54 protein-coding genes and 1 tRNA gene are annotated in these 55,804 nt (G+C 70.4%); 23 read left to right on the top strand and 32 right to left on the bottom strand.

Features of this window, described 5'->3' with window-relative positions:
- Nucleotides 1-127: 127 nt before the first annotated feature.
- A complete protein-coding gene (locus ACWGI2_RS12250; RefSeq protein WP_453695128.1) occupies nucleotides 128-1,156 on the bottom strand; it encodes a LysR family transcriptional regulator in 1,029 nt (342 codons plus the stop codon).
- A 57-nt stretch (nucleotides 1,157-1,213) separates the two neighbouring features.
- On the opposite strand from ACWGI2_RS12250, the gene ACWGI2_RS12245 reads away from it, so the two are divergent.
- Together ACWGI2_RS12245 and ACWGI2_RS12240 are read left to right on the top strand one after the other, a co-directional pair.
- The gene (locus tag ACWGI2_RS12245; protein WP_453695127.1) at nucleotides 1,214-2,032 is read left to right on the top strand and encodes an NAD(P)-dependent oxidoreductase; all 819 of its coding nucleotides are present in this window, start codon (nucleotides 1,214-1,216) and stop codon (nucleotides 2,030-2,032) included.
- Nucleotides 2,033-2,066: 34 nt separating this feature from the next.
- Complete coding sequence (locus tag ACWGI2_RS12240) at nucleotides 2,067-2,450, top strand: RidA family protein (RefSeq protein ID WP_453395373.1); 384 nt, start codon at nucleotides 2,067-2,069, stop codon at nucleotides 2,448-2,450.
- On the opposite strand, the gene ACWGI2_RS12235 is transcribed toward ACWGI2_RS12240, so the two are convergent.
- Nucleotides 2,451-3,083: a TetR/AcrR family transcriptional regulator gene (locus tag ACWGI2_RS12235; RefSeq protein WP_453695126.1), complete on the bottom strand. Its 633-nt coding sequence runs from the start codon at nucleotides 3,081-3,083 to the stop codon at nucleotides 2,451-2,453.
- 137 nt (nucleotides 3,084-3,220) lie between these two features.
- Between ACWGI2_RS12235 and ACWGI2_RS12230 the strand changes: the two genes are divergently transcribed.
- On the top strand, nucleotides 3,221-5,674 hold the full coding sequence (locus ACWGI2_RS12230; RefSeq protein WP_453695125.1) for a beta-glucosidase H: 2,454 nt from the start codon (nucleotides 3,221-3,223) through the stop codon (nucleotides 5,672-5,674).
- Nucleotides 5,675-5,717: 43 nt separating this feature from the next.
- Here ACWGI2_RS12230 and ACWGI2_RS12225 read toward each other — a convergent pair whose 3' ends face one another.
- A complete protein-coding gene (locus tag ACWGI2_RS12225) occupies nucleotides 5,718-6,704 on the bottom strand; it encodes an aldose epimerase family protein (protein WP_453695124.1) in 987 nt (328 codons plus the stop codon).
- A gap of 31 nt (nucleotides 6,705-6,735) precedes the next feature.
- Nucleotides 6,736-7,656 (bottom strand): SGNH/GDSL hydrolase family protein, encoded by a 921-nt coding sequence (locus ACWGI2_RS12220; RefSeq protein ID WP_453695123.1) that lies wholly within the window; start codon nucleotides 7,654-7,656, stop codon nucleotides 6,736-6,738.
- Between the two features lie 319 nt (nucleotides 7,657-7,975).
- Between ACWGI2_RS12220 and ACWGI2_RS12215 the strand changes: the two genes are divergently transcribed.
- Entirely contained in the window at nucleotides 7,976-8,470 is a 495-nt protein-coding gene (locus ACWGI2_RS12215; RefSeq protein ID WP_453695122.1) for a DUF3145 domain-containing protein, read from the top strand.
- Between the two features lie 60 nt (nucleotides 8,471-8,530).
- On the opposite strand, the gene fabF is transcribed toward ACWGI2_RS12215, so the two are convergent.
- The 5 genes from fabF to fasR form a co-directional block, all read right to left on the bottom strand.
- Nucleotides 8,531-9,793 carry a beta-ketoacyl-ACP synthase II gene (fabF, locus tag ACWGI2_RS12210; protein WP_453695121.1) on the bottom strand — a complete coding sequence of 421 codons (1,263 nt, stop codon included), beginning with the start codon at nucleotides 9,791-9,793 and terminating at the stop codon, nucleotides 8,531-8,533.
- 70 nt (nucleotides 9,794-9,863) lie between these two features.
- Entirely contained in the window at nucleotides 9,864-10,112 is a 249-nt protein-coding gene (locus ACWGI2_RS12205) for an acyl carrier protein (protein ID WP_160504853.1), read from the bottom strand.
- A gap of 99 nt (nucleotides 10,113-10,211) precedes the next feature.
- The gene (locus ACWGI2_RS12200; protein WP_453395367.1) at nucleotides 10,212-11,243 is read right to left on the bottom strand and encodes a beta-ketoacyl-ACP synthase 3; all 1,032 of its coding nucleotides are present in this window, start codon (nucleotides 11,241-11,243) and stop codon (nucleotides 10,212-10,214) included.
- Between the two features lie 17 nt (nucleotides 11,244-11,260).
- Complete coding sequence (locus ACWGI2_RS12195) at nucleotides 11,261-12,208, bottom strand: ACP S-malonyltransferase (protein ID WP_453695120.1); 948 nt, start codon at nucleotides 12,206-12,208, stop codon at nucleotides 11,261-11,263.
- A gap of 89 nt (nucleotides 12,209-12,297) precedes the next feature.
- Nucleotides 12,298-13,437, bottom strand: coding sequence for a fatty acid biosynthesis transcriptional regulator FasR (gene fasR / locus ACWGI2_RS12190; RefSeq protein ID WP_135330829.1), 1,140 nt, complete (start codon nucleotides 13,435-13,437; stop codon nucleotides 12,298-12,300).
- Nucleotides 13,438-13,622: 185 nt separating this feature from the next.
- On the opposite strand from fasR, the gene ACWGI2_RS12185 reads away from it, so the two are divergent.
- On the top strand, nucleotides 13,623-14,288 hold the full coding sequence (locus ACWGI2_RS12185) for a pirin family protein (protein ID WP_453695119.1): 666 nt from the start codon (nucleotides 13,623-13,625) through the stop codon (nucleotides 14,286-14,288).
- 168 nt (nucleotides 14,289-14,456) lie between these two features.
- Here the strand turns inward: ACWGI2_RS12185 and ACWGI2_RS12180 are convergent, their stop codons facing one another.
- A complete protein-coding gene (locus ACWGI2_RS12180; protein WP_453695118.1) occupies nucleotides 14,457-15,272 on the bottom strand; it encodes a serine hydrolase domain-containing protein in 816 nt (271 codons plus the stop codon).
- Between the two features lie 19 nt (nucleotides 15,273-15,291).
- Nucleotides 15,292-15,780: a GNAT family N-acetyltransferase gene (locus ACWGI2_RS12175; protein WP_453695117.1), complete on the bottom strand. Its 489-nt coding sequence runs from the start codon at nucleotides 15,778-15,780 to the stop codon at nucleotides 15,292-15,294.
- Nucleotides 15,781-15,951: 171 nt separating this feature from the next.
- On the opposite strand from ACWGI2_RS12175, the gene ACWGI2_RS12170 reads away from it, so the two are divergent.
- Nucleotides 15,952-16,503 (top strand): MerR family transcriptional regulator, encoded by a 552-nt coding sequence (locus ACWGI2_RS12170; RefSeq protein ID WP_453695736.1) that lies wholly within the window; start codon nucleotides 15,952-15,954, stop codon nucleotides 16,501-16,503.
- Between the two features lie 192 nt (nucleotides 16,504-16,695).
- Entirely contained in the window at nucleotides 16,696-17,637 is a 942-nt protein-coding gene (locus ACWGI2_RS12165) for an aldo/keto reductase (RefSeq protein WP_453695734.1), read from the top strand.
- 809 nt (nucleotides 17,638-18,446) lie between these two features.
- Here ACWGI2_RS12165 and ACWGI2_RS12160 read toward each other — a convergent pair.
- The 7 genes from ACWGI2_RS12160 to ACWGI2_RS12130 all read right to left on the bottom strand — a co-directional run bounded on the left by ACWGI2_RS12160 (nucleotide 18,447) and on the right by ACWGI2_RS12130 (nucleotide 26,343).
- Nucleotides 18,447-19,676, bottom strand: a complete 1,230-nt coding sequence (locus ACWGI2_RS12160) for an acyltransferase family protein (RefSeq protein WP_453695116.1) — start codon at nucleotides 19,674-19,676, stop codon at nucleotides 18,447-18,449.
- On the bottom strand, nucleotides 19,673-20,887 hold the full coding sequence (locus tag ACWGI2_RS12155) for an alpha/beta hydrolase (RefSeq protein WP_453695115.1): 1,215 nt from the start codon (nucleotides 20,885-20,887) through the stop codon (nucleotides 19,673-19,675). The genes ACWGI2_RS12160 and ACWGI2_RS12155 overlap by 4 nt, the downstream gene beginning before the upstream one ends.
- A gap of 151 nt (nucleotides 20,888-21,038) precedes the next feature.
- The gene (locus tag ACWGI2_RS12150) at nucleotides 21,039-21,710 is read right to left on the bottom strand and encodes a response regulator (protein ID WP_160504844.1); all 672 of its coding nucleotides are present in this window, start codon (nucleotides 21,708-21,710) and stop codon (nucleotides 21,039-21,041) included.
- Nucleotides 21,707-23,071: a sensor histidine kinase gene (locus ACWGI2_RS12145; RefSeq protein ID WP_453695114.1), complete on the bottom strand. Its 1,365-nt coding sequence runs from the start codon at nucleotides 23,069-23,071 to the stop codon at nucleotides 21,707-21,709. The genes ACWGI2_RS12150 and ACWGI2_RS12145 overlap by 4 nt, the downstream gene beginning before the upstream one ends.
- Nucleotides 23,072-23,234: 163 nt before the next feature.
- A complete protein-coding gene (locus ACWGI2_RS12140; RefSeq protein ID WP_453695113.1) occupies nucleotides 23,235-24,107 on the bottom strand; it encodes a DUF4429 domain-containing protein in 873 nt (290 codons plus the stop codon).
- A gap of 75 nt (nucleotides 24,108-24,182) precedes the next feature.
- Nucleotides 24,183-25,394, bottom strand: coding sequence for an alpha/beta hydrolase (locus tag ACWGI2_RS12135; protein ID WP_453695112.1), 1,212 nt, complete (start codon nucleotides 25,392-25,394; stop codon nucleotides 24,183-24,185).
- A 244-nt stretch (nucleotides 25,395-25,638) separates the two neighbouring features.
- Nucleotides 25,639-26,343: a TetR/AcrR family transcriptional regulator gene (locus ACWGI2_RS12130; protein WP_453695111.1), complete on the bottom strand. Its 705-nt coding sequence runs from the start codon at nucleotides 26,341-26,343 to the stop codon at nucleotides 25,639-25,641.
- A gap of 116 nt (nucleotides 26,344-26,459) precedes the next feature.
- Here ACWGI2_RS12130 and ACWGI2_RS12125 point away from each other — a divergent pair, with 116 nt between their 5' ends.
- Together ACWGI2_RS12125 and ACWGI2_RS12120 are read left to right on the top strand one after the other, a co-directional pair.
- Nucleotides 26,460-28,070 carry an MFS transporter gene (locus ACWGI2_RS12125; protein WP_453695110.1) on the top strand — a complete coding sequence of 537 codons (1,611 nt, stop codon included), beginning with the start codon at nucleotides 26,460-26,462 and terminating at the stop codon, nucleotides 28,068-28,070.
- Nucleotides 28,071-28,254: 184 nt separating this feature from the next.
- Complete coding sequence (locus ACWGI2_RS12120; protein ID WP_453695732.1) at nucleotides 28,255-28,683, top strand: peptidase inhibitor family I36 protein; 429 nt, start codon at nucleotides 28,255-28,257, stop codon at nucleotides 28,681-28,683.
- Here ACWGI2_RS12120 and ACWGI2_RS12115 read toward each other — a convergent pair.
- Entirely contained in the window at nucleotides 28,664-29,530 is an 867-nt protein-coding gene (locus ACWGI2_RS12115) for a potassium channel family protein (protein WP_453695109.1), read from the bottom strand. The two genes, ACWGI2_RS12120 and ACWGI2_RS12115, sit on opposite strands and share 20 nt — an antisense overlap.
- A gap of 159 nt (nucleotides 29,531-29,689) precedes the next feature.
- The gene (gene aceE / locus ACWGI2_RS12110) at nucleotides 29,690-32,422 is read right to left on the bottom strand and encodes a pyruvate dehydrogenase (acetyl-transferring), homodimeric type (protein ID WP_453695108.1); all 2,733 of its coding nucleotides are present in this window, start codon (nucleotides 32,420-32,422) and stop codon (nucleotides 29,690-29,692) included.
- 423 nt (nucleotides 32,423-32,845) lie between these two features.
- On the opposite strand from aceE, the gene ACWGI2_RS12105 reads away from it, so the two are divergent.
- From ACWGI2_RS12105 to ACWGI2_RS12080, 6 genes are all read left to right on the top strand, one after another.
- Nucleotides 32,846-33,283, top strand: a complete 438-nt coding sequence (locus ACWGI2_RS12105; RefSeq protein WP_361189495.1) for a DUF3052 domain-containing protein — start codon at nucleotides 32,846-32,848, stop codon at nucleotides 33,281-33,283.
- A gap of 205 nt (nucleotides 33,284-33,488) precedes the next feature.
- Nucleotides 33,489-33,956: a peroxiredoxin gene (locus ACWGI2_RS12100; protein WP_453395354.1), complete on the top strand. Its 468-nt coding sequence runs from the start codon at nucleotides 33,489-33,491 to the stop codon at nucleotides 33,954-33,956.
- A 138-nt stretch (nucleotides 33,957-34,094) separates the two neighbouring features.
- Nucleotides 34,095-34,670, top strand: coding sequence for a TerD family protein (locus ACWGI2_RS12095; protein ID WP_160504836.1), 576 nt, complete (start codon nucleotides 34,095-34,097; stop codon nucleotides 34,668-34,670).
- 150 nt (nucleotides 34,671-34,820) lie between these two features.
- Nucleotides 34,821-35,396, top strand: a complete 576-nt coding sequence (locus ACWGI2_RS12090) for a TerD family protein (protein ID WP_160504835.1) — start codon at nucleotides 34,821-34,823, stop codon at nucleotides 35,394-35,396.
- Between the two features lie 64 nt (nucleotides 35,397-35,460).
- Nucleotides 35,461-36,606 (top strand): DUF475 domain-containing protein, encoded by a 1,146-nt coding sequence (locus tag ACWGI2_RS12085; RefSeq protein WP_453395353.1) that lies wholly within the window; start codon nucleotides 35,461-35,463, stop codon nucleotides 36,604-36,606.
- 148 nt (nucleotides 36,607-36,754) lie between these two features.
- Nucleotides 36,755-37,498 (top strand): TerD family protein, encoded by a 744-nt coding sequence (locus ACWGI2_RS12080; protein ID WP_453395352.1) that lies wholly within the window; start codon nucleotides 36,755-36,757, stop codon nucleotides 37,496-37,498.
- 58 nt (nucleotides 37,499-37,556) lie between these two features.
- On the opposite strand, the gene ACWGI2_RS12075 is transcribed toward ACWGI2_RS12080, so the two are convergent.
- Nucleotides 37,557-38,444 carry a TerD family protein gene (locus ACWGI2_RS12075; RefSeq protein ID WP_453395351.1) on the bottom strand — a complete coding sequence of 296 codons (888 nt, stop codon included), beginning with the start codon at nucleotides 38,442-38,444 and terminating at the stop codon, nucleotides 37,557-37,559.
- Nucleotides 38,445-38,625: 181 nt separating this feature from the next.
- Here ACWGI2_RS12075 and ACWGI2_RS12070 point away from each other — a divergent pair, with 181 nt between their 5' ends.
- The 4 genes from ACWGI2_RS12070 (at nucleotide 38,626) to ACWGI2_RS12055 (ending at nucleotide 43,603) form a co-directional block, all read left to right on the top strand.
- On the top strand, nucleotides 38,626-39,792 hold the full coding sequence (locus ACWGI2_RS12070; RefSeq protein ID WP_453695107.1) for an HpcH/HpaI aldolase/citrate lyase family protein: 1,167 nt from the start codon (nucleotides 38,626-38,628) through the stop codon (nucleotides 39,790-39,792).
- Between the two features lie 53 nt (nucleotides 39,793-39,845).
- Nucleotides 39,846-42,386 carry a phosphoribosyltransferase gene (locus ACWGI2_RS12065; RefSeq protein ID WP_453695106.1) on the top strand — a complete coding sequence of 847 codons (2,541 nt, stop codon included), beginning with the start codon at nucleotides 39,846-39,848 and terminating at the stop codon, nucleotides 42,384-42,386.
- Entirely contained in the window at nucleotides 42,383-43,201 is an 819-nt protein-coding gene (locus tag ACWGI2_RS12060; RefSeq protein WP_453695105.1) for an HAD family hydrolase, read from the top strand. The genes ACWGI2_RS12065 and ACWGI2_RS12060 overlap by 4 nt, the downstream gene beginning before the upstream one ends.
- Nucleotides 43,202-43,384: 183 nt before the next feature.
- On the top strand, nucleotides 43,385-43,603 hold the full coding sequence (locus ACWGI2_RS12055) for an FmdB family zinc ribbon protein (protein WP_453695104.1): 219 nt from the start codon (nucleotides 43,385-43,387) through the stop codon (nucleotides 43,601-43,603).
- A gap of 351 nt (nucleotides 43,604-43,954) precedes the next feature.
- Here ACWGI2_RS12055 and ACWGI2_RS12050 read toward each other — a convergent pair whose 3' ends face one another.
- From ACWGI2_RS12050 to ACWGI2_RS12035, 4 genes are all read right to left on the bottom strand, one after another.
- On the bottom strand, nucleotides 43,955-44,947 hold the full coding sequence (locus ACWGI2_RS12050; RefSeq protein WP_453695103.1) for a sugar kinase: 993 nt from the start codon (nucleotides 44,945-44,947) through the stop codon (nucleotides 43,955-43,957).
- The gene (locus ACWGI2_RS12045; RefSeq protein ID WP_453695102.1) at nucleotides 44,944-45,600 is read right to left on the bottom strand and encodes a bifunctional 4-hydroxy-2-oxoglutarate aldolase/2-dehydro-3-deoxy-phosphogluconate aldolase; all 657 of its coding nucleotides are present in this window, start codon (nucleotides 45,598-45,600) and stop codon (nucleotides 44,944-44,946) included. The genes ACWGI2_RS12050 and ACWGI2_RS12045 overlap by 4 nt, the downstream gene beginning before the upstream one ends.
- 67 nt (nucleotides 45,601-45,667) lie before the next feature.
- Entirely contained in the window at nucleotides 45,668-46,252 is a 585-nt protein-coding gene (locus tag ACWGI2_RS12040; protein ID WP_453695101.1) for a DUF4383 domain-containing protein, read from the bottom strand.
- 86 nt (nucleotides 46,253-46,338) lie between these two features.
- Entirely contained in the window at nucleotides 46,339-47,850 is a 1,512-nt protein-coding gene (locus ACWGI2_RS12035) for a hypothetical protein (RefSeq protein WP_453695100.1), read from the bottom strand.
- A 285-nt stretch (nucleotides 47,851-48,135) separates the two neighbouring features.
- Between ACWGI2_RS12035 and ACWGI2_RS12030 the strand changes: the two genes are divergently transcribed.
- A tRNA-Val gene (locus ACWGI2_RS12030) sits at nucleotides 48,136-48,207 on the top strand.
- Nucleotides 48,208-48,394: 187 nt separating this feature from the next.
- On the opposite strand, the gene ACWGI2_RS12025 is transcribed toward ACWGI2_RS12030, so the two are convergent.
- Together ACWGI2_RS12025 and ACWGI2_RS12020 are read right to left on the bottom strand one after the other, a co-directional pair.
- The gene (locus ACWGI2_RS12025) at nucleotides 48,395-48,949 is read right to left on the bottom strand and encodes a response regulator (protein WP_453695099.1); all 555 of its coding nucleotides are present in this window, start codon (nucleotides 48,947-48,949) and stop codon (nucleotides 48,395-48,397) included.
- Between the two features lie 223 nt (nucleotides 48,950-49,172).
- Nucleotides 49,173-49,538, bottom strand: a complete 366-nt coding sequence (locus ACWGI2_RS12020; RefSeq protein WP_453695098.1) for a cupin domain-containing protein — start codon at nucleotides 49,536-49,538, stop codon at nucleotides 49,173-49,175.
- 298 nt (nucleotides 49,539-49,836) lie between these two features.
- Between ACWGI2_RS12020 and ACWGI2_RS12015 the strand changes: the two genes are divergently transcribed.
- Nucleotides 49,837-50,133: a hypothetical protein gene (locus ACWGI2_RS12015; protein ID WP_453695097.1), complete on the top strand. Its 297-nt coding sequence runs from the start codon at nucleotides 49,837-49,839 to the stop codon at nucleotides 50,131-50,133.
- A 74-nt stretch (nucleotides 50,134-50,207) separates the two neighbouring features.
- Here ACWGI2_RS12015 and ACWGI2_RS12010 read toward each other — a convergent pair whose 3' ends face one another.
- Together ACWGI2_RS12010 and ACWGI2_RS12005 are read right to left on the bottom strand one after the other, a co-directional pair.
- A complete protein-coding gene (locus tag ACWGI2_RS12010; protein WP_453395339.1) occupies nucleotides 50,208-50,510 on the bottom strand; it encodes a hypothetical protein in 303 nt (100 codons plus the stop codon).
- A gap of 40 nt (nucleotides 50,511-50,550) precedes the next feature.
- Entirely contained in the window at nucleotides 50,551-50,898 is a 348-nt protein-coding gene (locus ACWGI2_RS12005; RefSeq protein WP_453695096.1) for a hypothetical protein, read from the bottom strand.
- A gap of 108 nt (nucleotides 50,899-51,006) precedes the next feature.
- Here ACWGI2_RS12005 and ACWGI2_RS12000 point away from each other — a divergent pair, with 108 nt between their 5' ends.
- Nucleotides 51,007-51,264, top strand: coding sequence for a DUF2277 domain-containing protein (locus ACWGI2_RS12000; RefSeq protein ID WP_453695095.1), 258 nt, complete (start codon nucleotides 51,007-51,009; stop codon nucleotides 51,262-51,264).
- Here the strand turns inward: ACWGI2_RS12000 and ACWGI2_RS11995 are convergent.
- Nucleotides 51,261-51,914: a DedA family protein gene (locus ACWGI2_RS11995; RefSeq protein ID WP_453695094.1), complete on the bottom strand. Its 654-nt coding sequence runs from the start codon at nucleotides 51,912-51,914 to the stop codon at nucleotides 51,261-51,263. The genes ACWGI2_RS12000 and ACWGI2_RS11995 overlap by 4 nt on opposite strands.
- A gap of 239 nt (nucleotides 51,915-52,153) precedes the next feature.
- On the opposite strand from ACWGI2_RS11995, the gene ACWGI2_RS11990 reads away from it, so the two are divergent.
- A complete protein-coding gene (locus ACWGI2_RS11990) occupies nucleotides 52,154-52,708 on the top strand; it encodes a superoxide dismutase family protein (RefSeq protein ID WP_453695093.1) in 555 nt (184 codons plus the stop codon).
- 120 nt (nucleotides 52,709-52,828) lie between these two features.
- Here ACWGI2_RS11990 and ACWGI2_RS11985 read toward each other — a convergent pair whose 3' ends face one another.
- Both ACWGI2_RS11985 and ACWGI2_RS11980 read right to left on the bottom strand, forming a co-directional pair.
- A complete protein-coding gene (locus ACWGI2_RS11985) occupies nucleotides 52,829-53,278 on the bottom strand; it encodes a DoxX family protein (protein ID WP_453395334.1) in 450 nt (149 codons plus the stop codon).
- A 61-nt stretch (nucleotides 53,279-53,339) separates the two neighbouring features.
- Nucleotides 53,340-55,337, bottom strand: coding sequence for an FAD/NAD(P)-binding protein (locus ACWGI2_RS11980; protein WP_453695092.1), 1,998 nt, complete (start codon nucleotides 55,335-55,337; stop codon nucleotides 53,340-53,342).
- Nucleotides 55,338-55,804: the final 467 nt, after the last annotated feature.

Below are 55,804 nucleotides of genomic sequence, written 5' to 3'. Positions count from 1 at the left end.
GTCCACGACGTCCCGATGCCCGGCACGAACAGCACGAACTCGTAGCCCACGCTCAGGTGGACCGCCGCGCCCTGCCGTCGCCGCCCCAGTCTCGCCAGCGGCGCCCCGCCGCCTCGACCGCCGTCGTCTACGCCGTGGGCGACCCTGGTAGGAAAGTGCCGCCCCCCAAGCTCACTTGAGTAGCGCGCAGCGCCTCCAGGAACGGCTCCACCGCCGGTGGAGCCACCCGGCCCCGAGCGGTCGCCGCGTACACGGTGCGCGGGGGAGCGTCCTCGTCGTGCACCGGGACCAGGGTGATGTCAGGGCGGACGGACTCGGCGGCGAGGGCGGGCACGAGGGTGACGCCGAGGCCCGCGGCCACGTAACCCTGCTTGGCGGTCCACTCGGCGACGACATGAGCGACCCGTGGGCGGAAGCCGTGCCGGTGCGCCTCCTCCAGGAGTGTCCCCTCGGCGTGCGCGCTGCCGGATATCCAGTCCTCCCCGGCGAGTTGGGCCAGACGTACGGAGTCGTGGCCCGCCAGGGGGTGGGCCGGGGGGACGGCGACGTACAGCCCCTCGTCCAGGATGTGATGCAGCTCGTACGCGTCCATGTCGCCGCTCAGCGCGCCGCCCGTCGAGGAGACGATCGCGAGGTCGAGGCCGCCGTCCCCGAGGCGGGCGAGAAGAACCGGCGTCAGACCCTCCTCACGGGAGAGCGTCACGCCGGGATGCCGGGCACGGAACGCCGCGATGGCCCGCGGCACGAGCGCCGCGTCGGCCGTCGCGAACGCCCCGAAACGCAGGGTCCCGCCGGTCAGGTCGCGCAGGGACGCCAACTCCCGCTGCATGGCGCGCAGTCGGGCCACCGTCTCCTCGGCGTGCGGCAGCAGCGTACGGCCGTGCGCGGTCAGGCGTACGCCCCGCGGCAGCCGGTCGAAGAGCGGGTCGCCGCCGAGGGCCGCCTCCAGCGAGGAGATCTGCCGCGAGACGGCGGACTGCGTCCAGCCGAGGTCGCGGGCGGCCACGGTGAAGGACCCGTGCCGCGCGACGTCCAGGAAGACGCGGAGCCAGACGGTGGAGAGGTCGGGCGGTGAGGGCTGGGCCTGGATCGCCTGGGCCTGGGCGGCCTGGGTCTGGGCGGTCTGGGCCATCCGTGCGGCATGCGGAATCGGCATGGCTCGCATGCTAGACATTCGCTTGTCGCATCGATTGCCCGGCCCTAGCGTCGGGGCATGGAAAAGATCGCGTTTCTTGGCCTCGGACACATGGGCGCGCCGATGGCCCGCCAACTCCTCGCGGCAGGGCTCCCGTTGACTGTCTGGAACCGGACCGCGGGGAAGGCGGAGCCGCTGGTGGAGGCGGGAGCCCGGCTCGCCGCCGACCCCGCGGAAGCCGTGCGTGACGCCGATGTCGTCATCACCATGCTGGCGGGCCCCGACGCGGTGCGTGCCGTCGCCGACGCCATCGTGCCGGAGCTGCGGGCAGGCTCCCACTGGGTGGAGATGTCCACCGTGGGGCCCGATGTCGTACGGGAGTTGGGGGCGAGGGTGCCGGTCGGCGTGACCCTCGTCGACGCGCCCGTCATGGGGAGCACGGACAAGGCCGCGTCGGGGCGGCTCGGCATTCTCGCGGGGGGCGACGCGGACGGCGTCGAGCGGATTCTCGCCTGCTTCGGCCCGGTGACCCGGACGGGACCGCTCGGTTCGGGCGCGGCGCTGAAGCTCGTCGTCAACACCGCCGTCATCGGAGGCGTGGCCCTCGTGGCGGAGGCGATGAAGCTGGCGGACGCTCTGGGCCTTGACGAGGAGACGGCCAGGGAGGCGCTGGCCGGAGGTCCGCTCGGGGGCGCGGTGGGCCGCGCCTTCGTCACTGATGTGCATTTCGGCAGCGACCTCGCGGTGAAGGACGTCGCGCTCGCGACCGTAGTGACTCAACTCCCCGCCATGGAAGCCGTATTGGCCCACTACGAGGCTGCCGCCGCCGACCCGGATGTCGTCCACGAGGACATCGCGCGGGCGGTCACCCACATCCGTTCCCGGAACACCCAGTAGCAGACCCGACTCGAACAGGAGCAGCAGCCGCACCATGAACATAACCATCGACAACCCCGCGTCGGCGCCCCAGCCCCTGGGCCCCTACTCCCAGGTCGCCCGCGTCGAACTGGACGGCGGGGGCGCCCTGTTGTACCTCTCGGGACAGATCGCGGAGGGCGACGGCACCGCCGCCCAGAGCCGCGGCATCTTCGAGACCCTGTCCGCCCTGCTCAAGGCGCACGGCGCGACGCTCGACGACGTCATCAACATCCGTACGTTCATGACGGACCTCGGCGACCTCCCCGAATACGCCGCCGTGCGTGCTCGGTTCCTGACCGCGACGCCGCCCACCAGCACGACGGTCGAGGTGCCCCGGCTCTTCAGGCCGGAGGCGCTCATCGAGATCGACGTCGTGGCGGCCGTGACGGCCGCGTGATCACTGGCTGTCGGCGCCGCCGCCCAGCAGACCCAGGAAATCCCTGAACGCCCCCGCCATGTCCACCGATTCGGGGTCCAGGAGCCACTGGTACTGAAGCCCGTCCATCACCGCGACGAGGAGCGGCGCCGCCGCCTCCGGGGTGAGACCTCCGGGAAGCCGCTCGCCGTACTCCGCGCGCAGGACCGCCGCGAACTTCTCCCGCACCGATCCGTATCGCTCGGTGAAGTACTCCCGTGTCGGATGCCCGTCCGTGACGCTCTCGCCGAGCAGTGCGGAGAAGGTCTGGATGATGCCGGGGCGCATCGCGTTGTACTCGACGAGCGAGCCGAGCAGATCGAGGCGGATCTCGTTCGTCGGCACCGCGTCCCACTGGTCGCGGGCCTCCAGGACGGCGACGAGCAGGGCGTCCTTCGTGGGGAAGTAGTGCAGCAGGCCCTGCTGGGTCAGGCCGACCCGCTCGGCGACGGCGCCCAGGCTCGCGCCGCGGTAGCCGCGCTCGGCGATCACCTCAAGGGCGGCCCGCAGGATCTCCGCACGCCGCTCCTCACTCCTGGCCCTGATCGCCATCGTGTCCATCCCTCCACGTTCTCGGCCCTGCTCGGTCCTGCTCGCGGGACGACCGTACGTCATGTTCCCTAAAATATAACGCTCGGATTACGAAAACTACCGACCTACAGGTAGTCGAGGCAGGATGGAGGGAACGCACGGAACGGACTTCACGCGGACTTCACACGGACTTCGACGGACTACAACGAGGAGGCACCGCCATGGCGGGAACCCAGGGCCCCGGAGCCACGCAGGCCGACCAGGCGCGCGAGGCGGTCGTGGAGGCCGCGCTCGCCGCGCTGGATCTGGACGCCAAGGCCCGGCTGCTCGGCGGGCGTGACATGTGGTCGCTGCACCCGCTGCCCGAGATCGGCCTGGCCTCCCTCGTGATGTCGGACGGCCCGATCGGCGTGCGCGGCACCCGCTGGACCGCCGACGACCCGTCCATCGCCCTGCCGTCCCCGACCGCGCTCGCCGCCACCTGGGACCAGGACCTCGCCCGCCGCGCGGGCACCCTCCTCGCCCAGGAGGCGCGCCGCAAGGGCGTCCACGTCCTCCTCGCGCCCACCGTCAACCTGCACCGCTCACCGCTGGGCGGCCGGCACTTCGAGGCGTACAGCGAAGACCCGTACCTGACCGGCGTGATCGGCACCGGCTACGTCCAGGGCGTGCAGTCGGGCGGCGTCGGCACGACCGTCAAGCACTTCGTCGCGAACGACGCCGAGACCGACCGCTTCACCGTCGACAACAAGGTGGGCGCGCGCGCCCTGCGCGAGCTGTATCTCGCGCCCTTCGAGGCCATCGTCGCCAATGCCCACCCCTGGGGCATCATGACCGCGTACAACCAGGTCAACGGCTCGACGATGACCGAGCACCGCTATCTGGTCAACGAAGTCCTGCGCGGGGAGTGGGGCTTCGACGGCTACAACGTCTCCGACTGGATGGCCGCCCGCTCGACCACCGGCGCCATCGAGGGCGGCCTCGACGTCGCCATGCCGGGACCGCGGACCGTGTACGGCGACGCCCTCGCCGATGCGGTGCGCGGCGGCCGGGTGAAGGAGTCGACGGTCGACGAGGCCGTGCGGGGCGTCCTGCGTCTGGCCGCCCGCGTCGGCATCCTCGAAGGCGCCGAACCCGTGGTCACCGACGTGCCCGCCGAGATCGACGGCGAGGCGCTCGCCCGCGAGATCGCCCGCCGCGCCTTCGTCCTCGTGCGCAACGAGAACAGCACCCTGCCGCTCAGGCCGACCGCCTCCGTCGCCCTCATCGGCGCCGCGGCGCGCGACGCCCGTGTCCTGGGCGGCGGCTCCGCCACCGTCTTCCCCCCGCGCGTGATCTCTCCGCTCGACGGCCTGACGGCGGCGCTCGGCGACGACTGCCTGACGTACGCCGTCGGCGCCGACCCGAGCGACGAACTCGCCCCCGCCGACAAGGGGTTCGAGCTGCGCGCCATCTGCCGCGACGCCGAGGGCAACGTCCTGGGCGAGGGCAGCCTCCCCTCCGGCCAGGTTCAGTGGATCGGCGACGACCTGCCCGACGGAGTCACCCACGAGACGATGGCCTCCATCGAGGTCCTCGGCACGTTCACGCCGCGCGAGAGCGGCGAGCACTCCTTCGGCACGCGCGGTCTCGGCGCCTTCACGCTCACGATCGACGGCGAGGTCGTCTTCGACGGGACCGAGGTGATGGGCGCCGCGTCCGACCCCTTCGAGGCGTTCTTCGGCTCACCGGTCGAGCGCGCCAAGGTGAGCCTGACGGCGGGCGAGAGCGTCGAGGTCTCCCTGCTCCACCCGCTCGACAAGGAGTACAAGGCTCCGCTGCCCGGAGTGGTGTTCTCCTTCGTGCACCTCGGCCCGCGGCGCGACCCCGACGAGCTGATCGCTCGGGCCGTGGAGGCGGCGCGGGGAGCCGACACGGCGGTCGTGGTCGTCGCCACCACCGAGCGCGTCGAGTCCGAGGGCTTCGACCGGCAGGACCTGCGCCTCCCGGGCCGCCAGGACGACCTGGTGCGCGCGGTGGCCGCGGTCAACCCCCGCACGGTCGTGGTCGTCAACTCCGGCTCCCCGGTGGAACTTCCGTGGCGCGATGACGTCGCGGCGGTGCTGCTCGGCTGGTTCCCGGGCCAGGAGGGCGGCGCCGCGCTCGCCGACGTGCTGCTCGGCGCCCAGGAGCCGGGCGGGCGGCTGCCCACCACGTGGGGCGCCCTCGCGGACGCCCCGGTCACCCAGGTCACCCCGGCCGACGGCGAACTCGCCTACTCCGAGGGCGTGTTCATCGGATACCGAGCCTGGGAGAAGACCGGCGCCACCCCCGCGTACGCCTTCGGCCACGGCCTCGGCTACACCGACTGGACGTACGAGTCCCTGACCGTGGAGGGCACGACGGCCACGGTCCGCGTCCGCAACTCCGGCCCGCGCGCGGGTCGCGAGGTCGTCCAGGTCTACCTCGCCCCGACCACGCAGGACGACAACCGCCCGGCCCGCTGGCTCGCGGGCTTCGCGGGCGCCGAAGCTGCCCCCGGCGAGAGCGTGGAGGTGCGCATCGAACTCCCGCGCCGCGCCTTCGAGATCTGGGACGACGACGCCAACTCCTGGGCGCACCAAGGAGGTTCGTACGAGATCCAGGCGGGCCGCTCCCTCGCCGACCGCAGGCTGAGCGAGACGGTCGTCGTCTGACCTCAGCGAACCGAGAAGGCTCTCAGTGAACCGAGAGGCCCTCTCAGCGAACCGAGAAGCCGTACACCGTCTCCGACTCGTACACCCCACCCGGCCGCAGCTCCGTGCTCGGAAACTCCGGCCGGTTGGGGGAGTCGGGGAAGTGCTGCGTCTCCAGGGCGACCCCGTCCCCGGGCGCGAACGGCAGCCGCTCCTCGAAGTGATCGGCCGTGTACAGCTGAAGGCCCGGCTCCGTCGTCGCCACGGTCAGCACGCGCCCGGACGCCGGATCGCTCAGCTCCGCCACCTCGACCGGCCGCGCGGTGAGCCCCTTGTCGAGCACGTAGTTGTGGTCGATCCCGGCCCCGACCTTCCGCGCGTCCCGGAAGTCGAAGCGCGTCCCGTCGACGTCCTCGTACGCCCCCGTGGGAATCTGCGCCCCGTCCGTCGGCGTGATGCGCGCCGCCGCGATCCGCAGCTCGTGCCCGCCCGCGCCGCCGCTCCCGGCCCCCGCGAGATTCCAGTACGTGTGGTTGGTGAGGTTCACGAGCGTCGGGGCGTCGGTCGTCGCCTCGTACGCGATCCGCAGCGCGCCCGCCTCGTCCAGCGAGTACGTCGCCGACACCGCCAGCCGCCCGGGATAGCCCTCCTCGCCGTCCGGGCTCACCCGCGAGAGCCGCACCCCGTGCTCGACCTCCGCCGCCTCCCACACCCGCTTGTCGAAACCGGCGGTGCCGCCGTGCAGCGCGTTGGGCCCGTCGTTCCGCGCCAAGCGGTACGTCCGGCCGTCGAGCGCGAACTCGCCGCCCGCGACCCGGTTCGCGTACCGGCCCACCAGCGCCCCGAAGTACGGCCCGGGGTGGTCGAGGTAGCCCTGGAGACCGTCGAAGCCGAGAGCCACCGGCCCGCACCGCCCCGACCGGTCCGGAACTTCCGCCGACTGGATGATCCCGCCGTACGTCAGGACGCGTACCCGCACCCCGCCCCTTTCCAGGGTCCAGCGATGGACGGGCGTGCCGTCGGGGAGCGTCCCGAAGAGTTCACTGCGCATGATCGCGACCCTACGCCGGGCCGCGCGGCTCTCAGGTGCCAGGATCCTTGGCATTCTTGGACTTCACCTGGCGGTAGGCCAGCTCGGCGAGGCGCGACTGGCCGTCCTTGCTGGGGTGGAACCAGTCCCAGGGGCTCAACTGGTCGCCGTCGAAGCGGTACTCGAAGACCGCCCCGCCGTCGTACCGGCAGCGCAGATCCTTCGCGCACACCTCCTTGAGCACGTCGTTGTACGCGACCACGCGGCTCTGCACGGTGGCCCGCCGCTGCGTCGCCGCCGCGTCCCGCGCGTCCGGGTCGGCCAGCATCGAGGCGCAGATGCCCAGCTTCCAGATCTGCTTGCCGAGCGCGTTGGTGCGCCCCTGGGACCAGAGCCGCTTCAGATCCGGCACGGACGTCACGTACACCTGCGTCTTGGGGAGCTCGCGCCGCAGCGTGCGCATCGCCTCCTCGAAGTCCGCGCGGAACTCGGCGACCGGCGTCATGGAATCCACCGAGGGACGGCACGCGTCGTTCGCGCCCGCCATCACCGTGATCAGCTCGGGGCGCTTGAGCGTGGCCTGCTCCATCTGCCCGGGCAGATCCGCCATGCGGGCGCCGGTCTTCGCGTAGTTCCAGCTGTGCTCGGCGGCCCGCTCCTTGCCGAAGAGTCGGGTGGCGAGGCTGCGCACCTCGGAGTCCGTGCCGGTCGCCCAGGACGCCTCGGGGCAGTCGGCGAGCACCGAGCAGGCGTCGAAGCCGCGGGTGATGGAGTCGCCGACGGCCGCCAGGGAGTCCGGATTGGTGTCCCAGGTCGGGGTGGGCTTGGGGGACGGCTTGTCGCGCGCGGACGGCCCATTGGGCGCGGGGGAGTTGCCGCCCGAGGCGTCGCACGCCGTGAGCGCGGTGGCGCCGAGAAGAACCGCCGTCGCGGCGGCGACGGCGGCACGTGAGCGGTGCCTTCGGTTCCGCATCCCCAGGTCCCCTCTGTTGCCGTACGCCGGTCTGTTGCCGTGGGCCATTGCGCTGCCCTAGGCCGACCGCGCCGTTTCGGCGCCCCTGCGAGTGAATGGTGGGCGATTCCTGGCCTCGGGACCGACGGTACGTCACACTCCTTGTTCCGCCGCACGGTAGCCTCGCCACCCAGTGGCACCCTGCTCTTCCGGTTCCGCTAAATTACATCACGTCACATCTGTCCCGTTTTCGGGAGTTTCCCGAATTCAGGGCGACAACGCTCGGCACGGGCGCGAGGCCGCTGGGGAAGGCGAACCTCGACCCACACTGGAGGTCCCGGTGACGACACGTGGAGTTCTGTACGTGCACTCCGCACCGCGCGCGCTGTGTCCGCACGTCGAATGGGCAGTCGCGGGCGTACTCGGCGCGCGCGTCAACCTCGACTGGATCAGGCAGCCCGCGGCGCCCGGCAGCTGGAGATCGGAGTTCTCCTGGCGTGGCTCGGTGGGCACCGCGTCCAAACTCGCCTCCGCCCTGCGCGGCTGGCAGCTGCTGCGCTTCGAGGTCACGTCCGAGCCGTGCTCCACGGCCGAGGGCGAGCGGTACAGCGCCACGCCCGAACTCGGGATCTTCCACGCGGTCACCGGCATCCACGGCGACATCCTGATCCCGGAGGACCGCCTGCGCGCCGCCCTGGCCCGCTCCCAGGCCGGCGAGAGCAACCTGGAGGCCGAGCTCGCCAAGCTGCTCGGCAAGCCCTGGGACGACGAGCTCGAACCTTTCCGGTACGCGGGTGAGGGCGCTCCGGTGCGGTGGCTGCACCAAGTCGTGTGACGCGTGCGCGAAGGGGCCCCCACCAGACGGTGGGGGCCCCTTCGGCTACGTACGACCGGGTCAGACGGTCCGGAACGCGAGCACCACGTTGTGGCCGCCGAAGCCGAACGAGTCGTTCAGCGCCGCGATCCTGCCCTCGGGCAGCGCGCGGGCCTCGTCGCGGATGACGTCCGCGTCGACCTCGGGGTCGAGGTTCTCGATGTTGATCGTCGGCGGTGCCATGCGGTTCTTCAGCGCGAGGACCGTGGCCACGGTCTCCACGCCGCCCGCGCCACCGAGCAGGTGACCGGTCATCGACTTCGTGCTGGCGATCGCCATGTGGTCGACGTCGTCGCCGAACGCCTTGCGCAGCGCCTTGATCTCCGCGACGTCACCCTGCGGCGTCGAGGTCGCGTGCGCGTTCACGTGCACGATCTCGGCGGGCTTGAGGTCCGTCGTGTCGATCAGGTTCTGCAGGGCCGCGGCGATGCCGTTGCCGGACGGCTCGGGCTGCGTGATGTGGTGGGCGTCGGCCGAGATGCCCTGGCCGACGGCCTCTGCGTAGATCTTCGCGCCGCGGGCCTTGGCGTGCTCCTCGGACTCGAGGACGATCACGCCGGCGCCCTCGCCGAGCACGAAGCCGTTGCGGTCGACGTCGTAGGGGCGCGAGGCGCCCGCCGGGTCGTCGTTGTTCTTGGACATCGCCATCATGTTGCCGAACGCGACGATCGGCAGCGGGTGGATCGCCGCCTCCGTGCCACCCGCGACGACGACGTCGGCGCGGCCGGTGCGGATCATCTCGATCGCGTAGCCGATGGCCTCGGCGCCCGACGCGCACGCCGAAACGGGGGTGTGGACACCCGCGTGGGCGCCCAGCTCGATGCCGACGTTGGCCGCCGGGGAGTTGGGCATCAGCATCGGCACGGTGTGCGGGGAGACGCGGCGTACGCCCTTCTCCTTGAGCACGTCGTACTGGTCGAGCAGGGTGGTCACGCCGCCGATGCCGGAGGCGATGACCGCGCCCAGGCGGTGCGGGTCCACGGAGGTGTCCTCGCCCGCCTTCGCGGTGTAGCCCGCGTCGGCCCAGGCCTCCTTGGCGGCGATCAGCGCGAACTGCGCCGAACGGTCCAGCTTGCGGGCCTGCGGGCGCGGAAGGATCTCGCCGGGCTCGACGGCGATCTGGCCCGCGATGCGGACCGGAAGCTCGGCCGCCCAGTCCTGCTCGAGAAGACTGACACCGGAACGGCCCGCGAGCAGACCTTCCCAGGTCGAGGCTGCGTCGCCACCCAGCGGTGTGGTTGCGCCGATACCGGTGACGACCACGGTGCGATTGGTCGAGTTCACAGGAAATTTCTCCACGGTGTTGAGGGGATCAGCGGCGCCACCGCCGGGTGGCGACAGCAGAGCAGCCTTATCAGGCCTGGTGCTTGAGGATGTAGCTGGTCGCGTCGCCGACCGTCTTGAGGTTCTTGACGTCGTCGTCCGGGATCTTGACGTCGAAGCGCTCTTCGGCGGCGACGACGACCTCGACCATGGACAGCGAGTCGACGTCCAGGTCGTCGGTGAAGGACTTGTCCAGCTGGACGTCCTCGACCGGGATGCCGGCGATCTCGTTCACGATCTCGGCGAGACCGGCGACGATCTCTTCCTGAGTGGCGGCCATGTTGGCGCTCCTTCTATGTATCCAGAGGGTGTGGCGCCCGCCGCGGCAGCGGCAGGTTGGTTTTACAGCCGTACGGATCGGATGATCCGGACGTGATGCCTAGGGGAGGGTAACGACCGTGGCGGCGTACACGAGACCCGCCCCGAAGCCGATGACGAGCGCGGTGTCGCCGCTCTTCGCCTCGCCGGTCGCCAGAAGCCGCTCCATCGCGAGCGGAATCGAGGCTGCCGACGTGTTGCCGGTGGTGCGCACGTCACGGGCGACCGTGACGTGTTCCGGCAGCTTCAGAGTCTTCACCATCGAGTCGATGATCCGCTCGTTGGCTTGGTGCGGGATGAAGACATCCAGCTCGTCCGCGGTGATTCCGGCCGCGTCCAGCGCCTGCTGGGCGACCTTCGCCATCTCGAACACGGCCCAGCGGAAGACCGCCTGGCCCTCCTGCGTGATCGCAGGGAACTTGATTTTGCCCGCACTGTCGAGCGGCAGCTTCGAGACATCGCCGATGTGGAGGTCGTTCCACGCCACGGTCTGCTTGATGGTCTCGGACTTGTCGCCCTCGCTGCCCCAGACGGTGGGGCCGATCTGCGGTTCCTTGGCCGGACCGACGATCACGGCGCCCGCGCCGTCACCGAACAGGAAGGCCGTCGCGCGGTCCTCCAGGTCCGTCAGGTCGCTCAGCCGCTCGACGCCGATGACCAGGACGTACTCCGCGGAACCGTCGGTGATCATGCCCTTGGCGAGCGTCAGGCCGTAGCCGAAGCCCGCGCAGCCCGCGGAGATGTCGAAGGCGGCGGGCTTGCCCGCGCCGATCTTGTCCGCGATCTCGGTCGCGATGGCCGGGGTCTGCTTGAAGTGCGAGACGGTCGAGACGACGACCGCGCCGATCTGCTCCGGGGCGATGCCCGCGTCGGCGATCGCCTTGCCGGAGGCCTCGACGGACATCGCGGCCACGGTCTCCTCGTCGGAGGCCCAGTGGCGGGTCGCGATGCCGGAGCGGGAGCGGATCCACTCGTCGGAGGAGTCGATCGTCTCGAGGATCACCTCGTTGGGCACGACACGGGTCGGGCGGTAGCCGCCGACACCCATGATGCGCGCGTACGGGGCGCCCTTACTGGGCTTGATCTTCGACATGCTCTCCTGGCTCCTTCTCAGGCACCCGCCGCGTCGGCGGCGGATGCGGTGTCGGCGATGAGCTCAGATGCGGCGTCGAGGTCGTCGGGTGTCTTCAGGGCCACCGTCCGCACGCCGGGCAGGGCGCGCTTGGCGAGACCGGTCAGTGTGCCGCCGGGGCACAGCTCGATCATCGCCGAGGCACCCAGGTCCTTGAACGTCTCCATGCACAGGTCCCAGCGCACGGGGTTGGCCACCTGGCCGACCAGGCGGGACAGGACGTCCGCGCCGGTCGCCACGGCCTGGCCGTCGCGGTTCGAGACGTACGTCAGCTTCGGGTCGGCCGGGTCGAGGGCCTTGGCGGCCTCCTCCAGCGTGGCGACCGCGGGTGCCATGTGGTGCGTGTGGAACGCGCCCGCCACCTTCAACGGTACGACGCGGCGGACGCCTTCGGGCTTGTCCTCGGCGAGCGCCGCGATCTGCTCCGCGGTGCCCGCGGCGACGATCTGGCCCGCGCCGTTCACGTTCGCCGGCGTCAGGCCGAGCTTCTCCAGGTGCGGGACGGTGACCTCGGGGTCGCCGCCGAGCAGCGCCGCCATGCCGGTCTCCGTGACCGCGGCGGCGTCGGCCATGGCCAGACCCCGGGTGCGCACGAGACGGAGCGCGGCTTCATCGCTGAGCACACCCGCGAAGGCGGCGGCGGTGATCTCACCGACGCTGTGCCCCGCGACCGCGCCGGGCTTGTTCGCGGCGAGGGCGTCACTGAGTGCCTCGGCGGAGAGCAGACCGGCGGCCACGAGCAGCGGCTGGGCCACGGCGGTGTCGCGGATCGCGTCCGCGTCGGCCTGCGTGCCGTAGTGGGCAAGGTCGAGCCCGATGGCGTCCGACCACGCGCCGATGCGGTCGGCCGCACCGGGGAGGTCGAGCCAGGGGGTCAGGAAGCCGGGCGTCTGAGCGCCTTGGCCGGGAGCGACGAGTACGAGCACTCTCACACTCTCTCTTGTGGACGGTACAAGCCGCCCGTGGGGACAGGGACGAAGAACCGGTGGGGGAATTGTAGGGGCCCGACAAAATCCTACGGTTGGAGATCTCCGTCGGCCAGACGCCCCAGGATCAGCGCGATCCGCAGCGTGAATGCGGAGCGTACGTCCGATGGCGACCAGCCGGTGACGTCTGTCACACGTCGCAGCCGGTAGCGCACGGTATTGGGGTGAACGAAGAGCATCCGGGCCGCGCCTTCGAGACTGCTGGCCTGTTCCAGATAGACGCTGAGCGTCTCCAGGAGCGCGGAGCCCGCTTCCTCCAGTGGTCTGTAGATCTCCTCCACCAACTGCTCGCGCGCGGCGGGATCGCTCGCGATCGCGCGCTCCGGCAGGAGATCGTCCGCCAGGACGGGACGCGGGGCGTCCTGCCAGGCGGCGCAGGCCTTGAGCCCGGCGGCCGCGGCCTGCGCGGACCGGGTGGCGGCCAGCAGGTCGGGGACGATGGGGCCGGCGACGACGGGCCCTGCCGCGTACGGACCGATCAGGCCCTTGGCGACATGCAGCGGATTGTCGCTGCCGCCCGCGATGACGACAAGACGGTCGCCGAGCACACCGGTCAGGACCTGGAGCTTGGCGTGCCGTGCGGCGCGGCGGATGGCTTCGACGGTGAGCTCGCTGTCGCCGTCGGGCGCGGTGCCGAGGACGACACAGACGTGCTCGGGGGAGTTCCAGCCGAGCGCGGCGGCGCGGGACACGGCCCCTTCGTCGGCCTCCCCGGAGAGCACGGCGTTCACGACCAGCGACTCCAGGCGGGCGTCCCAGGCACCGCGTGCCTCGGCGGCCTGCGCATAGACCTGCGCCGTGGCGAAGGCGATCTCGCGTGCGTACACGAGGAGCGCCTCGCGGAGGATGGACTCGTCGCCCGGCGCCGCGATCTCGTCGACCGCGGACTCCATCACCTCGATCGTCGTACGCACCATCTCCACGGTCTGGCGCAGGGTGATCGCCCTGGTCAGCTCGCGCGGGGCGGTGCCGAAGACGTCGGTCGAGATGGCCTGGGGGGCGTCGGGATGCCGGAACCACTCGGTGAACGCGGCGATACCGGCCTGGGCGACCAGACCGATCCACGACCGGTTCTCGGGGGGCATCGCCCGGTACCAGGACAGCGTCTCGTCCATGCGCGCGATGGCCTGCGCGGCGAGGCTGCCGGATGACTGCTCCAGGCGCTTCAGCGTGGCTGAGTGCGCGTGAGCCTTCCGGTGCGCGTCCTGCCGGGCGGCTTCCTCGTGGCGCGCGGCTTCCTCGTGGGCTGCCTGATGGGCGTCCTGGCGGGCTTCGTTCGCAGAGGGTTCGGGCACGGGGACAAGACTGCCTTATCGGGACGGCGGTGTGCGGTGCCGGGTCTAACGTGGGGTGTGTGATTGATGTACGGCGCTCCGGCGACCGGTACCGCGGCGGGGAACCCGCCGCCGGTGTCGAGACCTTCCACGCCTTCTCCTTCGGGCCGCACTACGACCCGGACAACCTCCGCTTCGGCGCGATCCTGGCCTGCAACGAAGAGCGTCTCGCGCCCGGCGCGGGCTTCGACGAACACCCGCACAGCCACACCGAGATCGTGACCTGGGTGGTCGAGGGCGAACTGACGCACCGCGACACGACGGGCCACGAGTCGGTGGTGCGCCCCGGGGACGTCCAGCACCTGAGCGCGGCGGGCGGCGTCCGTCACGTGGAACGCAACGAGGGCGGAGCCCCCTTGGTCTTCGTCCAGATGTGGCTGTCCCCGCTCAGCCCTGGCGGCGACCCGTCCTACGAGGTGGTCCACGGCATCGCGGACTCCACCCCGTACGCGGTCCCGGCCGCGGGCGCCCTCCTCCACGTCCGACGCCTGACCCCAGGCGAACGCACGGCAATCCCGGACTCACCTTTCGCGTACGTCCATGTGGTACGGGGCGAGATCCGCCTGGACGACGAGGAGTTGACCCCAGGAGACGCGGCCCGGATCACGGCCGGGGAGGGGCTGGAGGCGGTGGCGGGCGACGGGGGGCCGGCGGAGCTGCTGGTGTGGGAGATGACTGGGGTGTGAGCGACCCGCCCCGTCGCTGTGGGCAGTCGTGCCGCTGGGGCGGCACGGGTGGGCACAGCGGCGGCACCCCGCCCCCGCCGGGCTGCGGAAACGCTCCTTGCGGTGACGGTGCTGCGGGGTACTGCTCAAGGCTGTGGGGCCCGCCCGCAAGGCCCGCCCGTACGCCCCTTACAGCTCGGAGAGCACCGCATCGGTGAACGGAGGCCACGCCTCAACGGCCCACGGCCCGAACGCCCGATCCGCCAGAGCGACACACGCCGCCCCCGCATCGGGATCGACCCAGAGGAACGTCCCGGCCTGCCCGAAGTGCCCAAACGTCCGGGGCGAAGAAGAACTCCCGGTCCAGTGCGGCGATTTGGAGTCCCGAATCTCGAACCCGAGCCCCCAGTCGTTGGGACTCTGATGCCCGTACCCGGGAAGCACACCCTTCAGCCCCGGATACGCCACAGACATCGCCTCGGCCACCGTCCGCGGATCAAGCAACCGCGGCGCCTGCACCTCCGCGGCGAACTTCACCAGGTCATCGACAGTGGACACCCCGTCCTTGGCGGGCGAAGCCCCTCCGTCGAGCGAGGTCGCCCCCATGCCCAACGGCTCGAGCACGGCCTGCCGCAGATACTCCCCGAAGGGAATGTCCGTCGCCTTGGCGATGTGATCCCCGAGCACCTCGAACCCCGCGTTCGAGTACAGCCGCCGCGTCCCGGCAGGCGCGGTCACCCGGTGCTCGTCGAACGCAAGCCCACTGGTGTGCGCCAGCAGATGCCGCACGGTCGACCCCTCGGGCCCAGCAGGCTCATCGAGCTCGACCGCCCCCTCTTCGTACGCCACAAGCACCGCGTACGCCGCCAGCGGTTTGGTGACCGAAGCGAGCGCGAAACGGTGCCCGGTGGGCCCGTGCGCCCCGACGACCGTGCCGTCCGCACGCACGACGGCGGCGGCAGCGGTAGGGACCGGCCAGTTCTCGATCAACGCCAGGCTCTGCATGCGTACGAGCCTAAGCGCCCTACAGGCTCAGCCGCATCGAGGGGTCGGGCTTGCGCACGAAGCCGAGCGAGGCGTACAGCGGCTCCGCCTCCGCCGACGCGTTGAGGTCGACACTCCCCGCACCACGCTCCCGGAACCAGTCGAGCAGCACCTCCATACAGGCCCGCGCATACCCACGCCGCCGCTGATCCGGATCGGTGGCGACGCTGAACACGTAACCGATGACGCCCCGCGGATTGCCCGCCCGCCCGATGCGGTAGTCCAGGCTCCCCACCACCAGCGCCGCAAGCTTCCCGGGCCGGTCCGGCCGGTCGACGACGAAGGCGGCGAAATCGCCGTCAGGATCGGCCAGTTTGTCCCGGACGACAGGAAGGGACTCGGCATGCCAGCTGATGTCGGACTCGGAGGCGGACGCTGAGCCGGTGGCGAACACCGAGTCGATCATCACCTGCCGCAGCCTGATCAGTTCCTCGGCATCCTCTGGCGTGGCGCGACGCACAAGACTCATGATCGGCACCGTAGTCACCGTATGAACCGGCGTCCTCCGATTTTCCGAGGGTTTGTCCACGTCACATATTCCCTCCCGGTTCTGCTTGCTTAGAGCGCACTCCAAGGTTCTAGCGTGGTGGTCATGACGGTGATGGAGACCGAGACCCGCACACAGGGCCCCACGCAGAGCGTGACCGAAGCGACCGCCGGTGCCGCCGGTGCCGCCGGTGCCGCCGGAGCGGCCGGAGCGGCCGGAGCGGCCGGTGCTGCCGGGAGCTCCGACAGCGCCGACAGCACCGACGGCGTTGGCGCCAGGCCTGACGCTTGCGCCTCGGCGCCCACCGCGCACCCCCGCCCGACCGGACAGGACCACTACACGATCAGCGAGGTCGTCGCCTTCATCGGCCTGACCGCGCACACCCTGCGCTGGTACGAGCGAATCGGCCTGATGCCCCACATCGACCGCTCCCACACGGGCCAGCGCCGCTACCGCAACCGCGATCTGGACTGGCTCACCTTCGTCGGCAAGCTCCGCCTCACCGGCATGCCGGTGGCGGACATGGTCCGCTACGCCGAGCTGGTGCGCGAGGGCGACCACACCTTCACCGAGCGCCACGAACTCCTCGAACAGACCCGCCGCGACGTCCGCACCCGCATAGCGGAGCTCCAGGACACGCTCGCCGTACTCGACTACAAGATCAACTTTTACGCTGACGCCCGCCCGGCGCCGGAGAGGCTCTGAACACTGATGACCGCAGAGACCCCCAAGACCCCCGAGATGCCTACGACCCCCGGGACGGCTGCGACCCCCGAGACGGTTCCGACCCCGGAGACGGCTGCGGCGACGGGGACCCCCGGGAAGACCCCCGCCCGGATCACGAAGGTGCAGCTCGGCACAGGCGGCCCCGAAGTCGGCGTCCAGGGACTCGGCTGCATGGGCATGAGCTTCGCCTACGGCCCCACCGACGCCGACGAGGCCCGCGCGACCCTGGAGCGCGCCCTCGAACTGGGCGTCACCCTCTACGACACCGCCGACGCCTATGCCGCCGGTGAGAACGAGAAGTTCCTCTCCCCCTTCCTCAAGGCACACCGCGACGAGGTCGTCCTCGCCACCAAGTTCGCCCTGGCCATCGACCCGGACGACCCGACCAAGCGGATCATCAACAACGACCCCGCCTACATTCGCGCCTGCATCGACGCCAGCCTCCAACGCCTCGGCGTGGACGTCATCGACCTCTACTACATGCACCGCCGCAACCCCCAGGTGCCGATCGAGGAAACGGTCGGCGTGATGGCCGAGCTGGTCGCCGCCGGCAAGGTCAAGCACCTCGGCCTCAGCGAGGTCACAGGACCCGAACTCCGCGCCGCCCACGCCGTCCACCCCATCGCCGCCGTCCAGTCGGAGTGGTCGCTCTTCAGCCGTGACATCGAGCAGGGCGTCGTCCCCGTCGCCGCCGAACTCGGCGTCGCCCTCGTCCCGTACTCCCCGCTCGGCCGCGGCTTCCTCACCGGCTCGTTCGTCAGCGCCGACAAGGAACTCGGCGAGGACGACTTCCGCCGCCAGCAGCCCCGCTTCACGGGCGACAACGCCGCAGCCAACGCGGCCCTCCTCGAACCCGTCCGCACCGTCGCCGAAGCCCACGGCGCGAGCCTCGGCCAGGTCGCCCTCGCCTGGGTCCAACAGCAGGCCCAGGCCCACGGCCTGGCCGTCGTCCCCATCCCCGGCACCCGCAAGCGCGCCCGCGTCGAGGAGAACACCGCGGCCACCCACCTGAATCTCACCCCCTCCGAACTCGCCCTGCTGAACCCCATCGCCGCCCAGGTAGCAGGCGACCGCTACGCCGACATGACGTTCACCTCGGCGGGCCGCGAGTAAACAGGCAACCAGCTGCCCCGCAGGCGTGACGGCCCCCGCCCCAACTGCCCACCCTGCGGCACACCTTGCGCCGCATACCCCACCCCGCGGGACCACCTGACGATCCACCCGGCGGCTCCTCGCCCCGCAGGGATCCCACCGACGGCGTGCCTGGCGCCGCCCTGCAGGGAGGCGTCTTGCTCGGCGGTGATGCCACCGGGCGGGGTGCCGGGCGACCCCCTGCGGGCCGGCTCCTTGCGCGGCGGTGGTGCTACCGGGCGGGCGCCTGGCGATCCACACTGCGGGGTGCCATCCGGGGCCCGGCATCACCTGGCGGGGCGGCTCGCACCGCAGGGTCTTCCAGGCGGGGTGCCTGGCGCCGCCCTGCGGGGAGGATCCTCGCGCGGCGGTGGCCCCACCCGGCGGGAAGCTTGGCGATACACACTGCGAGGCGGCGTCTTGCTCGGCGGTGGTCCCACTCGGCGGGGGTGCTTGGCGATCCACACTGTGGGGCGGCGTCTTGCGCGGCGGTGGCCCCCACCCGGCGGGTGTCTGGCGATCCACCCTGCGGGGCGTCTGCGCCGCAGCGGTTCCCCCGGGCGAAGCTCCGCGAGGTGCCACTGCCGCGTTGCCTGTCCTGCGCTGGCACTCTTGCCGCGCATTCCTGCTGGGCAGGAGCCCTGCTTCGTAGCCCCGGGGCGACCCTCGCCCCGCAGCCCCCGGCAGTTTCTCTGCCACGAAGCCCCCGCCCGGCGGCGCCCCGCAATGCAGCCCCCTCCACGTAGCGCTCCCGCCTCCCCCTCCTGGCAAGGACCCCGTCGCCCATTCCTTCACGCCAGCCCCAGTGCGAAGACCGCGAACCCGGCCGCCAAGAGACCGGCGAGTGCCCTTCGCGCATGCGTGGCTCGCTTCCACGGGGCCTCGAAGCCGCGGGTGTAGCGGCCTATCAGCAGCAGGAGCGATCCGAAGACCGGAAGCCAGGCGATCCGGGCGGCTATCCAGGCCCAGGTGTCCGGACCCGCCGTCAGCCCTGGCACCGTGCCGCCGAGGAACGAGCCGGGCACGGCCGCCGCGAGCATCGCCGTCTGGTGCCAGCACAGGATCGTCATCGCCGACAGGTTGATCACGACCACCGGTGCCCAAACGGCGGGCCTGCGCAGCAACTTGCCGATGCGTTCCCGCAGCAGGATCGCCGCCCCGCTCTGCGCGGCGGCCAGCGCCAGGACCAGCAGCGACGGGGGATGGGAGTTCGTCCGGGCCTCACCCGGGACGCCGACCATCGACGTCGGATAGTGGAAGACGAGCAGCAGGGCCGCGAAGAGGGCTGTCCCTCCGACGAGCAGCAGCCACCCTCCGCGCCTGGCCAGCTTCTTCACACCCCAGCTGACGCCCAGTTGATAGGCGAACATCCAGCCGGGCAGCAGATTCAACAGGCTCAGCCAGGACGGCATGGCCTCCCCGAACGGGCCGTAGCGCAGTAAGTCGACGACGGCGACCGATCCGAGCAGGGGCATCGCGGCCCAGGCGCCGAGCCGCTCGGCCGCCTTTATGCACCATGGGGTGAGCGCGGTGATCGCCGCATAGATCCCGACGAACCACAGTGGCTGTATCACCAGCGTGGACCCCGTGCGCAGAGTCGCGCCCGGCACCCCCATCGCGTACAGCACCGGGATCAGTGCGGCCCAGACAGCCGTCACTCCGAGGACCGGACGCCCGAGGCGTGCCACTCGCCCGCGCAGCCAGCGTCTCGTCGACTCGCCGCGCGCCGCCGCCCGGCGATACGACAGGACGGAGGCATAGCCGCCCACCAGGAAGAAGATGCCCAGCATCTGCAGCAACCAGCTGAGCGGCGCGAAGAATCCGAACGACGCCAGAGGGCTGGCATTGTGCAGCGCCCCGCCCGCGTCGAGCGTGAATCCGCCGAGCAGCCAATGCCCGGTCGGCACGGCGAGCAGGGCGAGCGCACGCAGCCCGTCTATGGCCCGGTCGCGATGTGCGGGTGTCTTGGCGTCGATCGCCGACGCGGTCCTGCGCAGGGTGGTCAGTGGTGTGAGGCTCATGGCCGCTCTCCGATGGGGCGGGCGTCGGCGGGCGCGCTTCCGGCGGTGCCGTCGTCCGGGATGCTGGGGGCAGTGGTCTCCGCTATGGCGGCGAAGGCCTGGAGGGAATCCGTCCCCGGGGCGAAGTAGCCGGTGTGGCCCTCGGCTCGCTCTGCGGGAACGCGTCGGGCGCCGAACCCCGGATCGGCCGGGTCCTCGCCATGGCCGAGGCCGAACAGCTCGACGTTCGGCACGTCACCGATCCAGTCGCTGTCGTCCTTGGCCGCCCACACGCGGGCGGAGGTGTGCAGATCGGCCACGCTGTCCGCGCGCATGCCGGGTGAACCGAGCACCACCAGGTCGGACGCCGGAAGTTGCGGGGCGGCCAGACCGCACACCACCGAGCCGTAGCTGTGGCAGAACACGGCGGGGCGTGGGGCGCCGGACGCCGTCAGGCCCTGTACGAACTGGGCGAGCCGTGGCGCGCCGGCCTCCGCGAGCCGCCCCGTGGCGGCGTCGGGGCCGAGGCCGACCGGGGTGGTGTACCCGGCCCAGGCCACCACGGCTGTGTCGTCGCCCGCCGTGGCGTGCAGGGAGCGGGCCATCCCGGCCGGTGTGCCGTACTGGTCCTTCGAGCGGTCGAAGGTGCTCAGGTCCATGTCGGAGCCCGGGACCACAACGGATACGTGCCGGGCGCTCGCCAAGTCTCCGTAGACCTCGGCTACTTGACCTCTGCCACGTGGGTCGAACGCGAGTATCTGCCGACCGGGGCTCAGGAGCTCTTCGTAACGCGCGACGAGAGATCGGGCCCGCTCGTGGTCCTGGAGGGTGAGGCCCGGGTCGCTCTCACGCTTCTGCTCACGGGCACGCTCGGCTTTCAGGGAGAGGGAGTTGGCCTTGAAGCGCAGAGCGGTCGGGGCGCCGTCCAGATTGCCGACGACCGAGGGGTGCCGTGCGGCCAGCCTGTGCTGCTGGGCCTCGCTCAACGAGTCGAAGAACGCGGCGACTCGGGCGGGGGAGGTCGCTGCCGGATCCGGCAGCCGAACCCCCCACGTATGGTCCGCGCGCCAGGCCTGTGTGCCCGGCGGTGGGCCCGTGAGCGGCTGCTGCTCATTTCCGACTGCCCAGCCGGTCGTGCCGGTCACGATCGTCGTCGTGAGCGCCGCGGCGATCAGCGTCCGCTTGCTGCGGGCCTTCCAGCTCCCGCGGGCTTTCCAAGAACGAAGGCGCATGGCCCGTCTCCCTCCCCATCTCGTGGCACGCTCTGGCGTGACGAGGGGAAAAGTAGGGAGACGGTGCCCTGCGGCACCTCACACTGGGGAGCCAACTCGCAGGTCGTACCGGGGTATGTGGAGCTCATACCGCGGTACGGGGGAGAGAGTTCTACTGCTCTCCGGGCGTGATCAGTCCCGACTCATAGGCGAAGATCACGGCTTGTGCACGGTCTCGCAGGTCCAACTTGGAAAGCACCTTGCCGATATGGGTCTTCACGGTCTGCTCGGCGAGGACCAAACGCTCGGCGATCTCCTGATTGGACAGACCGCGCGCGATCAGCACCAGTACCTCGGTCTCACGCGGCGTCAGGCCGTTCAGCCGCAGGGACTGGTCATTGCGCGGCCGCTGCTTGGCGAAGTCCGTGATCAGGCGTCGCGTCACCGACGGAGCGAGCAGCGCCTCGCCTGCCGCCACCACGCGTACCGCGGAGATCAGATCGGCGGGCGGGGCGTCCTTGAGGAGAAAGCCCGAGGCTCCGGCGCGCAGCGCCTCGTACACATAGTCGTCCACGTCGAAGGTGGTGAGCATCAGCACCTTCGGCACGTGCACCACCCCGGGCGGCGGGTCCAACAGGGCGCGGGCGGCGGCGAGTCCGTCCATCTCGGGCATCCGGACATCCATCAGGACGACATCGGGATGGGTGTTGCGGCTGACGTCGACGCCCTCCTTGCCGTTCCGTGCCTCGCCCACGACGTCGATGTCGCTCTGGGCCGCAAGGAGTGCGGCGAAGCCGGCCCGCACCATGTTCTGGTCATCGACGATGATCACGCGGATGGTCATGCGGTGCCGGAGTCCTTTTTGAGGAGGGGGAGTTGGGCCGCGACACGGAAACCGCCGTCGGGCAGCGGCCCGGTGTCGACCGTGCCGCCGACCAACCGTACGCGCTCGCGCATGCCGACGAGACCGTGACCTGTGCCGCTGTGCTCCAACGAGTCGGGTGTTTCCGTGGGCGGGCCGTTGACCACGAGGATCAGCAGATGCTCCTCGTCCAGGGTGACGGTGATGGTGGTGCGTGCTCCCGGAGCATGCCGCATCACGTTCGACAGGGCTTCCTGGACGATGCGGTACGCGGACAGGTCGACGGCCGGTGTGACGTCGGCCAGCTGTGTGAGCACCGACAGTTCAGGACGTGACAGATCGATCGGTACGCCTGCGCGCACCGTCGCCTCCACCAGATGCGGCAGCCTGCTGAGCCCCGGCTGCGGAGCCCTCTCGCCCGGTGCGTCCTCGCTGCGCAGCACCGCGAGCAGCCGCCGCATCTCGGTGAGGGATTCACGGGCGCTGGCCGCGATGCTCCCGAACTCCTCGCGCGCCGCGTCCGGAAGGCCGTCGAGGCGGTAGGGCGCGGAGTCGGCCTGCACCGTGATCACCGACATGTGGTGAGCGACGACGTCGTGCAACTCCCTTGCTATGCGGGCCCGTTCTTCGAGGAGGGTTCGCTGGGAGCGCTCGGCCTCGCTGATGGTCTCCTGCTCGATGAGTCTGCGCTGCGCGTCGCCACGCTCGCGCAGCAGCGCGCCCATCAGCAGCGCGACGCCGCTCAGCACGATCAGCAGCACGCTGGTGTCCTGGCTGCCGGCGTCGCGGAACGCACCGAGGACGAGGCTCACGACGACGGTGACCAGCCAGATCCCCAGGAGGGTGCGGCGGCTCTCGCGCAGGGACAGCAGGAGGCACACGACCACGTACCCCACGATGATCATGGCTGTCCAGGGGACGGGGCGGTCGTCGCCCATGGACAGCGTCACGATCGCCCCGATGACATCCGCGACGATGACGATGCACCAGGCGGCCAGGGGGCGGCTGATGGCCAGCAGCAGCGGCGCGGCCTGCGCGACGCCCAATGCGCCCGCCAGGCCGCCGTTCACCCCATAGTCGTTCGCCAGCACCTGGGTGGTGACCGGGATGAGTGCCGCGACGAAGCCCAGCGCGATGATCAAGGGAAGCAGCCGCATCCAGCGCTTGGGCGCCCGGGCGAGGAGCGGCTCGGCCCGCCCCACGGGTGTGGAGAGGAAGGCCCCTGCTCTGCCGAGCCCCTCGCGGACGCCCGCCGTCGCACGCTGAAGGGTGACCCCGCGCCCGTCCGGCTCGGAGGCCGGTGGGCGGGGGTCCTGGTCCGGTGGTGTCGATGCGCTGCTCATGGCCTGATCAGCGTAGGCATGAAGCACGGCCTGCGGCGTCGTACCGCGGAGCTGACCTGCCCCTCATACCCCGGTACGAACCTGGCTTCCCTCGATACCCAGGTATGACCCGAGGCGGGGCGGGGCCGGGGACTCGGGACCGGTGGCCCGGGTCCCCGCCGGGTCACAGCTCCGCGAGCAGCTCGGCCTTCTTCGTCGTGAATTCCTCGTCCGTGAGCAGACCGGCCTGATGCAGCTCGCCGAGGTGCCGGATGCGCTCCGCGATGTCGGCCGGGTCGCGACGGGCCACCGGAGCGTCGCCGGGGACCGTGCCGGGCGTCAGGGCCGGGCCCGATGCCCGCACGGCGGCGAGCACCGACGCCGCGAACGGCAGCGACTCGTGCACCGGCCCGTACCCGAGACCGAAGACGACAGCCGCGGGATCCTGGTCCGCCTGCGCGGGCTGGGCGAGCGGAGTCTCACGGCGCAGGAGCCGCAGATGGCCCTCGAAGACCTCCGGCGAGCGCCACTCGACGCCGCTCAGGTCCGTCACCAGGAAGCTCTGGTCGCCGGCTTTCCACTTCGCGGACGAAGCGCCCGTCCAGAACCACCGGAAGGCCACTGACTTGCCGTCGAAGGACGCCTTGCCGTCGTACGCCTTGAACTGCAACGGAGTCTCCGGCGGGGCCACCAGATAGCGGTCCGGAGGTCCGCAGTCGCCCTCTGTGAGCTGGGCCCGCAGCTCGTCCGCGTAGTACTCGGCGAGCGTCTCCCGCTCGGCGGGCAGCACGAGTCGATACGGGTCACAGCCGTCCTTGAGCTGACCCGCGGCCACCTCCATCAGCGGATCGGCGCCCGGTCTCGGCACGGCGTGCAGGACGACCGTCCCGCGCTTGCCGGGAGTAAGTGTCACCGCCGCGATCGCCTCGTGGGGGATGCGGCGTTCGCCGAGCGCCTGAAGGAGCTTCGGCGTGCGGATCCCCCGTTCGAAGCGGATGAGCACGGAGTCGGACTCGAACTCCCAGGCGGCATGAAATCCGGCCAGTACGTCACCCATGCGGCTCATCGTAGGCGGCACGCGCGCCTCCGTCCCTCCTGCGGCGTGCCGCTGTTTTGTCGATTTCTACGCGCGTCAGGCCACTGCCGTGCCGGAAAATTCCTTCCGGCACGCGTCATCCCCGCTCGCGCACCGCACCGAGCGGTACGAACCAATGCCGATGTCGGCGAAGTTCCTGAGGCTCTCCGTGCCCGGCTCGAAATAGCCGGTGTGGCCGATGGCGCCCCGTGCGGACAGCACGCGCGCGCCGAAGTCCCGGGAGACGGGATCGGCACCGTGGCCCAACCCGCCGACCTCCATGTTTGGCACATCCTGGATCCAGTCGTCGCCGTCCCTTGTGGCCCAGATCCGGGCACCTGTGCCCAGCTGCGCCGCCGTGTCCGCGCGCATGCCGGGGCTGCCCGCGACCGCGATGTCGGAGACGCGGGAGGGCAGCTGCCGCGCGGCGACCCCACACACCACCGAGCCGTAACTGTGGCAGTACAGCGCGACCGGCGAGTGGCCCGGCAGACTGCGGACCAGAGAATTGAGCCGGATCGCGCCCTCATCCGCGCGCATGGACGTGGCCGCGTCCACGCCGAGGCCGACAGGCGCGGTGTAGTCGGCCCAGGCGATCACGGCGGTACGCGCGCGTGGGCTCGCCGAGTGCTCCGCGCCGTACAGCGCCTTGGCCATGCCGACAGGCGCCGAGTACTTGCGGTTCGTCCGCTCGAACGTCAGCAGGTTCGTGTCCACCCCGGGCACCACGACCGACACCCTGGAAGCCCGGTCGAGGTCTCCGAAGACCTCGGCGATACGACCCGACCCCATGGGATCGAAGGACAGGACCTGCCGCCCCGGGTGCATCATCACGCCGAAGCGCTTCATTCTGCGCTCCGCCTCCTGTTGCCCGAGAGGGGAGAGCCGGTTGTCGTGCATGCGCTGTCGCTCGGTCTTGCGCGCTTGGTCCAGGGCGATGCGGTTCGCGCGATATCGCAGCTCTACGGGGGCACCGTTCATGTTGCCGACCGCTAGGGGGTAGCGGGTGGCGAGTCGGGTGCGCTGCTGCGCGCTGAGCGACGTGAAGAAATGAGCGAGCTTGCCGGCCGGGGCACTGGCGTCGGGCAGGGCCCGTCCGCTGATGTGCCCGCGCTCCCAGGCGGAGAGCGAGGCCGCGAGCGGCGATGCGGCGTCCTTGTGGTGGCGCACCGCGGTCCAGCCCGTGGTCGCCAGCATGACGAACACGACGGCGAGCGCGAGCAGTGCGCGCCAGGCGCTGAGTTGAGGGGAGGAGTCGAAGGAAGTCACTACGGAACACCCTAGGAGAATCGTGATGCCTACCGTGCACCGGGTGAGGCAGATCACGTTTCCTGTGGGGTAATTGAGGCAAAGCGGGCGCGCTTTGAGCGTTTCCGTCACGCTCCGTAGGCGCCGTGTGCGCGCAGTGCGCCCGGGGTCGCCACTACTGACGGTGCATCAATCAGTCACTCAACGTGTTGATTTGTTCGATGGGTCGACCCATCGCGTGACCCGACTCGGAGTGAGCGCACCGTCACTCCGCACGCCAGTTCTCCGCCAACGCGGGTCCCAGGTGGTCGAGATATGACTCGGTGATCGCGCGGATCGACTCCACGCTCGAGTCCTCGCCCGCACCCCACAGCCGCCCGGTCACGCGCATCACTCCACTGAAGGCGGCCACCACCACGCGCGGTCGGGGGTCCGTGTCCAGGTCGAGCCCCTCACGCTCGGCGATCACGCGCGCGATCTCTTCCTCCATCTCGATGGACCGGCGCAGGTGGGCGGCGAGCAAGGAAGGGGTGGACTCGATCATCTGGTAGGTCCGCATGTGGAGTTCGACCGGGACGACCTCCTCGATGGAGCGGCCCATCGCGTCCCAGGCCCCGATTACGGCCCCACGCAGGGCCGCGAACGGAGCTTCGTCGGCAGGGCGTTCGCGCAGCGTCTCCACGAACCGCTGCTCCACCATCTCCTGCACGGCGAAGGCGGTCTCCTGCTTGTTGGTGAAGTACCGGAAGAACGTGCGCTGAGAGACGTCGACGGCTTCGGCGATCTCGTCGACCGTCGTCTCCTCGAACCCCTTGGTCGTGAAGAGCTCGAGCGCCGCGCGCAGGAGCGCGTCACGGGTGCGCTGCTTCTTGCGCTCGCGCAGTCCGGGCCGAGAGGGCTCACCGGAGATGTCTCCGGAGGTCTCGGCCTGCGGTTTCGCGGGGTCCGCCGCTCGCTGCTCGGTCCTCACGCCATGGCCCTCTTTCCACCGTTCTGACCAGCTCACCATACCTGTGAGCTACGTGACAGTTACCGACTTGTGAAATGGTTTGTCAACTGTCAGCGACTGACACTAGCCTCGAACGCATGACTAGTCAGATCACCGTCGACAAGGCGGACAAGGCGCCGGAGCCGTCGTCCGCTCCGGCCCCGGCCAAGGGGCTCCGCGGCCACCCTTGGCTGACGCTCTTCTCCGTCGCGATCGGCGTGATGATGGTCGCCCTGGACGGCACCATCGTCGCGATCGCCAACCCGGCCATCGCGAAAGACCTCGGCACCACCATGGCCGGTGTCCAGTGGATCACCAACGGCTACCTTCTCGCGCTCGCCGTCGCGCTGATCACCGCCGGCAAGCTCGGTGACCGGTTCGGTCACCGGCAGACCTTCCTGATAGGCGTGGCGGGCTTCGCCGTCGCCTCGGGTGCCATCGGCTTCTCCAGCAGCGTCGGCCTGGTTGTCGCCTTCCGTGTGCTCCAGGGCCTCTTCGGAGCCCTCCTGATGCCGGCAGCGCTCGGCCTCCTGCGCGCCACCTTCCCCGCCGAGAAGCTGAACATGGCGATCGGCATCTGGGGCATGGTCATCGGCGCCTCGACCGCGGGCGGCCCCATCGTCGGCGGTCTGCTCGTCGAGCACGTCAGCTGGCAGTCGGTGTTCTTCATCAACGTGCCGGTGGGCGTCATTGCCCTCGTCCTCGGCCTGGCGATCCTCAAGGACCACCGCGCGGAGAACGCGCCGAAGTCCTTCGACATCCCCGGCATCGTCCTGCTGTCGGGCGGCATGTTCGCGCTGATCCTGGCCCTCATCAAGGGCTCGGAGTGGGGTTGGGGCGGATCCAGGACGCTGCTCTTCCTCGCCGGTGCGGTGGTTCTCTTCGCGCTCTTCGCCTTCTGGGAGACGAAGGTCAAGGAACCGCTCATCCCGCTGGGCATGTTCAGGTCCATCCCGCTGTCCGCGGGCACGGTCCTGATGGTGCTGATGGCCTTCGCCTTCATGGGCGGCCTGTTCTTCGTCACGTTCTATCTGCAGAACGTGCACGGCATGAGCCCGGTCGACAGCGGACTGCACCTCCTGCCACTGACGGCCATGATGATCGTGGCCTCGCCGATCGCCGGCGCGCTCATCACCAAGTTCGGCCCGCGCGTCCCGCTCGTCGGCGGCATGGTGGCCACGGCCATCGCGATGTTCGGCATGTCCACGATGACGACGGACACCGCGACGCTGCCGATGTCGCTCTGGCTCGGCCTGCTCGGCCTTGGCCTCGCACCCGTGATGGTGGGAGCCACCGAGGTCATCGTCGGCAACGCCCCGCTGGAGCTGTCCGGCGTGGCGGGCGGTCTGCAGCAGGCCGGCATGCAGGTCGGCGGCGCGCTCGGCACGGCGGTACTCGGCGCGGTGATGGCCGCCCGGGTCGACGAAGACCTCCCCGCGAACTGGGCGGACGCCAAGCTTCCGCCCATGACGCCGGACCAGCTCGACCAGGCGTCCGCCGTCGTCGAGATGGGCGGAGCCCCGGTCCCGCCGAAGGCGCCCGAGCCGGTCGCCGAAGCGATCACCTCGGTCGCGCATGACACATTCGTGTCCGGCATGGGCCTGGCCTTCACCGTCGCCGGTGTCGTCGCGGTCATCGCGGCCCTGGTCGCCACGTTGACCAAGCGAGGCACCAACGCCGACGCGGGCGCCGGAGTCGGACACATCTAGCCACGCTCGCGCACATCTGGCCGCGCTCGCGCCGGTCGCGCTCGCGCATCAGGGAAAGCCCCTCAGGGTTCAACTGGGGGGTTTTCGCCTATCTGGGTGACGCACATCCGTACCCCTTCCGATGGAGCTGGCGAGTGGGTCACAGTTCTGGCAAGTGATCGACACGACACGGGAGTTGAAGCAGATGCGTACGACCATGCCCACGTCCTTCGCCGCGGCCGCGCTCGCCACGGTGATCCTCACCCCCGCACAGGCCGGTGCCACGGCATCGTCCACACACGCCGATCTCGCGACACCCGTGAAGCACGCCGGGGCATCCGCGCCACCCAGGCTCGCCGGTTGCGGGCCGGGGGAGCTCTGTCTATGGGGAAAGGCGGAGTTCAAAGGCGCCCGACAGACGTACGAGCTGTCCGAGATCGACATCGAGAGCTGTGTAGCGCTGCCGGAGGGGGGCAGCGCTCAAGCACTCGCCAATCGCACGGGCCGGCCGGTCACCACGTATCAATCCGCGGAGTGTGCCGAGACCGGCGAGTTCGACACATACCCAGGGGGTGGCAGCTGGGTCCCCGAATCGCCCTACCGCGTCCGGGCGTTCAAGGTCTGGGAGAACTGACCGGAGGGACGTCAGGACCATCCGCGGCCGGCGCCGGCCGCGGAACCTCCGCCGCACCGGGCACCGCCCCAGCCGCACCCATCCCTGCTCCCGCCGCCACGGCAGGCACCGCCCCGCCCGACAGCGCGGTCACCTGTGCCCGTAGCGCTCGCACCTCCGTCGTCAGAGCCTCGATCGCCGCCGTCTGGCGCCGCTCCTCGACGTCGTCCCGGTCGAAGCGCGAGATGAACCAGGCCGCGATATTGGCGGTGACCACACCCAGGAGCGCGATGCCCGACAGCATCAGGCCGACCGCAAGCACGCGGCCGAGCCCGGTCGTCGGCGCGTGATCGCCGTAGCCGACGGTGGTCATCGTGGTGAAGGACCACCACACCGCGTCGCCAAGGGTCTTGATATTGCCGTTCGGTGACTCCCGCTCCACCGAAAGGACTGCCAGCGAACCGAACATGAGGAGGCCCACGACAGCCCCGGCGACATACGTCGTCAGCTGAATCTGAGATGCCATCCGGGCCCGGCGCCCGACCAGCAGCAGAGTCGAGACCAGCCGCAGCAGCCGCAGCGGCTGCAACATCGGAAGGAGGACAGCACCGAGGTCGAGCCAGTGCGAGCGGACGAACTGCTTGCGATGGTCGGTGAGGTAGAGACGTACGAGATAGTCCGCGGCGAACGAACCCCAGACGATCCACTCCACCACGGTGCACGTGGTTCCGACGCTCTTGCTCGCGTCGGGCACCACGATGGGCACGGCGTAGGCGACGGCGAAGGCCACCGCGAGCGCGAGGAGCGGACGTTGGGTGCGTCGCTCCCAACGGAGCTGTGCCGGTTGGTGCTTTATGGGCGCTTCCATGCGCGCATCGTAGGAAACGCCGGAGGGCGGCGGGAGCCTCCGCCCCACCACCCTCCGAACGACCTACGTGCTACAGGGCACCCTTGCACCATGAGTGCTCGCCAGTAGCTGCACCGCTGGCGGTGCACCCCGGGCGCTCCACCCCCGGCGCCGCACCGCCTAGGCGTCGCCCCCAGCGGCGCCCGGGTCGGCCGCCGTGACGTCGAGCAGCTGGTAGCGGTCGATGGCCTGCTTCAGTACGGAGCGGTCGAGCTTGCCCTCGCGGGCCAGCTCGGTGAGCACGCCGACCACGATCGACTGCGCGTCGATGTGGAAGAAGCGGCGGGCAGCGCCGCGGGTGTCCGCGAAGCCGAAGCCGTCAGCACCCAGGGACTGGTACGTGCCGGGGACCCAGCGGGAGATCTGGTCGGGGACACTCCGCATCCAGTCGGAGACGGCCACGAACGGGCCCTCGGCGCCGGACAGCTTCTGCGTCACGTACGGGGTGCGCTGCTCCTCCTCGGGGTGCAGGAGGTTGTGGCGCTCCACGTCGACCGCCTCGCGGCGCAGTTCATTCCAGGAGGTCGCCGACCAGACGTCCGCCTTGACGTTCCACTCCGAAGCGAGGATCTGCTGGGCCTCGACCGCCCATGGCACCGCGACACCGGAGGCGAGGATCTGCGCCGGGATGGCGCCCTGCTCGCCCGCCTTGAAGCGGTAGATGCCCTTGAGGATGCCGTCGACGTCCACATCGGCGGGCTCGGCCGGGTGCTGGATCGGCTCGTTGTAGACGGTGAGGTAGTAGAAGACGTCCTCGCTGTCGGGGCCGTACATCCGGCGCAGGCCGTCCTTGACGATGTGCGCGATCTCGTAGCCGAAGGCCGGGTCGTAGGCGACGCAGCCCGGGTTGGTCGAGGCGAGCAGCTGCGAGTGGCCGTCCGCGTGCTGGAGCCCCTCGCCGGTCAGCGTCGTACGGCCGGCGGTGGCGCCGAGGACGAAGCCGCGGGCCAACTGGTCGGCCATCTGCCAGAACTGGTCGCCGGTGCGCTGGAAACCGAACATCGAGTAGAAGACGTACACCGGGATCAGCGGTTCGCCGTGGGTGGCGTAGGCCGAGCCCGCGGCGATCAGGGAGGCCGTGCAGCCGGCCTCGGAGATGCCGTCGTGCAGCATCTGACCGGTCGGGGACTCCTTGTAGGCGAGGAGCAGTTCGCGGTCGACGGCCTCGTACTGCTGGCCGAGCGGGTTGTAGATCTTCGCGCTCGGGAAGAAGGCGTCCATGCCGAAGGTGCGGTACTCGTCGGGGGCGATCAGCACGAAGCGCTTGCCGATCTCCTTGTCCCGCATGAGGTCCTTCAGGATGCGGACGAACGCCATGGTGGTGGCGATCGACTGCTGGCCCGAGCCCTTCTTCGCGGCCGCGTACGCCTTCTCCTCGGGGAGCGGGAGCGGCTTCGAGCGGACCACGCGGGTCGGGACATAACCGCCGAGGCCCTGGCGGCGGTCGTGCATGTACTGGATCTCTTCCGAGTCACGGCCCGGGTGGTAGTACGGCGGGGCGCCGTCCTCCAGCTGCTTGTCCGTGATCGGGATGTGCAGGCGGTCGCGGAAGCCCTTGAGGTCGTCGACCGTCAGCTTCTTCATCTGGTGGGTGGCGTTGCGGCCCTCGAAGTTCGGGCCGAGCGTCCAGCCCTTGACCGTCTGCGCCAGGATGACGGTCGGCTGGCCCTTGTGGGCCTTGGCGGCCGCGTACGCCGCGTAGACCTTCTTGTGGTCGTGGCCGCCGCGGCCCAGGTGCAGGATCTGCTCGTCGGTCATGTTCTCGACCATGGAGCGCAGGCGGTGGTCGTCGCCGAAGAAGTGGTCGCGGATGTATGCGCCGGTCTCGGTCGCGTACGTCTGGAACTGGCCGTCGGGCGTCGTGTTGAGCCGGTTGACCAGGACGCCGTCGCGGTCCTGTGCGAGCAGCGGGTCCCAACTGCGGTCCCAGACCAGCTTGATGACGTTCCAGCCAGCACCGCGGAACTGCGACTCGAGCTCCTGGATGATCTTGCCGTTGCCGCGCACCGGGCCGTCGAGGCGCTGGAGGTTGCAGTTGACGACGAAGGTCAGGTTGTCCAGGCCCTCGCGGGCGGCGATGGAGAGCTGGCCGAGCGACTCGGGCTCGTCCATCTCGCCGTCGCCGAGGTAGGCCCAGACGTGCGACTTGGAGGTGTCGGCGATACCGCGCGCCTCCATGTAGCGGTTCATCCGCGCCTGGAAGATCGCGCCGAGCGGGCCGAGGCCCATCGAGACGGTCGGGAACTCCCAGAAGTCCGGCATCAGCCGCGGGTGCGGGTAGGACGAAAGTCCGTTCGGAGCCTTCGACTTCTCCTGGCGGAACGCGTCGAGCTGCTGCTCGGAGAGCCGGTCGAGGAGGAACGCGCGGGCGTAGATGCCGGGGGACGCGTGCCCCTGGAAGAAGATCTGGTCGCCGCCGTCGCCCTCGTCCTTGCCGCGGAAGAAGTGGTTGAAGCCCACGTCGTAGAGCGAGGCCGATGAGGCGAAGGTGGCGATGTGACCGCCGACCCCGATGCCGGGGCGCTGGGCGCGCGACACCATCACGGCGGCGTTCCAGCGGGTCGCGTTCAGGACCTTGCGCTCGATCTCCTCGTTGCCGGGGAAGAACGGCTCGTCCTTGGTGGCGATCGTGTTGACGTAGTCCGTGCTGCGCATCTCGGGGACGGCGACACGCTTCTCGCGCGCGCGTTCGATAAGCCGGAGCATCAGGTAGCGGGCCCGCTCGCGGCCGCGTTCATCGACCGCGGCATCGAGGGAGTCGAGCCACTCCTGGGTCTCTTCGGGATCGAAGTCCGGGACCTGACTCGGCAGGCCGCCAATGATGATCGGGTTGCGATCGGATCCGGAAGCCACGCTGTTCCTTCGCTGTTGGGGCTTTCGCCTGGGTTCTGCCTGGCTGTGAGACGTTCCCCATCGTGTACCGCGTAGGCGGAATCGTCATCTCTACTGAGAGGTAACCGAGGGGTCCGCCCGGCGGCCCTGGGGTAGGCTCGACCAAATCGCAACGATACGCCCATCCCGCCTAGCCGGTTCGTAAGGCCGTTCGGACCTCAGTTCCGTTCGGTGTCGTACGAGCGAAGTCGAGCGAAGTGCGAGCGGAGAAGGATCTGGCAGGTGGGCCTTGAGTTGCGGCGACACGGCCGGGAACGTCACCGTTTCAGCGGTCTTGACGGCCGGGTACTTGCGCGATCCGGCCCGCCCGTGTGGACTACCGCCAATGTCCCGCGCACGCGCGTGGGTGAAGGCATTCCCGAAAACATGATCAGGAGGCAAGCCGTGAGCGCGACCGCGGACCACGCGGAGGAGCGGACCAACCCTGCCGCGAGGCTGGGTTTCCAGCCCGAGCAGGTGGTCCAGGAGATCGGCTACGACGACGATGTCGATCAGGAGCTCCGCGAGGCCATTGAAGGGGTGATCGGCAGCGAGCTCGTCGACGAGGACTACGACGACACTGCTGACGCCGTGGTGCTGTGGTTCCGCGAGGACGACGGCGACCTGACGGATGCGCTGGTAGACGCCACCCAGCTGATCGAAGAGGGCGGCGACCTCTGGCTGATGACGCCGAAGACAGGCCGCGACGGCTATGTCGAGCCGAGCGACATCAACGAAGCAGCACAGACGGCCGGCCTCGCTCAGACCAAGAGCATCAACGCGGGCAAGGACTGGACGGGCAGCCGTCTGGTCACGCCGAAGGCGGCAGCCAAGAAGCGGTGAAGCTGCCGCTCAGGCAGCAGGAAGTCGACTGAGCCAATCGCTGTGAGCTGAGCCCCCACCGACGCATGCCGGTGGGGGCTCAGTCGTGCGTGGGGGGCCTGAGAGGCGGCGCGGAGAAGTGCCCGCCCTGCGGGTTGATCGGACGAAACGTCCGTTGCGTAGGGTGGTCGTCACCCGAACAGCCCCATCGAAGGGATGCGAACTCATGGCGCTCGCTGGAATCGCGACCGGCACCAAGGCCCCGGACTTCGAGTTGAAGGACAACCACGGCCGGACCGTGCGGCTGTCGGACTTCCGCGGCGAGAAGAACGTGGTGCTGCTCTTCTATCCGTTCGCGTTCACCGGTGTGTGCACGGGCGAGCTCTGCGCCCTGCGCGACGAACTGCCGAAGTTCGTCAATGACGACACCCAGCTGCTCGCGGTCTCGAACGACTCCATTCACACCCTGCGCGTATTCGCCGAACAGGAGGGCCTGGAGTACCCCCTGCTCTCCGATTTCTGGCCGCACGGCGAGGCGTCGCGCGCGTACGAGGTCTTCGATGAGGACAAGGGCTGCGCGGTGCGCGGCACGTTCATCATCGACAAGGAGGGCGTGGTGCGCTGGACTGTCGTCAACGGCCTGCCGGACGCCCGCGACCTCAACGAGTACGTCAAGGCGCTCGACACCCTGTGATTCCTCAGGGGTGACACCCTGTGTTTCTTCAGGTGCAGAGCCTGTGGCAGCCGGGAACCGGTCACTAGGATCCACTCGTTGATCCGATGGCAAGCACGACTGGGGCTCCCCGCCCCTGGACATCAATTGGGAGGATTTGTGGGAGTCAGCCTCAGCAAGGGCGGCAACGTATCGCTGAGCAAGGAGGCGCCCGGCCTGACCGCGGTTCTGGTCGGCCTGGGCTGGGATGTCCGTACCACCACCGGTACGGACTTCGACCTCGACGCCAGCGCCATTCTGACCAACGCCGAGGGCAAGGTCAGCAGCGACGGCAACTTCGTGTTCTTCAACAACCTGAAGAGCCCGGACGGATCCGTCGAGCACACCGGTGACAACACCACCGGTGAGGGCGAGGGCGACGACGAGGCGATCAAGGTCAACCTGGCGGCTGTTCCGGCCGACGTGGACAAGATCGTGTTTCCGGTCTCGATCTACGACGCCGAGACCCGCCAGCAGTCGTTCGGCCAGGTCCGCAACGCGTTCATCCGCGTCGTGAACCAGGCGGGCGGCGCGGAGATCGCGCGGTACGACCTCTCCGAGGACGCCTCGACGGAGACGGCGATGGTCTTCGGCGAGCTGTACCGCAACGGAGCGGAGTGGAAGTTCCGCGCCGTCGGCCAGGGCTACGCCTCGGGCCTGCGCGGCATCGCGCAGGACTTCGGCGTCAACGTCTGAGCCGAGTAACGCCCTCCGCCTTGTCGTCCGGCGCCGCACACCACGAGTGCGGCGCCGGACGCGCTCAAAACTCCTGCTCCCGGGCACTGCTCCCGAATCATGGGGGGGGACCGGGGAATCTTGCTCTCGAACCACGGGGAGGACCACATCATGGGCGTCACGCTCGCCAAGGGAGGCAACGTCTCCCTCTCCAAGGCCGCACCGAACCTCACACAGGTCCTGGTCGGCCTCGGCTGGGACGCGCGCTCCACCACCGGAGCCCCCTTCGACCTCGACGCCAGCGCGCTGATGTGCAACTCGGGCCGGATTCTCGGCGACGAGTGGTTCGTCTTCTACAACAACCTCAAGAGCCCGGACGGCTCTGTCGAACACACCGGCGACAACCTCACGGGTGAGGGTGACGGGGACGACGAGTCGCTCCTGATCGACCTCTCCAAGGTTCCCGCCACCTGCGACAAGATCGTCTTTCCGGTCTCGATCCATGACGCGGACAATCGCGGCCAGGCGTTCGGCCAGGTCAGCAACGCTTTCATCCGCGTCGTCAATCAAGCCGACCACCAGGAGCTCGCGCGGTACGACCTCTCCGAGGACGCCTCCACGGAGACCGCGATGATCTTCGGCGAGGTCTACCGCTACGGCGGCGAATGGAAGTTCCGTGCCGTTGGGCAGGGGTACGCGTCAGGTCTGCGGGGCATCGCTCTAGACTTCGGGGTCAATGTTTCGTAAAGCCGGGGACCGGCGCGGGGGAGACCGCTAAACGGGAGCCCGTACACACACGATTGGGTAGCCAGTGCTTCTGAAAACCTTCGGCTGGTCGTTCGCGGTTACCGCGCTCGGCCTGGTCGCGGCGGTGTTCTACGGGGGGTGGACAGGTTTCGGGATCGTGGCGATCCTGTCCATCCTCGAGATCTCGCTGTCCTTCGACAACGCGGTGGTCAACGCCGGAATCCTGAAGAAGATGAGTGCCTTCTGGCAGAAGATCTTCCTCACCATCGGTGTGTTGATCGCCGTCTTCGGCATGCGGCTCGTGTTCCCCGTCGCGATCGTGGCCATCAGCGCCAAGATCGGCCCGATCGAGGCTGTGCGTCTCGCGCTCAACGACAAGGACCAGTACCAGCAGCTGGTGACCGACGCTCACCCGTCGATCGCCGCGTTCGGTGGCATGTTCCTGTTGATGATCTTCCTCGACTTCATCTTCGAGGACCGTGACATCAAGTGGCTCGGCTGGCTGGAGCGCCCGCTCGCCAAGCTCGGCAAGATCGACATGTTGTCGGCCTGCATCGCGCTCATCGTGCTCATGATCGCCGCGATGACCGTCGCCACCCACGCCCACCAGCACGGTGGGACACACGTGGACAAGGCGGAGACGGTGCTCCTATCTGGCGTTGCCGGACTCATCACGTATCTCATCGTGGGCGGCCTCTCCGGCTTCTTCGAGAACAAGCTGGAGGAAGAGGAGGAGCGCGAGCACGAGCAGGAGGAAGAGGCCAAGCGGAGCGGCAAGAAGGTTCCTGCCGTCGTCATGGCCGGCAAGGCCGCGTTCTTCATGTTCCTGTACCTCGAGGTCCTGGACGCGTCGTTCTCCTTCGACGGTGTCATCGGTGCCTTCGCCATCACGAACGACATCGTCCTGATGGCGCTCGGTCTCGGCATCGGCGCGATGTACGTCCGTTCGCTCACCGTCTACCTGGTCCGCCAGGGCACCCTCGACGACTACGTCTACCTGGAGCACGGCGCGCACTACGCGATCGGCGCCCTCGCCGTGATCCTCCTGGTCACCATCCAGTACGAGATCCACGAGGTCATCACCGGTCTCGTCGGCGTCATCCTGATCGCCTGGTCCTTCATCTCGTCCGTCCTCCGCAACAAGCGAATCGCGGCAGAGGAGGGCAAGGGCTCGGGCTCCGAGAAGACCGAGGTGCCTTCCGGCGTCTGACCCAGAGTCCGACCCGTTCCCGGAGTGTGACGCGGGGCCGAGTGAGGAACGCTTCTGAGCGGGGCGGCCATCGAGGACGAGTCCTCCTGGCCGCCCCGTGGCATTCGTAAGGGGCCCATGGGGCTCCGGCACTTTTTTGGGGGCGGCGATGTCCTTCTGGGACGGTTTGTGGCGTGGGCGCTCGATGGACTACGAGTCGGGCAGCGCGGCGACCAACTCCATCGAACTCACCAAGCGGAGCCCGACGGTCTCGCTCAACAAACAGGGCGCGGCCACCGGCAACCTCCGGGTCAACCTCTCCTGGCAGATGCGTACGTCCGACATCATCGGCAAGCCCAAGGGCGGCGGCCTGCTGCGCCACCCCTTCAAGATGTTCCAGCCCGACGTGGTGCAGGCGCACACCCAGGGCGTGGTCAACGTCGACCTCGACCTCGGCTGTCTGTACGAGACGGTGGAAGGCACCAAGGGCGTCGTGCAGCCGCTGGGCAGCTTCTTCGGCAGCCTGAACGCCCCGCCGTACGTGAAGCTCAGCGGCGACGACCGGTTCGGTTCGCCGTCCGGCGAGACGATCTACGTGAACCTCGACCACCGCGAGTCGATCAAGCGGCTGCTGTTCTTCGCCTACATATACGACCAGACGCCGGCCTTCGATCGCACGCACGCCAAGGTGACGCTCTACCCCAGCAACGGCCCGCGGATCGAGATCGACCTGGACGAGCGCCAGCCGCAGGCCCGCTCCTGTGCCGTCTTCACGCTGGAGAACATCAAGGGCGAGCTGATCGTGCGCCGCGAGGTGAAGTTCGTGTACGGCTTCCAGGCCGAGCTCGACCGGCTGTACGGCTGGGGGCTGCAGTGGGGCCGCGGCTACAAGACGAACGCGGGCCGCGCCTGAACGCCGCCGCGTGCCCAGCGTGCTGAACGGCCCTGTGCTCTCGGCGTGCCCCGCGTCCTCAGCGAGCGAGGAACTGCGGGCCCTGGGGCGGCAGCCGGAAGTTCGGGTCGGGCATCGGGGCCACGGGCTGCGGATAGCCGTACGAAGGCTGCGGGACCGGCGCCGCGTGGGCGGGCGCGTGCTGCGGGTAGCCGTAGGACGGCTGCGGGGCGGGCTGGTGGCGCGGGGGCTCCGGAGGGTAGCCGTACGAGGGCTGCGGGGCCGGGGCGGGGAAGGGCTGCGGAGCGGGAGCCTGCGGAGCCTGAGCCTGCGTGGCCGGTTCGGGCAGCGGCTGCCGCTGGGGGTACGGCTGCGGGAGCGAGGCCTCGGTCGTCGGCTCGGGCACCGCCTCGGACTCGTCCACGGAGATGCCGAAGTCCCCGGCGAGACCCTCCAGGCCGTTGAGGTAGCCCTCACCCAGGGCGCGGAACTTCCAGACGTCACCGCGGCGGTAGAGCTCGCCGCAGATCAGGGCCGTCTCGGCGCCCGTCTGCGGGGTGATGTCGAAGTAGGCGAGCGGTTCGGCCTCGCCCGCGCCGGCGTCGTACAGCAGGATGCGCAGCGCGCGTACGTTCTCGAAGGCGACGTTCTCGGCGGAGGCGACGAGCAGGACCCGGCTCACGGCGGGATCCAGGCCGGCCATGTCCGTCTGGATCGTGTCGGTCAGGCCCTCGGAGAGGCCCTGGGAGACGCGCTTCTTGCCGAGCCGCCAGACCTTGCCCGACGGATGGCGCGGCTGGTTGTAGAAGACGAAGTCCTCGTCGGACCGCACGCGGCCGTCGGCGCCGAGCAGCAGAGCCGACGCGTCGACGTCCGGGACGCCCTGACCAGGGGTCCAGCGCAGCACGGCGCGGACGGCCGTGGCTTCGAGCGGGACGTTCGACCCCTTCAACATCGCGTGCGTCATGCGGTCATCCTGCCTTCCCGGGTTTGGACGGGACAACGCGGGGGTGACGGTGTGTGGCCTGTGTGTCTGACATGGCCGGGTTACTTGAATTTCATGCCCATGGGGAACCCTTGACACCCGTCCCTACGTACTATTACCGGCCACATCACGTCGGGTCGCGCCGACGAGTACAGGGGAAATCATGCGTCATTTCGGGCATATCGCCCCAGAGGTGCGACAGCGTCTCTTCCATCGGGAGCCGTGCACCTTCACCGCGGACTCCTCCCCGCGTCTGCTCGCCGCCGCCCTGGGAGCCACGCTCTACAGCCCTGCCACACGCCCCCGCCTCGCCGACGACATCCTCAAGCAGGCCGGGCGTGGCGTGATCTCGATGGTGCTCTGCCTGGAGGACTCGATCGACGACGCGGAGGTCGTCGGCGCCGAGGAGAACCTGGTCAGACAGTTCGCCGACCTCGCCGAGCGGGACGGCGCGGAGCCCCCGCTCCTCTTCGTACGCGTCCGGGCCCCCGAACAGATAGCCGACCTGGCGGCTCGCCTCGGGCCCAGCATCCGCCTGCTGTCCGGATTCGTACTGCCCAAGTTCACCGAGGAGCGAGGCGTCGCCTTCCTGGAGTCGCTCGCCGTGGCGGAAGCCACGAGCGGCCGCCGGCTCTTCGCGATGCCGGTCCTCGAATCGCCCGAGCTGCTGCACCTGGAGAGCCGCGCCGAGACCCTCGCGGGGATAGCCCGCACCGTCGACAAGTACCGCGAGCGGGTGCTCGCGCTGCGGCTCGGCGTCACCGACTTCTGCTCGGCGTACGGACTGCGCAGGCCGCCGCACATGACCGCGTACGACGTCCACATCGTGGCCTCGGTCATCGCCGACGTGGTCAATCACCTCGGCAGGGCCGACGGCACGGGCTTCACCGTGACCGGCCCCGTGTGGGAGTACTTCCGCGTCCAGGAGAGGATGTTCAAGCCGCAGCTGCGCCGGAGCCCCTTCCTGGAGGGCCGGGCGGAGGAGCTGCGGCAGGCGCTCATCGAGCACGACATCGACGGGCTGCTGCGCGAGATCGAGCTCGACCGGGCCAACGGCCTGCTCGGCAAGACCTGCATCCACCCCTCGCACGTGCTGCCCGTGCACGCGCTCTCGGTCGTCAGCCACGAGGAGTTCAGCGACGCCGAGGACATCCTGCGCCCGGAACGGGACGGCGGAGGGGTCATGCGCTCGGCGTACACGAACAAGATGAACGAAGTGAAGCCGCACCGAGCCTGGGCCGAAAGGACCCTCCAGCGCGCCGAGGTCTTCGGCGTCGCGCGCGAGGACATCGGCTTCGTGGAGCTGCTCACCGCCGGGCTCTCCGGCTGACCACCCGATGCCCGCTTATCTCTCCGGCTGAACGTAAGGACTGTGCGAGGACTGTGAACGACGACGTGGTGTGGTCAGGGACGTGGGTCGCCGAGCGGCTCGGTGTGGAGTTGGCCGGGGACGCGGGGCTGAGCGACCTGCTCGGCCTCGCCCTGCGCCGCAACCCGAAGCGGGCGCACCTCCTGGTGTCGAACGTCCTCGGCAAACATGTGCCGCAGCTCCCGTCCGTCGTGTACGCGGCCGGGCGCGACCTCGGTGTCCGGGTGCGCGCGCTCCTGGGCGACGCGGAGGCCCGGCGCGCCGTCGTGCTCGGTTACGCGGAGACGGCGACCGGCCTCGGCCACTGCGTCGCGGACGGCATCGGCCTCGCGCCCTACCTCCACTCCACGCGCCGCCCGGTCGACTCGGTGCGCAGGGCCGGCGGCTTCGAGGAGTCCCACTCGCACGCGACCTCGCACCTGCTGCTCCCCGAGGACCCCCGGCTGCTCACCAGGGACGGCCCGCTCGTCCTCGTCGACGACGAGTTCTCCACCGGCAACACCGTCCTCAACACCATCCGCGCCCTGCATGAGCGGTACCCGCGCGAGCGGTACGTCATCGTGGCGCTCGTCGACATGCGCTCCCCGCAGGACCAGGGCCGCCTGGCCGACTTCGCCCGGGAGATCGGCGCGCGGGTCGACCTGACCACAATGGCGTCCGGCACGGTGAGCCTGCCGGAGGGGGTCCTGGAGAAGGGCCAGGCACTGGTCGAGGAGTACGAGGCTTCGAAGCCTTCGAAGGCTTCGACCCGGCAGAACGAGGCCTCGGCGCTCCCCGCCCCGCGCCGCGAGGCCGGTTCGGTCACCCGGGTCGACCTCGGCTGGCCCGCCGGGGTGCCGGACGGCGGGCGCCACGGCTTCACCCCCGAGCACCGGGCGGCCCTTGCGGCGGCGCTGCCGGGGATGGCGGACCGGGTCGCGGAAGCGCTGGCTCCGTCTCTCGCGAGCGCCGGGGTTCCCGGTGTCCCGCCGCGCCGCGTCCTCGTCCTCGGCTTCGAGGAGCTGATGTACGCGCCGCTGGCACTCGGCGTGGCGCTGGAGGAGCGGCTGCCCGACGGCACCGCGGACGTGCGGTACTCCACCACCACCCGCTCGCCCGTCCTCGCCGTCGACGACCCCGGCTACGCCATCCGCAGCCGCCTCGTCTTCCCCGCCCACGACGCGCCCGCCGACGGACCCGGCGAGAGGTACGCGTACAACGTCGCGGGCGGTGGCTTCGACGCGATCGTCATCGTGATCGACTCCGTGGCCGACCGCCCCGAACTCCACGCCCCCGACGGCCTGTTGGCGCAGCTCGCCGCGCACACCCCGCAGGTGCTGCTCGCCGTCGTGCCTTCGTACGTCCCCGAGCAGGCCCCTGCGCGCCTCCCTGAGTACGCCCCTGAAAGGCCCTCCATGCTGCCCGAGCCCCTCCGTGGCCCCGACTTCTCCTCGTACGCGGCCGAAGACGTCGGCTGGCTGCTCCAGGACCTCTCGGACGTGACGCTGGAGGCGCCCACCGAGGAGCGCGAGGAGGCGATACAGAGCGGTGGCGCGCACTACGCCGAGTCGCTGCCGGTCGAGTACCAGCCGAGCCCGCAGTACCAAGAGCTGTTCCGCGCGGCGCTCGGCACCTCCGCGGCCCGCATCGCACAGGCCGTCGGCACCGTCACCGAGACCGTGCTCGCCGAGCGCTCCCCGCGTCCGGTCCTCGTCTCGCTCGCCCGCGCGGGCACGCCCGTCGGCGTACTGATGCGGCGCTGGGCACAGCACCGGCACGGCCTCGACCTGCCGCACTACGCCGTGTCGATCGTGCGCGGCCGGGGCATCGACGCCAACGCGCTGCGGTGGCTCGCCGCCCACCACGACGCGGCCGACGTCGTCTTCGTCGACGGCTGGACGGGCAAGGGGGCGATCACGCGTGAACTCGCCGACGCGGTAAGGGAGTTCGAGGAGGCGGGCGGTCCCGCCGGCTTCAACCCGGAGATCGCAGTGCTCGCCGACCCCGGGTCCTGCGTCCGCACGTACGGCACCCGCGAGGACTTCCTCATCCCCTCGGCCTGCCTCAACTCGACGGTGTCCGGCCTGATTTCGCGCACGGTCCTGCGCGCGGACCTCGTCGGCCCCGACGACTTCCACGGCGCGAAGTTCTACCGCGAGCTCGCCGACGGTGACCTCTCCCTCGACTTCCTGGACGCCATCACCGCCCGCTTCGACGAGGTGGCCGACGCCGTGGACGCCCAGGCCAAGGAGCTGCTCTCGGCGGACAGGGCCCCGACCTGGGAGGGCTGGGCCGCCGTCGAGCGGATCAGTGAGGAGTACGGGATCCACGACGTGAACCTGGTCAAGCCGGGCGTCGGTGAGACGACGCGCGTGCTGCTGCGCCGCGTTCCCTGGAAGATCCTGGCGCGCGCGGGGGCGGGGGCCGACCTCGATCACGTACGGCTCCTCGCGGAGCAGCGGGGCGTGCCGGTCGAGGAGGTGGCCGAACTCCCCTACACCTGCGTGGGACTGATCCACCCTCAGTTCACGCGCGGAGCCACCGGTACGGACGGCAAGGCGGTGGCCTCCAAGTGAGCACTCCCCGGACCGTGCTGGTCGCCAGCGACCTGGACCGCACCCTCACCTACTCCGCCGCCGCCCTCGGCCTGACCATGCCCGACGCCGAAGCGCCGCGCCTGCTCTGCGTCGAGGTGTACGAGAGCAAGCCCCTGTCGTACGTCACCGAGAGCGCTGCCGGGCTGCTCGACGAGGTGGGCCGCGCCACGGTCTTCGTGCCGACGACCACGCGTACGCGCGAGCAGTACGGCCGCATCCATCTGCCGGGCCCCGCACCGGAGTTCGCGATCTGCGCCAACGGCGGGCACCTGCTGGTCGACGGGGTGTCCGACCCCGCGTGGCGTGCGGGCGTCGACCGGCGGCTCGCCGCCGAGTGCGCGTCGCTAGACGAGGTCCGCGCCCACATGGTGCGCACCGCCGACCCGGCCTGGCTCCTCAAGGAGCGGGTGGCCGAGGACCTCTTCGCCTATCTGGTCGTCGAGCGGGCCCTGCTGCCGCAGGAGTGGGTCAAGGAGCTCGCCGTGTGGGCGGAGGGGCGCGGCTGGACCGTCTCGCTGCAGGGCCGCAAGATCTACGCCGTGCCGAAGCCGCTGACCAAGAGTGCGGCGGTGCGCGAGGTGGCCCGCCGTATCGACGCGGACGAGATCCTCGCCGCCGGTGACTCGCTCCTCGACGCCGATCTGCTGCTGGCCGCCGACCGCTCCTGGCGTCCGGGCCACGGCGAACTGGCGGACACGGGCTGGACGGCACCGGGTCTCACGGTGCTGCCGGAGCGGGGGGTCGCGGCGGGGGAGGAGATTCTGCGGGGGTTCCTTGCGACGGCGGGGCGTTGAGCGGCTGAGTCTTGGGCTGGCGGCGGGGCGCCTTCGGCCGGAGCCGCGGGCTCCGGTGGATCCGCTGCGGCTGAGAGGCCTCGGGGAAGTGAGGCTCGCCCTCGCGCACGAGCTGCGCGCACTGAACGACATGAACGACGCGGAAAGACACTCCACTTCCCCCAGACCGCTTAGCCTTGGCCCATGCCTCGATACGATTACCGCTGCCGTTCCTGCGGCGACACCTTTGAACTGAGCCGCCCGATGGCCGAGTCCGCCGCCCCCGCGGCCTGCCCCGCCGGACACGAGGACACGGTGAAGCTGCTGTCGACGGTGGCGGTAGGAGGCTCAACCGCATCGCCCACGCCTGCCCCACGCGGCGGAGGCGGAGGCGGCTGCTGCGGCGGGGGCTGCTGTGGCTAAGGGGGGCGGCTGGCGGGCCGGTCTGCTTCAGGAGGCCCGCTACGAGAGCGAGGGCGAGAACGGGCCGAGGCCGCTGGCGGGGGTGCGGTTCCGGGTTCTGTTGTCGCGAGGCCGCTAGCGGGGCTGCGACCCCGGGTTCTGCCACCGCGTGGCGTTAGGGGACTGCGGTTCCGGTCCTGCTCTCGCGAGGCGTTAGCGGACTACGGCTCCGGTCTTGCTCCCGCGTGGCGTCAGTGGGACCCACGGTCCCAGGTCATGCTCCCGCGAGGCGTTAGCGGGACCGTGGTCCCAGGTCCCGCTCCCGCGTGGCGTTAGCCGGACCGCGGTCCCTGGTCCTGCTCCCGCGAGGCCTTAGCGGACCACCGTCCCCAGGTTCGCTCCCAGTAGGCCCAGTTCCGCTCGGGTCGGCGCGCCTTCCCAGTCTCCGTGTGTTGCCACGGCGAAGGCGCCCGTGGTCACGGCTCGGTCCAGGCGGCCCGTCACGTTCTCCCCGTCGAGCAGCGCCGACAGGTACCCGGCGACGAACGCGTCCCCCGCGCCCACCGCGTCCACCGCCCGCACCGGGCGCGCCGGAGCGTACAGCTCGCCGTCGGCGGTGTACGCGGTCGCACCGTCGGCGCCGAGCTTGACCACGACCTCGCGCACGCCCCGCGCGAAGAGCGCCTTGGCCAGGGCGTGGGTTTCACCGGAGGCTGTCGTCTCCGGTACGCACAGCGGCAGTTCGTCGTCCGAGGCGATGAGGACATCGACGTACGGAATCCAGGAGCGCATGACCGCCGCGGACTCCTCCTCGCTCCACAGCCGCGAGCGGAAGTTGACGTCGAGGCAGACCGTCGTGTCGTGGTCCCGGGCCAGTTCGAGGGCGCGGCGGCAGGCGGCCAGGGCGGAAGGGCCGAGGGCCGGGGTGATGCCGGTGAGGTGCAGCACGCGGGGCGCGCCGGGTGAGGTGAAGGCGCCCTCGACCGCGGCCGCCGTCAGGCGTGAACCCGCGGAGCCCGCACGGTAGTAGTGCACGCGGGTCACTTCGGGCAGCCGCGGCTCGAAGAGGATGAGGCCCGTGGGCGCGTCCAAGTCGCGGGTCGCGCCGGAGACGTCGACGCCCTCGGCCCGCAGCGTGCGCAGCACAAGCTCGCCCGCCTCGTCATCGCCGACCGCGCCCGCCCACCGCGTCGCGTGGCCGAGGCGCGCGAGACCGATGGCCACGTTCGACTCGGCGCCCGCGATGGACACGTCCATCGAACCGCCCAGCTTGAGCGGACCGCTGCCGCGCAGGGCGACCATCGTCTCGCCCAGGGTGAGGACGTCGTCGGTCGCACTGCCGCCGGGAGTCGTGATGCCGCTCATCGGCCTGCCCCCGCGACTGCCCCCGCCACCGCCACGAACTGCGCCGCCCGCTTGCGCAGCGCGTCCAGGTCGCCGCCGTCCGCCGCGTCCTCGATGAGCGGGGAGCCGACGCCGACCGCGACCGCGCCGAGCGCCAGGTACTCCTCGGCGGCGGCCGCGTCCACGCCGCCCACCGGTACGAAGGGCAGGTCGGGGAAGGGGGCTCGCAGCGCCTTGAGATACGCGGGGCCGCCCATCGCCGAAGCGGGGAAGATCTTCAGCGCGGTGGCGCCCGCCGCGCTCGCGGCGATCACGTCGGTGGGGGTCAACACCCCGGCGGCGACGGGCAGTTCACGCCGTAGCGCCTCGTCCACCCCTGCTCCGAGCCCCGGCGTCACGATCAGATTCGCCCCCGCGTCCGCGGCTCGTCGCGCGTCGTCCGCGGTGAGGACCGTGCCCGCGCCCAGCCAGGCCGCGCCGCCCAACTCGGCGCGCGCCCGCCGCAGGACGCCGAGGGCGTCGGTGCCGCTGAGGGAGACCTCGACGAGCGGCACACCGGACTCGACGAGTGCCATGACCGTCCGGAAGGAGGCCTCCGCGTCCGTGCCGCGCACGATGGCTAGCAGGCGCTGGTTCCGCAGGGCTGAACTGAAGGCAGTGGTGAGGTCCGACATGCCCCAAGGCTCGCACAGGGGGTTCAGCGCGCATGCTCAGGGCTCAGAGCAGGGCACGGGGCTACGTCTACGTCTCAGTGCCCGGGACCTTGGACCTGGGCTCAGGGCGGCGGCCTCCACGCCCGCTCCCGGCGTGCCGCACCTGCTCGGGGTGGCGTGCCCGCCAGTACGGGTTGTCGTGCGGCAGGGCCGAGCCGACCCGTCCGTACATCCCGAAGATCATCAGGAGGACGCCGACCACGAAGCTGAACAGCACGTTCTGGATGCGGAAGGCGAGGAAGTTGAAGCCGGTGTCCAGCAGGGCGAGATTCACGAAGCCGCTGAGGATGAAGGCGCAGCCCAGGACCATGTTGAGCGTCGACGCGAAGTTGCCGCCGATCACCATGCCGGCGAACAGGAGCAGCCCGACGCAGATCGACAGGACGCTGAGCGCGCCGTTCGTGTTCAGGCCGGCGACGGTGTCGCCCCCGGTGTCGAAGAAGCCGACCTTGTCGATCAGGCCGAGGATGCCGAACGCGAGCAGAACGAGCCCCATCAGACCCGCGCCCACGCGGTAGACCGTGCTGAGGCGGTGGTCGACAGGCAGGTGTTCGTTCAGCGTGACGCGCCGCCTGGGCCGCTTCGCCCCTGGGTGAAGTACGTGCGTGGCCATGTCCGCCTCCTGACGTCGGCGTACGTACCTCCAGGATCCGCCCGCGCGGCGCGGACCGCCAGCAGAGGTGCGGGACCGGGGCGCTCCTAGGCCCCCTGCCCCCGCTCCTCCCGGATCTGGGTGACCACGCGCGCCACCGCCTGCCGCACGGCTTCGGTCTCGGTCAGGAAATGCCAGTAATCCGGGTGGCGCCCCTCCAGGGAGGCCACCGCACGGTCCAGGCGGGCCACCGACTCGTCGAGCGGGCGGGCGTGCCGCTGCTCCGGGGTCTGGCGCCCCGCCATGGCAAGGCGCTGGGCGTCGCGGATCGCGAAACGGGTGCGCTCGATCTCGTGCTGGGGGTCCTTCGCCACGGCGTTCAGCCGCTGCAGCCGGTCGCCGGCGGCCGAGACCGCCTCGTCCGTGGCGTTCAGCAGGGCGCGGACCGTCGAGAGCAGCGACGTGGCGTCCGGCCAGCGCTGCTCCTCGCGCGCCTGCCGGGCCTCCTTCAGCTTGACCTCGGCCTGCCGTACGTTCTCCGCTGCCTGGTCCGGCACCCGCTGCAGGTCCTGCCAGCAGGCGGCCGTGAAGCGTCGCCGCAGCTCGCTGAGGACCGGGTCGACCTGGCCGCTGCGGGTGGTGAGCGCCTGCGCGCGCGTACGCAGCGAGACGAGGCGGCGGTCTATCTCGGCGGCCCGCTCCGGCAGCCGCTCTGCCTCGGCACGGACGGCTTCGGCGTCCCGCAGGACGCGGTCGGCGCGCTGCAGCGTCTCCGGCACGCCGTGCTGCCCGGCGCCTTGATTGAGCTTGGTCAGCTCGGGCCCGAGGGCGGCGAGGCGTGCGGCGAGATCGTCGGCCTTGAGCCCGGCGCCCCGTACGGCATCGAGGGCGTTGCTGGCGGCCAGAAGCGTCTGGCGGGCCCGCTCCACGGCCGGGGCGAGCCGGGCGAGCTGCGTCTCCGCCTTGTCGAGCAGCGGGCCGAGCCCCTGCTGGAAGCGGTCGAGGTCCTGCTTGGCCTTGTCCAGCTCGGCCTTGGCCTGGGTGAGCTCCGTGCGCGCACGGGCGGCGACGGAGGCCTCCAGATCGTCACGGTCGAGATCGTGCGCGTCCACCGCGCTGATGTACTGGAGGCTGACCTCGTCGATCCGCCGCCCGATGGCCTCGAAGTCGGAGACGGCACGCTGCGCGGCGGGTGTGGAGTCCACGGCGATGATCGTCTCGATGGAGATCCGCAGATCCCGCTGGGCGGTGTCCAACTCGTAGAAGGCGGCGGCCGCCGCGTCCTTCGCGGCCTGGGCATCGGCCCGCACACTCTCCCCGCGCCCACCGAACCACCGCCGGGTGCCGCCACCGGCGAAGGCGGCGGGAAGGGTGAGGGCGAGGAGGGGGAGCGGCAGGAGGGCGAGCGCTACGGCGTCGCGGAGAGGGCTTCGGCGGTCCCGGGGGCCCCGGGGGCTGTGCGGGCGGGGGAGCGGGCGGTCCGGGTGGAGAAGCGCGAGGTCCGGGCGGGAACGCGGCCGCACGCTCCCGCAGCTACGTACATCCTCGTCCGGCACTGCTGAGGCACTCGATCTGCTCGACGTGTCCGGTGTGTACGGCTGCGAAGGTGTCGCCGTCACTATCCCTCTCCCGTGCTGTCATCCGCCTTGCCCGGTGTCACATTCTCCCACCGGTTAATGACGAACACACGGGCCGGTTAGTTCGCGCTGCGCACCGTGACTTTGCGGTCTTCGCTGCGGGCGGACACCAGGTGCGGACTACCACTGTCGCGGTGGCCGGAAACATCCACCGCCCCGCCGGCCGTCTCGGCTGTCTCGGCCGCGACGTCGTACGAGACGTCCCGACCCCGCCCCCTACGGGTTGGGGCCCGGGGCCACAGGCAAGGTAGGCTGTCGAAACATCCCGGGCGCGTAGCTCAGCGGTAGAGCGCTGCCCTTACAAGGCAGATGTCGGCGGTTCGAAACCGTCCGCGCCCACCGAGGATAGGTAGCAGGCCAGAGCCTGTTGTTGGGCCCCTCAACCGTGATCGGTTGGGGGGCCTCTTCGTTTTCGAAGTCCACTAAGAGGCCACATCCCCACGCGATCATGGGATGTACGTCATCTTCGGTGCAGCGGCCGCGAGCGTTGTTCATGTGGGGGCGCCAGCTGTTGGCGGAGGAGCGCTCACGATTCGATCTGTGGGGTTGGTGTCCACTGCGTTTTTGGGGCTGGGGCTGGGGCTGGGGCTGGGGGTGGGAGTGAGTCCGAGTCTGCATCGCTGTTGTTCGTCTGGGCTATGGAGCCTTCCTTCACCTGGGTCCGCAGGTCCTCGATCTCCTGTTGCATGGACTTCAGTTGCTCGTAGGTGTCGAAGAGATAGCGGACCTTGGTGCGCAGGGTCAGTGGATCGATGGGCTTGAGGGCTACGTCAGCCACGCCGAGCAGGAAGGCCGCGGCGGCGATCTCGCGACTGACGTCGAAACCGGTCAGCAGGACGATCGGTATGCCACGTGTCTGGTCGAGACGGCGCACGTAGCGAACGACGTCGAGACCGCTCACGCCCGGCATGCGCACATCGAGCAGGATGAGCCCGACGTCCCCGCGCAGGACCACCCTGAGGGCGTCGTCGCCGTTGGTCGCGCTCACCAGCGGGTAGCCGAGAGGGGCAAGCGCGCTCTCCAGCGCGAACAGGGTGTCCTTGTGGTCGTCGACGACGAGGATCGCGGATTTGGTCGGCATGGACCTGAGCCCCCTCTCTCAGTAACCACCGTATGCCGAAGTCGAGTTGGAGAATCCGTTCGTCACCTCAGGTGGTTGATTCCTGGGTTCGTTACGGCTGCCTCCGCCGTCCCCCTCTGCCTCCGCTGACCCAGCGGCACCGGCAGTGACAGAGAAGAAGCCCCGCACCTGCACGGTGCGGGGCCTGGGGGGGTGTTCGCGGCGTTCGGGGCGCCGCCGGACGCTACTTCTGCGCCGCCTTCGCGTAATCCTGCGCCATGCCTCCAGCGAAGTCGTACACCACGACCTGTTCATCGCCGACGACCCACGCGTCGTGTCCGGGCGGGCACACGAAGACGTCGCCCGGTCCGACTTCGCTCTCGCCTCCGTCGTCCATGCGGATGTGCATCCGTCCCGCGACGACGTAGGCGTTGTGGTGGATCTCGCAGCTCTCGGTGCCGGCGAGCGGGGCCACGGACTCGGACCAGCGCCAGCCGGGCTCGAAGGTGCCCACGGCGAAGTCCAGCCCTGTCAGGTGGACGGCTTCGAGGTGACCGTGGGGGAAATCGCGACGCTCGTCCGGCTTTTCGACCGCCTTGACCTCGATCATGACAACTTCCTCCGTTCGGGCCATGCCCGCAATCTCGGAGTCAGTTGTCGCCGCCGCGGGGTCCACGGCCGACGCCGTCACCAGCCGACCCCTTCATTCCATCGTCTGCCTGCCAACCCGGGGGCGCCACCTGGGGGCTTCGAGCCTCCGGAATCGATCGGGTGGTCGTTCAGAACCTTGGGGATCTTGCGTGAGTTGGAGAGTCAGGCAAGGGCTGTGTGAGTGTCCGGTCCGTCCGGACGCTTCGGGTGGGCGACCGTCGTGCCGCCGTTGGGCCCTGCCGGAAGGGATTCACCTCGTGAAGATTTCCAAGGCCGCCGCTGGTGTCGTCGGCGTCGGGCTCGCTCTGGGGGCCGTTTCTCCCGCGTTCGCCGCGCCGCAGCCGTCCGCCGCCGGCGGCGAGATGCAGGTGCTCGACTCCGCCGTCAAGGCCACGCAGGACGTGCAGGACCTCCTCGGCGGGGCCGCCGTGGACCCGACCACCGGGGAGCTGCGGGCGGACAACCCGGCGGCTGCCACCGCCAAGGTGGACCAGGTGGCGCAGGGGGCGGTCTCGATGCTCGGGGGGCTTCCCGCCGGCCAGCCCATCGACTGACTCGCCGGGGTGGTGCTCAGGGGGGGGCTCAGAGGGGCGGCACTCTCGCCTCAGCGGGACGGCGGCCGCCCCGCTCAGCGGCCCGAACCCGGGTGGGTCCGGCGGTACCTGCGGTCCCAGCGCTCCTGGCGTTCCTTGCGGATGCGGTAGTCGCGGTAGGTCTTGGGGTAGCCGCCTCCGCCGCCTCCCCCACCGCCGCCTCCGGCACCCGGGGCCGCGCCCGCGCCGCTTCCACTGCCGCTGCTCTTGCCCGAGCCCCCGCGGTCGTACTGCTGGACCATGAAGAAGACCAGCGCCGCAGCGGCCAGCCACAGAAGCGGCTGGCTGAAACCCAGGCCCACCAGTGCAAGGAGCAGGACGACCAGCAGAACATTCATGGCAGCACCTCCTTGACGTAGGGGGAGTCAACGCCCGCTGTCACCCGGTGTCAATAACTTTCTCGTGGATGTGTTTGAGCCGTGCGCGAGCCGCCACCGCGTCGGGTCCCGACACCTCGTCCCAGAAGCGGTGACAAGTGACGAACACCGCCAACTCCCGTTCCCGCGCGCGGAGTTTCTCGACCTCCGCCTGTTCGTCCGGTGTCCAGCCCGGCGAGGCGGGGCGCTCCACCTTCCGCCAGCCGTGGTCGTCGCTGAAGCCGTCGAGGGGTGTGACCGACCAGGGGAGCCGCTTCAGCAGGGCCAGGAGTTCGGCCCGGACCTGGTGCAGTTCCTCCTGACCCGCGAGGAGGTTGCTCGGGAAGTCGTATGCAGGGGTTGCAGGCACCCCGTAATGCTACTCCTGTTCGAATATTGAGTGCGAGAGACGCCACGCCTGATGCGGGGGTGAACGTACGACTTCACGCCCGCGCCCCACGCGCGGCAAGCTGTAAGCATGTGCCGCAGCATCAAGACGCTCCGTCCGCCCGCCATCCCCGAAGACGCCACCGAGGAGGAGATCCGGGCCGCCGCGCTCCAGTACGTGCGCAAGGTCTCCGGCTTCCGTGCCCCGGCCGCGCACAATCGCGAGGTCTTCGACCGCGCCGTGGACGCGGTCGCCGAAGCTACCGCCGAGCTGCTCGCCGGGATCGAGGTACGCGGGGCCAAGCCGCGGGCCGCCGAGCAGATGCCCGAGAAGGCCCCGGCCGCTTAGTTCGTAGCCGTAGCCGTAGCCGTAGTCGCAGCTACAGCCGCAGCCGTACGCGGCCGTCGTACCAAGAACGCCGCCCCCGCGCCCGCCGCGAACAGCGCGAGCAGCGAGACGCCCGTGGCCAGCCACGTCGCGCCGAGCCACTGCCCGCCGAAGTAGCCGAGCGCGACGCTGTACCCGGCCCAGGCCACGCCCGCCAGGGCCGACCACGGCAGGAACTCGCGCACCTTGCGATGTGCCGCGCCCGCGGCGAGCGAGACGATCGAGCGGCCCGCCGGGGCGAAGCGCGCGATGACCACCAGGGCGCCGCCGCCCCGGGAGAGCGCAGTGCCGAGTCGTTCCTGCGCGGTGGTGAGGCGGCGCGAGCGGGCGATGGCGCGGTCCAGGCGCTCGCCGCCGCGCCAGGCGAGGCGGTAGACGGCCAGGTCGCCGAGTACGGAGGCGGTGGCCGCGCAGAGCAGCAGGATCAGGATGTCGGGTACCGCGTGCGGAACGCTCTGCGCGCCCGTGCCCGCCGCGGCCGCCGCGGTGGCCGCCGTGATGACGAGGACCCCGCTCGGCAGCACGGGCACGACGATGTCGAAGAGCACGGAGAGTGCGACCACCGCGTAGATCCATGGGCTGCTGGTCAGTGAGCCCAGACTCTCAAGCACCGAAATTCCCCGTAACTCCCCGGACGACGGCTTGCTGCCGCGACGTCGCGGGGGAGCGGCAGGGGCGGCTTGGTGACAGCTCTACAGCGTACGCCGCGGTCTCCGCCGGAGATCCACTGGGGGCTCATATGTTCGCTACGTCACGTTCACCCGGCTGCCGCCTTCGATGGGGCATACGGCGCCGAAGTCCCGTACGAACAGAGGCACCAAACAGAGTCACCAACAGGAAGGAGCGGGCGATGGTGGCAGGGATGCTCGCCGGGGCCGTGGCGACGGCGGTGCTCGCGGCGGGCGGCGGCTCGGTCGGCGGTAACGCGCCCTTTTACGAGATGCGGGTCGCGGGGCGGTTCGCGCTGCCCACGGCCTCCATGTACTCGTGGGCGGTCACGTACGACAGGGGACTCGTCCCCGTCGGTTCCCAGATCGAGGTCGACCAGCGCGGCAGGCCGAACGACATGGCGGTCACCCTCCGGGTGAGGGGAATGAAGCCCGGTCACGCGTACGGCGCGCATGTGCACCAGAAGCCGTGCGGCACCGACCCCGCCGCGGCCGGCGGGCACTACCAGCACCGCCAGGACCCGGTCCAGCCCTCCGAGGACCCGGCCTACGTGAACCCGAAGAACGAGGTCTGGCTGGACTTCACCGCGGGCGCGGACGGCTCGGGCACGGCGACGTCCCGTCATGACTGGGAGTTCCGGGCGGGTGAGGCCCGATCCGTCGTGCTGCATCGTGAGCAGGGCGGCGCGGGGGAGCGGGTGGCGTGCTTCACGGTGCCGTTCCTCCCCACCCACTGAAGTCCTCGGAGCGCGGCGAGCCTGGCAGGTGACGGGGTCCGACATGTGACGGTGCCCCCTCCCCCGTACGCGTACGGGGGAGGGGGCACCGTCACATGCAGGCGTCAGCGCGCGTGCGCGTCAGGCGGCCACCGGCGTCCGCTCCGACGCCGCCTTGTCCTCGCTCCCGCCGCGCGAGGCGAAGAGCCGGTCGAGGCCGAGCGCGCCCGAGCCGGTGAAGACGAGCAGGAGCATGGCCCAGCAGAAGATCGCGGCGGCCTCTCCGCCGTTCTGCATCGGCCACAGGGCCTCCGGCTGGTGCACCTTGAAGTAGGCGTACGCCATCGATCCCGACGAGATGAACGCCGCGGCGCGGGTGCCGAGGCCGAGGGCGACCAGGCCGCCGCCGACCAGCTGGATGACGGCCGCGTACCAGCCCGGCCAGGTGCCCGCGTCGATCGTGCCGCCGCCCACCGCGCCACCGAGCACTCCGAAGAGCGAGGCGGCGCCGTGGCAGGCGAAGAGCAGGCCGATGACGATGCGGAACAGCCCGAGGGCGTAGGGCTGGGCGCTGTTGAGACGTCCAGTCATGTGGGGGACTCCTTCGGTTTTTGGGGACGGTAACCGAGCGGAGGCCCAAGGTTAGGGGAACCTAATCAATGCTTGCAAGTTCAACATCTGGCCATTCGGGGGATTCCGCTTGCCGCGCGGACGGGACCGCTCCGGTCGCGGCGGGGCCCTCCGTCGCGCGGGCCGCCGTTCGCAGCGCGGCCCGCGCCACCGCGTCCGCGTCCGACAAGGTCACCGAGTCGACGCCGGGCCTGGCCCCGGCGGCGGTCACCCAGTGCACGCCCTCGGTGGGCACTCCGAACGCGAACCGCCTTGCGTGGGACCGACCTTGACGGTCAATCAGGTGGTAGGGGCGGGGTGTGACGTCGAGGCCTCCGGTTTCGTGGCCGTCGACGACGTGGGCGCGGCACTGACCCGTCCTCAGGAGCCGCCCGAGCAGCTCGTCCGCGGTGCGCCGCACGTCCGGTTCGGGGAGCCGGGCCTCGATCAGTGTGGTGACCGACACATCCGACCCTGGTACGTCCGGGGAGTGCGCGAGATACGCGCCGCCCGCTGCGGGCCGCACGTCGAGACGCGGGCCGAGCACCTCGACGACGCCTGCCTCGATCAATGCCGTCATCTCCTCGATACGGCGCCGGGGCGGGCCGATCGAGAGGAAGGCGTTGAGCGGGGTGTACCAGCGGTCCAGGTGCTCGCGGCGTGACGTCCCCGACAGGCCGCCGTGGTCGAGGATCAGGCGGAGTTCGTTGCGCAGGTCGCGCAGTACGTCCAGGGCGGACTTCAGCGGGCTTGCGACGTTGCCGAGCGCGGCCTGCGCGGTGTCCTCACGCAGATACGCGAGCAGCCAGGCGCGGAAGTCGTCCGGGGAACGGAAGATGCGGCCGGAGTGCGGCTGCGCGAGGCGGTCCCAGGACCAGTGCGCGGCCTCGGGGATCCCGAACTCGTCCAGGATCAGGGCTTCTTGAGGGGTGCGATGCGGCGCCGCGAGGAAAGCGTCCCGGAAGTCCGCTGCCCGCTCGGCGGGTTGGGCGAGGGTCGCGTGGTGGGCGAGGGTCGCGTCGTGGACGAGGGCCGTGTAGTAGACCGTCTCCACCTCCTTCGCGACCAGTGGCCATATCTCGTCCAGGAAGTCCGGGGCGTCGCCGCTGTCCGCGCGCTTGCGGAAGCGGGCTATGACGTCGGAGGTGAGGACGAGCGGCTCGTGCCGTCCGTACGGGCCCTTCGCGTTGTCGCCGCGCGCTTGGTAGGGGATGCCGCGCCGCGACCCCGCGTACAGCTTCGGCTCGTGCCCCGAGGGCTGATAGCGCAGGCCGCCTTCCGGCCCCGGGGTGAAGCGTCCGCCGCGGCCCTGCGTCAGGAGCGCCATGTGGTCGAAGAAGTTCAGGCCGAGGCCGCGCAGCAGGACGCGTTCGCCGGGGGCGATGGCCGACAGGTCCACGTCGGCGGGGTTGGCGGGGGGTATGTGGCGCAGCCCGTGCCGTGCCGCGTGGGCGGCGAGGCGCTCCTGCTCTTCGTCGGCGACCGTGGGGAGGTGGCCCTGCGCGAGGACGACGGCGTCGAGCCCGGAGAGCTCACGGCCGCTGTCGAGTACGAGGGACTGGGCGCCGTCGCCCGGCCCTTCGAGCCGTACGGCGCGCGCCGCGTGCACCTGGACCCGGACGGTTCCGGGGGCGCCGCGCAGGGTCTCGGCGAAGACCCACTCCAGATAGCGGCCGTAGCAGGCGCGCGTCGGATAGTCGTCCGGGCCGAGCCCCGGCTCGTGCCCGGCGGCGGCCCACGCGTACAGGCTCGGCCCGGGGTGGATCGGCCCTGCGCAGTCGACGCTCTCGTCGGTGAAGAGGGTCACCTGCGAGGCGACCGTGTTCATGAGCAGCTCGCCCGGCTGGGCGGTCCGCCAGACGCGTCCCGGCCCCGGCGGCGAGGGATCCACGACGTGGACCGTCAGCCGTGCCCTCGGCGGCAGGAGCTCGGCTGCCGATGCGCAGAGGCGCTCCAGGACACTCGTGCCGCGGGGCCCCGCGCCGACGACGGCGACTGCAACGTCATGTTCCGGTGCGGCCGCTGCGGATGGTGCGGACAAGGGCGTGACTCCCGGGCATAGGAGGGGGCTGTGGGGGGCGTGGGGGGTCGTGGGGGTGATGGAAGCGGACGGTCCGCCTCATCATGCCGCCGCAACCCCCGAAGTCGAACCCCGTGACGGAGGTTCGTCAGATGGGTGTGGGCTGTGTCACGTGTTACCCGAGGGGCGTCGGACACCTTTGCGGGGCTATGGGAAGTAAGGGGGGCGTGGGAGGTTTGGCAGCACGTGGGCTGAGGCTGAGGGGGCTGTGAGGCCTGTGATGTCTGAGCAGCCGCAGGAGTCGCAGGAGCCGCGAGAGCCGTGAGGGTGTGCGAGAGCTGCGGGGCCTTGCGAGGGTGCGCGAAGGCCGTGGGGCCGTGAGGCCGTGAGGGGGCGCGAGAGTCGTGTGGCTGCGAGGCCTGTCAGGCCGGTGAGCCCCCAGCCTCGCGAGAGCGAAGGCAGCGTGGGAGAAGGCTGACGCGGGGCTG

It is taken from the genome of Streptomyces sp. NPDC054866, assembly GCF_053610745.1.
The sequence above is the reverse complement of the archived record's forward strand: the minus strand, read 5'-3'. Positions and strand labels throughout refer to the sequence as shown.

Coding starts and splice junctions, on each gene's coding strand:
- ACWGI2_RS12250 (WP_453695128.1), bottom strand. CDS start 1,156: ATGCCGATTCCGCATGCCGCACGGATGGCCCAGACCGCCCAGACCCAG.
- ACWGI2_RS12245 (WP_453695127.1), top strand. CDS start 1,214: ATGGAAAAGATCGCGTTTCTTGGCCTCGGACACATGGGCGCGCCGATG.
- ACWGI2_RS12240 (WP_453395373.1), top strand. CDS start 2,067: ATGAACATAACCATCGACAACCCCGCGTCGGCGCCCCAGCCCCTGGGC.
- ACWGI2_RS12235 (WP_453695126.1), bottom strand. CDS start 3,083: ATGACGTACGGTCGTCCCGCGAGCAGGACCGAGCAGGGCCGAGAACGT.
- ACWGI2_RS12230 (WP_453695125.1), top strand. CDS start 3,221: ATGGCGGGAACCCAGGGCCCCGGAGCCACGCAGGCCGACCAGGCGCGC.
- ACWGI2_RS12225 (WP_453695124.1), bottom strand. CDS start 6,704: ATGCGCAGTGAACTCTTCGGGACGCTCCCCGACGGCACGCCCGTCCAT.
- ACWGI2_RS12220 (WP_453695123.1), bottom strand. CDS start 7,656: ATGCGGAACCGAAGGCACCGCTCACGTGCCGCCGTCGCCGCCGCGACG.
- ACWGI2_RS12205 (WP_160504853.1), bottom strand. CDS start 10,112: ATGGCCGCCACTCAGGAAGAGATCGTCGCCGGTCTCGCCGAGATCGTG.
- ACWGI2_RS12200 (WP_453395367.1), bottom strand. CDS start 11,243: ATGTCGAAGATCAAGCCCAGTAAGGGCGCCCCGTACGCGCGCATCATG.
- ACWGI2_RS12180 (WP_453695118.1), bottom strand. CDS start 15,272: ATGCAGAGCCTGGCGTTGATCGAGAACTGGCCGGTCCCTACCGCTGCC.
- ACWGI2_RS12175 (WP_453695117.1), bottom strand. CDS start 15,780: ATGAGTCTTGTGCGTCGCGCCACGCCAGAGGATGCCGAGGAACTGATC.
- ACWGI2_RS12165 (WP_453695734.1), top strand. CDS start 16,696: ATGGGCATGAGCTTCGCCTACGGCCCCACCGACGCCGACGAGGCCCGC.
- ACWGI2_RS12160 (WP_453695116.1), bottom strand. CDS start 19,676: ATGAGCCTCACACCACTGACCACCCTGCGCAGGACCGCGTCGGCGATC.
- ACWGI2_RS12155 (WP_453695115.1), bottom strand. CDS start 20,887: ATGCGCCTTCGTTCTTGGAAAGCCCGCGGGAGCTGGAAGGCCCGCAGC.
- ACWGI2_RS12150 (WP_160504844.1), bottom strand. CDS start 21,710: ATGACCATCCGCGTGATCATCGTCGATGACCAGAACATGGTGCGGGCC.
- ACWGI2_RS12145 (WP_453695114.1), bottom strand. CDS start 23,071: ATGAGCAGCGCATCGACACCACCGGACCAGGACCCCCGCCCACCGGCC.
- ACWGI2_RS12140 (WP_453695113.1), bottom strand. CDS start 24,107: ATGGGTGACGTACTGGCCGGATTTCATGCCGCCTGGGAGTTCGAGTCC.
- ACWGI2_RS12125 (WP_453695110.1), top strand. CDS start 26,460: ATGACTAGTCAGATCACCGTCGACAAGGCGGACAAGGCGCCGGAGCCG.
- ACWGI2_RS12120 (WP_453695732.1), top strand. CDS start 28,255: ATGCGTACGACCATGCCCACGTCCTTCGCCGCGGCCGCGCTCGCCACG.
- ACWGI2_RS12115 (WP_453695109.1), bottom strand. CDS start 29,530: ATGGAAGCGCCCATAAAGCACCAACCGGCACAGCTCCGTTGGGAGCGA.
- ACWGI2_RS12100 (WP_453395354.1), top strand. CDS start 33,489: ATGGCGCTCGCTGGAATCGCGACCGGCACCAAGGCCCCGGACTTCGAG.
- ACWGI2_RS12090 (WP_160504835.1), top strand. CDS start 34,821: ATGGGCGTCACGCTCGCCAAGGGAGGCAACGTCTCCCTCTCCAAGGCC.
- ACWGI2_RS12080 (WP_453395352.1), top strand. CDS start 36,755: ATGTCCTTCTGGGACGGTTTGTGGCGTGGGCGCTCGATGGACTACGAG.
- ACWGI2_RS12075 (WP_453395351.1), bottom strand. CDS start 38,444: ATGACGCACGCGATGTTGAAGGGGTCGAACGTCCCGCTCGAAGCCACG.
- ACWGI2_RS12070 (WP_453695107.1), top strand. CDS start 38,626: ATGCGTCATTTCGGGCATATCGCCCCAGAGGTGCGACAGCGTCTCTTC.
- ACWGI2_RS12055 (WP_453695104.1), top strand. CDS start 43,385: ATGCCTCGATACGATTACCGCTGCCGTTCCTGCGGCGACACCTTTGAA.
- ACWGI2_RS12050 (WP_453695103.1), bottom strand. CDS start 44,947: ATGAGCGGCATCACGACTCCCGGCGGCAGTGCGACCGACGACGTCCTC.
- ACWGI2_RS12045 (WP_453695102.1), bottom strand. CDS start 45,600: ATGTCGGACCTCACCACTGCCTTCAGTTCAGCCCTGCGGAACCAGCGC.
- ACWGI2_RS12040 (WP_453695101.1), bottom strand. CDS start 46,252: ATGGCCACGCACGTACTTCACCCAGGGGCGAAGCGGCCCAGGCGGCGC.
- ACWGI2_RS12025 (WP_453695099.1), bottom strand. CDS start 48,949: ATGCCGACCAAATCCGCGATCCTCGTCGTCGACGACCACAAGGACACC.
- ACWGI2_RS12020 (WP_453695098.1), bottom strand. CDS start 49,538: ATGATCGAGGTCAAGGCGGTCGAAAAGCCGGACGAGCGTCGCGATTTC.
- ACWGI2_RS12010 (WP_453395339.1), bottom strand. CDS start 50,510: ATGAATGTTCTGCTGGTCGTCCTGCTCCTTGCACTGGTGGGCCTGGGT.
- ACWGI2_RS12000 (WP_453695095.1), top strand. CDS start 51,007: ATGTGCCGCAGCATCAAGACGCTCCGTCCGCCCGCCATCCCCGAAGAC.
- ACWGI2_RS11990 (WP_453695093.1), top strand. CDS start 52,154: ATGGTGGCAGGGATGCTCGCCGGGGCCGTGGCGACGGCGGTGCTCGCG.
- ACWGI2_RS11985 (WP_453395334.1), bottom strand. CDS start 53,278: ATGACTGGACGTCTCAACAGCGCCCAGCCCTACGCCCTCGGGCTGTTC.